Genomic DNA, 46,301 nt, shown 5'->3' with positions numbered 1-46,301 from the left:
TGGCCTGCTGCATCCTTGGCCTCTGCGGCGCCAAGCTGCCGGACGATCAGGTCATCCCGCACCTGACCACGTTCAAGCTGATCGACGCGGACCTGAACAGCTTCGTGTGGCTGAGCCGGACCGCTGCGCTCTACTACTTCGCCTTCTTCCTGGTGATCCTTCCGATCCTGGGCCTGAAGGAAACGCCGCTGCCGGTGCCGGACTCGATCGCGTCCCCGGCGCTGTCGCCTGAACAGAAGGGCTGAACCCGATGCTGCGCAAACTCACCATCCTTGCGGCGGTCGCGGGTCTGATGACGGCCGGCCTTGCCGGTCCCGCCCTGGCCAGCGGCAAGAAGCTTGAGCCGAAGGAAGTCGAATGGTCGTTCAACGGCCCGTTCGGCAAGTTCGACCAGGCCCAGCTGCAACGCGGCTACAAGGTCTATCGCGAGGTCTGCTCGGCCTGTCACTCCATGAAGCTGGTCAGCTTCCGGAACCTCGGCGACAAGGGCGGCCCGTTCTACGATCCAAAGTACAAGAACTCGAATGACAACCCGTGGGTCAAGGCGATCGCCAAGGACTACGAGGTCGCCGATATCGACTCTGAAACCGGCGACGTCATCAAGCGTCCGGCGACGGCGGCCGATCGCTTCGTTTCTCCTTATCCGAACGAAGCTGCGGCCCGCGCCGGCAACGGTGGTGCCCTGCCGCCGGACATGTCGCTGCTGGCCAAGGCCCGCGAAGAGGGCCCTGACTATATTCACGCCATCCTGACGGGCTATCGCGAGCCGCCGGCCGGTCTGAAGGTCGGTCCCAACCAGCACTACAACCCCTACATGGCGGGCGATCTGACCTCGGTCTGGTCGGGTAGCCACGAGCACGTGCCGCCCGGTGGCTTCATCGCCATGGCGGCCCCGCTGAAGGCGGGTCTGGTGACGTTTGACGACGGCACCAAGTCGACCCTCGACCAGCAGGCCCAGGACGTCTCGGCCTTCCTGATGTGGGCTGCAGAGCCCAAGCTGGAAGAGCGCAAGAAGATGGGCTTCGTCGTCATCCTCTATCTGATGATGTTCGCCGGCCTGCTCTATGCCGCTTACCGTCAGGTCTGGAAGAACGAGTCACACTGACTGTTCTGACAGAGCGAAAAGATCAGGGCCCGGCGGCGACGCCGGGCCCTTTTTCTTTGCTCCGCGGTCGAGGATGTCAGGGCGCGGGTCGCGGGGTCAGCCATAGCTGGCCGGAGTTCATGTCCAGCCGCAGCTGGTAGGCCGACAGGACGGCAACCCCGACCGCCCCGGCTACACCAGGCGGCAGGTCACCGGCCTGAACCGCCGGACTGCGCTGGTACAGGCGGCCATTCAGGGTCAGGCCGGCCAGCACCCCCGCAGGAGCCTGACGTGGGCCGTCCGGTGCCCCACGGGCTCGCACGGCACCGTTGGAGGCCGTGTCGAGCGCGAAGGCCCCGCTGAGACTGCGAAAGCCGTCGGAAGCGGTCGCGCGCACGGTCGGGATCCCTCCGACCACCGTGACGGCCATAGCCCCCGGGCGGCGACCCACCGCCGGGCCCCGAGCCTCCAGCCGCAGGCGGCACGGCGCGAAGTCGATCACCACCACATAGCGATCCAGGATGTCGGCTCCGATCACGCCGATGATGGGCGCGATAAAGCCGGCACTGCGATAGTCGAGGTCGCGCACCTCAAGGGGCACGGCCTCAACCCGCTCGCCGGCCACACGGACGGGCAGGGTCAGGCGGGTTCCGGCATAGCCGCCCGTCTGGGCCTTGGTGTCGTGCAGCAGGGTCTGGGGCGCGGACAGGTCGATCACGAAGTCGCCGGTCATATCGGCGACGGCCGCCGGGGCGACGACGGCTCCGTTCTCGAACCAGCAGGCGGTTTCCCCCGCCAATGCGGGACCAGCCGCCGTCAGCGACAGGGTAGCGAGCAGGGGCGGGGACCAGCGAACCATGGTCATGATCCTAGCCCAGGCTCGCCCCCTGGGCGATATGGCGACGCTGTCCCTTGCCCGGACGATGACGATTTGGGCGGTCGCGTCTCCGGTTTCAGGCCAGATGCCCGTCCGGGGCCCTTCAGGCCTCGCCCCGGACGCCGCTGGCCCGGTGGAACAGCTGCAGGGTTCGCAACAGGCCGAGGCGGGCACTGTCGGCATGATGGCCGCTGGGGGCCACGAAGGCGTGGCCGGCCTCATAGACGAAGACCGGCAGGTCGGGGTGTGCCGACCGGATGGCCTCGACGTCCGCCAGCGGGATCAGGCTGTCGGTCTTGCCGAAGTGCAGCGCTGTCGGAACAGTCGGGACCTCTGCGGCAAAGTCGATGATGTTGCCGCCATAGAAGCAGGAGGCGGCCTTCAGACCGCTGCAACGGGTCGCGGCCAGCCAGGCCACCGTGCCGCCGTAGCAGAAGCCCATGACATTCACCGGGCCCTCCAGGGCGTCGATGGCTGCCTGAACGCGGGGCAGGGCGGTCACGCCCCAGCCGCTGGCCTCGCCCAGGGCCATGCGGGTATCCAGGATGGACGGATCCGTGTCGGTAGCCGGAAATGCCGTGTCTGCATCATCCAGCAGGCTGGGGGCGATGACCTCATAGCCCTGGTCGGCCAGACTATCGGACAGCTGCCGGATATGGGGCGTCACGCCCCAGATGGCGTGCAGCATGACAAGGCCGCCCCGACGGGCATCCTGCTGTGGCGCGTGATAGGCCGCGACGGCCTCACCCGCCTCGGTGGTCAGGGTGATCCTATCGCCCATCAGGCTGCGCCGTGGGCCTGGAACAGGGCCAGGGTGCGCTCGCGGGCCAGCCGGGCATCGCCTGGATCAGAGTCGGGGCGGCCGTCATTGTTGAAGCCGTGGCCGCTGGCCTCATAGATGTGGACCGGCACCTCGGGGTGGGCCTCGGCAATGGCGGCCTGCACCGCATCGGCCGGGATATGGGCGTCCTTGCGGCCCAGATGCACGATGACCGGACAGGACAGTCTGAACTTGGCCATGCCGGCGACCTGGCCGCCGTAGTAGCTGGCTGCCGCCGACAGGCCCTGGCAGCGCGACGCCGCCAGCCAGGCCATGGTGCCGCCATAGCAGTAGCCCGTCAGGAACACCGGACCCCGCGGCGCCAGAAAGTCGATACAGGCCTGGATGTCGCCCATGGCGTTGTCCGGGCCGTTGGCCATGGCGTACTTCACCCCGGTCTCGAACCCGGCCGGGTCATGCTCGGCCTTGAAGCCCTTTTCCTGGCGGTCGAACATCGCCGGGGCCAGAACCTCAAAGCCCAGGGCCGCCCAGCGGGCCACGTCTTCGTGCACATAGCGGTCGAGCCCGAAGATCTCCTGCACCACGATCACCCCGCCCCGGCGCGGCCCCTCGGGCGGGGCGTGCAGGGCGTCAAAGGCAAAGCCGTCATGGCCGGCGGTCAGGGTGAGCGTGTCGGTCATGGCGGGCTCCTGTGAGGTCGCGCGGATCGAAACGCCTTCCCGGCGAACCGGTCAAGCCTCATGGATGTCGGGCGCGAAGAGTTGCGGAGCGGCGGCGCGGATGGCTTGCCTCAGCGTGGCTACCGATGACGCTTGAGATCCCGGCTCACGCCACGATCCTCACCGACGCCCCATCCCCAACCGAGTGTACCGAGGCGAGTGGACGGACCCTTCCGCGCTCAGCCCTTGCCGGATTTCAGGCTGCAGCTCAGGCCTGCCGCCTTGGCTTCGGAACAGCTGAGGGTTTGCAGCTTGGCCTTGGACCGGGGCTGGGGCGCATCAATGATGTAACCGCCGCCATATTCGCAAGCGACCTCGTATCGTGAAATCGCCGGATCGCCGCCGCCGCCCAGATAGATCCCGTCCGATGGCTTGCACGACAGGCCCGCCTTCTGGGTCAGAGCGTCGAGCCCGGCGACAGAGCCGATATTGGCAGCCAGCCGGCAGGTCGTCAGTTTGGGGCCCCGCCCCTTGACGGCCCGCGCCGAGGTCAGCAGGGCCAGGCAGTCATAGGCGGTGATGGCTTTGTCGGTCTTGGTCACGATCCAGCCGAAGTCGTTCTTGCAGGCGATCTCGTAGCTGACCGTGCGAACGCCGGCCCGGTTGGCGTTCATGATCACGCCGGCGTCCGTCAGCGTGCAGGCAATCCCGGCCTCAGCCGCCAGTTCACCGGCCTCTTTCTGCTGCAGGGGATTGGCTGACGGCCGGATGCTCTTGCCGGCCGCATCGGCCCCGTTGAGCTTGTTGGCGAAGTTGGGATCGGTGAACTCACGCTGGGTGTAGTTCGAGCCGGTAGGCAGGCCGGGGGCCTGCGCCATGGCCGCTCCGGCGAGACTAGCGGCCAGGAAGAGCGATAGTCCAAAGAGCTTCATGACCGTGGTCCCGATCCGGATGTGACACGTGTCCAGGCCACGAGGCGCTCCGGACAGCGAGGCCGATCCTTGCGCCGGAACGGCAAGGATGCAACCCCGGGTGTCCCTCGCCGGGAAGGCCTAGACGTTGAAGCGGAAGTGCATCACGTCGCCGTCCTTGACGACATAGTCCTTGCCTTCGGCCCGCATCTTGCCGGCTTCCTTGGCTCCGTTCTCGCCGCCGAGCTTGACGAAGTCGTCGAAGGCGATGGTTTCGGCGCGGATATAGCCCTTCTCGAAGTCGGTGTGGATGACGCCGGCCGCCTGCGGGCCAGTGTCGCCGACATGGATGGTCCAGGCGCGGGCTTCCTTGGGGCCGACCGTGAAATAGGTCTGCAGGTCCAGCAGCTTGTAGGCTTCGCGGATCAGGCGGTTCAGGCCCGGCTCTTCCAGACCCAGGGTTTCGAGGAACTCGGTGCGCTCCTCGGCGTCCAGCAGGGCGATCTCGCTCTCGATCTGGGCCGAGATGACTACGCTCTTGGCGTTGTCCTTGGCGGCGCGCTCGGCGACCAGGTCGCTGTATTTGTTGCCCTTGTCGGCGCTGCCTTCATCGACATTGCAGACATAGAGGGCCGGCAGCGAGGTCAGCAACTGCAGCATGTGCCAGGCTTTTTCGTCGTCGGCGTCGATCTTGGCGGCGCGGGCCGGGCGGCCTTCGCGCAGCAGGGCCAGGGCGATATTGGCCAGGCGCAGGGTGTTGGCGCTGTCCTTGTCGGCGCCGACCTTGGCGCGTTTTTCCAGGGCCGGAACCCGCTTTTCCAGGCTTTCCAGGTCGGCCAGCATCAGTTCCATCTCGATGATCTCGAGATCGCTGATCGGGTCGATGCGGCCTTCGACGTGGACGATGTCGCCGTCTTCGAAGCAGCGGGCTACGAAGGCCACGGCGTCACAGTCGCGGATATTGGCCAGGAACTGGTTGCCCAGGCCTTCGCCCTTGGACGCGCCGCGCACCAGGCCGGCGATATCGACGAAGGTGATGCGGGCCGGGATGATTTCCTTGGAGCCGGCGATCCTGGCCAAGGCGTCGAGACGCGGCTCGGGCACGGCGACTTCGCCGGTATTGGGCTCGATCGTGCAGAACGGATAGTTGGCGGCCTGGGCCGACGCCGTCTGGGTCAGGGCGTTGAACAGGGTGGACTTGCCGACATTGGGCAGGCCGACGATGGCGACTTTAAGGGCCATGGAACTCTCGTGAATTTCGTTGGCCGCGACCTAGCACGGATCTGCAGCGAACGCGAAGGGGCGGGGGCTTGAACCAACTGTAACCGCTGCCGATATTGTTCGCGAACAAGGAGCGGCGACATGAGCCTTCGACCCGTTGTGAAGATCGTGAAGGGCGTCCCGGCCTCGGACGGTGACGGTGTGCGCCTGACCCGCATGCTGGGCACGGCGGAAGCCCAGATGTTCGATCCGTTCCTGATGCTGGACTGTTTCGACAACGACCAGGCGTCTGACTATATGGGCGGCTTTCCCGACCATCCGCATCGCGGCTTCGAGACCGTGACCTACATGCTGGAAGGCCGGATGCGGCACCGCGACAATACCGGGCGCGAGGGCGTGATCGGCCCCGGCGGCATCCAGTGGATGCGGGCAGGCCGGGGCATCGTCCATTCCGAGATGCCCGAGCAGTCCGAGGGGCGCATGCGCGGCTTCCAGCTGTGGGTCAATCTGCCGGCAAAACTGAAGATGAGCGCGCCGGGCTATAGCGAGTTCGAAAGCGACGCCATTCCGGTCGAGGCCCGCGAGGGCGGCGTTTCGGTCAAGGTCATCTCGGGCGTCACTGATGGTGGCACGGTCGGTCCGATCGGCGGCGGAGCCGTCGATGCGCTCTATTTCGACGTGGTTCTGCCGGCCGGGACCCGGTTCGAGGAACCGGTCGGCTCGGACCGCAATGCCATGCTGGCCGTCTATGAGGGTCAGGTTCGCGTGGCCGGAGGCAGGATTGACGCCCTGTCCGGCGTCTTCCTCGGGGCTGGTGAGCGGGTGCTGGTCGAGGCCGTCACCGACGCGCGGGTCCTGCTGCTGGCCGGTCGTCCGATCGGCGAGCCGGTGTTCTGGCACGGTCCGTTCGTGATGAACTCCCGCGATGAAATCGTGCAGGCGTTCAACGACTTCCAGAGCGGGCGGTTCTGAACACCCCGGGTCCCACTGGACGTTGATATCTGACCTATGCTTCAAAGTGGTAAGGCCACTTGAAGGGCCAGGAGGAAACGGGATGGTCTGGCGACTGGCGGCGCTCCTGGCGTGCGCATGGGCGATCACCGTGCCTCTGGCAGCGATCGCGTCAACCCCAACCCTGACCCGCGCCGACCTGCGGGCCGGCCAGGACCTTTCGGGGCGCTGGACCTACTCCATCGACCCCTATCGCGACGGTCTGGCGGGGTTCCATCGGGAGCCGGCCGGCGAAGGCCATCGGCGTTTCGACGACACCAGTGTCGATGCGGTGACGCGGGCCCGCCCCAATGCGCTCTACGAGTATGACATGGAGCGCTCGCCCGCCGCGACCCTGCCCCAGGCCTGGCTGGCTCATGACCCGGCCCTGCGCCACTATCAGGGCCTGATGTGGTACCAGCGCCGCTTCGACGCGGCCCTGAAGCCGGGCCAGCGGGCTTTTCTGCGCTTCGAGGCGGTGAACTATACCGCCCGGGTGTTCGTCAACGGCAAGGCCGCCGGTGAACACGAGGGCGGATTCACGCCCTTCTCGCTGGAGGTCACCGACCTGCTGAAATCCGGCAGCAACCAGGTCACTGTGGGCGTCGATTCCACCCCCCTGGCCGATGGCGTGCCGCCGCCGGTTACCGACTGGGAAAACTATGGCGGCATCACCCGGCCCATGCGGCTGGTCATCACCCCGACAACCTTCGTCGACGAGGCCTGGGTGCGACTCTCGAAGGATGGAAGCCTGGCCGCCACCGTCACCCTGGACGGGGCGGAAGCTGCGGGCCGTGAGGTGCGGGTCCGTGTCCCGGGCCTTGATCTGGTGATGAGCGGCAAGGCCGGCGCCGACGGCGTGGCCCAGCTCTCGGCCGCGGCCCCCAAGGGGCTGGTGCGATGGTCGCCCGAGCAGCCGAAACTCTACGATGTGGTGGTCGAGGCCGGTGAGGACCGCCTGACCGACCGGGTCGGCTTTCGCACCCTCGAGGTCCGGGGCGGCGAGATCCTTCTGAACGGCAAGCCCGTCTTCCTGCGCGGCATCTGCCTGCACGAGGAGGAGTTTGGCGAGAACCCGGCCCGAACGATCACCGAGGCCGGCGCCCGCGCCCTGCTGACCGAGGCTCGCGACGGCCTGAACGCCAATTTCGTGCGTCTGGCCCACTATCCCCACAGCGAGATCACCACCCGCCTGGCCGACGAGATGGGCCTGCTGGTCTGGAGCGAGATCCCGGTCTACTGGCTCGTCGACTTCAAGAGCCCTCGCACCCTGGCCCTGGCCCGGGGGATGCTCGCTGACAATATCCGCCGCGACCGCAACCGCGCCTCCATCGCCCTGTGGAGCGTGGCCAACGAGACCCCGGTAGGCGAGCCCCGCAACGCCTTCCTGTCTCAGCTGGTCGATGACGTGAAGGCGCTCGACGATACCCGACTGGTCACCGCTGCCCTGCTGTCGGAACGCAAGACCGTCGACGGCCATCCCGAGATGAGCCTCGCCGACCCCCTGGCCGACAGGCTCGATGTGCTCGCGGTCAACACCTATAATGGCTGGTATGGCAACGATCCGCTGGACGCTGTCCCGGCCATCAGCTGGAAGAAGACCGACAAGCCGCTGATCTTCTCCGAGTTCGGGGCCGACGCCCTCGCCGGGTTCGATGACCCCGGCCTGATGCGCAAGTTCAGCGAGACCTTCCAGGAAAAATACTACGAGAAAACCCTGGAGATGGCCGCCAAGGCTCCCTCCGTCCGTGGCCTGTCGCCCTGGATCCTGAAGGACTTCCGCTCTCCCCGCCGGCAGCATCCGGTCTACCAGCAGGGCTGGAACCGCAAGGGTCTGGTCTCGCCGACCGGACGCCGCAAGCCGGCCTTCGAGGTGCTGGCCCGGTACTATCGCGAGCTGAAAGCCAGGGGGCGATAGGCCGCTCAGGCCGCCGCTGCGGTCGGTACGGTCGGCCGGTACTGGGCTGCGTCTGTGGTGAACTCGGCATGGCCATAGCGCGCCAGGTGGCGGCGAAGCTGGTTCACGAGACCGCGGTCGGCCAGATCCCTGACCCCCGGAATCTTCAGGGCGAGGCCGTAGGCCGCCATGCGGGTGGTGACGATCAGGGCCACCAGGGCAAACAGGGCCCAGTCGGCAGGCGTCACGGTCACGCCCATACGCGCCGCCGCCACCCGGTCGCCGCCCATGAACTGGCGCAGGAAAAACACCTTCGAGAAGCCACGCTCGACCGTGTTGAACAGCTGGTTGCGCCAGGAGGTATCGGGCGGCAGATAGGCGGCCAGGGTGGCCCGGACCAGGGCCCCGCAGGTGGCGTCGTCAAAGCCCTTGCGCAGGGTCTGGTTGCGGGCGGTCATGGCCTGGACGATCCCGACCGGATTGTCGGCCAGCAGGTCTTCCGGCAGGCCCAGCAGGACGCAGCGATAGCGGGCGAGCTCGACCTTGGCCCGCTCCTCGCGGGTGAAGGTCGTCCGGCCCTTCCGGAGGAGCTTGTAGCTGAGCAGGAAGATCGGGATCAGCCCGGCCGGCATCTGGTCGACCTGCGGGATCGGCACGCCATAGACCTGCGAGTCCCAGGCTCCCGTCCGGCGCAGGGCGTTGAAGCGCACCATCGAGTGCATCAGCCTGACCATGGCGGCGGCCTTGAAGCCCGGACCATGCCGCTCGAGCGCGCCGGGCAGCAGGGTGGTCGTGAAGAAGCTGGCGGTCTCGTTCACGCGCCGGGCGGCGCTTTCGTTGCCGAGGGTGCCGGTCAGGGCCATGGGCAGGGCCGCATACTTGTTCATGAAGGTGGCGACAAAGGCCCCCCGAATGGCGAAGGGCGACAGGTTGGCGGCGGCATTGCGGTCCAGGCGCATGCCTTCGCGGACGAGGTCCATGTCGAGCCACTCCGGGATGTGTTCCAGGTCGCGGATAAAGGCCACGAGCTCCGGCGGCGCATCCGGAACGGCCTCCAGGCCCTGATCACAGGCCCGGGTCAGCATCGCAATCAGGGGACGGAAGCCAAACTGCGGCATCAGGCTGGCATAGGCATCGGCGACCCGGTCGCCCAGCATGGCATAGGCGCGCACCAGCGCGAAGTGATGCGGGGTCGGTTCGGCCCCGGCAATGGACCTGGGGGCCACGCTGGCGGCCGGATCGTCGGTGAAGCGCTCGGGCGGGGCCTCGAAGTCGATATCGCCATAGAGCCCCGGCAGATCGGTCTTCTGCGCGGCGACCCGGGCGCGAACCTCTGCAAGCGTGGTCATCGGTCAGCTCCACAAACGGTGGGCTCTATGGCCCTTTGCATGAGCTTATGTAAGCATTGCTCATGTTTCTACTCGCCTTGGTCGCCGGGGCCTGCGAGGCGGGCCGGAGGGCGCAAGTGCCTGAAAAGACGCGACGACACCCAAGCCAGGCCCGGGCCGAAGCGACCGTTGAGGCCATCTTCGACGCGACCTTTCAACTTCTGGAGCGGGAAGGCGTGGCCGCCCTGACCACCAATCACATCGCTCAGCGGGCCGGGGTCAGTATCGGGACCCTCTACCAGTACTTCGGCGGCAAGGCCGAGATCCTGGCGGCCATGGCCCAGCGACGGGCCGAGGCGGCGCGCAAGCAGATCGCCCGCACTGTGATCGAGGCTCCGCAGCTGGGCAGCGTCCGGCCGATCGTCCGGTCCCTGATGGCCGCGTTCGAAGGATCGCCGCAGACCCGCAGGGTCCTGCTCGACGCGCTGCAGGCCCAGGGCGCGGACCAGGGGATGCTGCATCATCACCTGGCCTTTCTGGCCGATATCGACGGCCGGGCCCGGCTCAATCTGACGCTTTCGCCGGAGTCGCTGTTCGTCCTGACCCACGCGGTGGCGGGTCTGCTCAGCGCGGCGGCGGCCGCGCCGGGTCTTGGCCTGTCGCCGGCGGTGCTTGAAGACGAACTGGTCCTGCTGATGGAGAGCTATCTGTCGGCACTCATCGCCCGCTCGTCGCGGACCGGGCTCTAGTCTTCCGTCTTCCTGCGCGGGTCGGCCTTGGGCGCGGGGGCGAGGCGCAGGACCTCGGCCTGATAGCGCTCGTCGTCGCCGGCGGCCGCGAAGGGCAGGGCGTCGGTGATGGCGTCCAGCATCGGGTCGAGCCACTGGTGCTCGATCTTGTGGAAGTCGCCCAGCACGTAGGGCATCACCATGGACTTGTCGCCCGGATGGCCCACGCCGATCCGGCCGCGCCGGAAGGTGTCACCGATCTGGCTGGTCACCGAGCGGATGCCGTTATTGCCGGCCGCGCCGCCGCCGGACTTCATCCGGAAGCGGCCGGGTGCGAGGTCGATCTCGTCGTGGAACACGATGACGTCGGCGGGCGTCAGCTTGAAGAACTTCATCGCCTCGCCCACGGCGCGGCCGCTCTCGTTGTAATAGGTCTTGGGCTTCAGCAGCAGCAGCTTCACCGCCCCGCCGGCGGTGCTCACCTGACCCTCGCAGGCCAGGCCCTGGAAGCGGGCGCGCCACGGGCCGGTCGACCATTTGCGGGCGATGGCATCCATGGCCATGAACCCGACATTGTGGCGGTTCTTCTCGTACTTGGCCTCGGGATTGCCGAAGCCGGCGAGGATCAGCATGGCGTGGTCCTGAAGATGTCGCGGAGGGTCTTCCCAAACGAAAACGGGCGGACCCGAAAGTCCGCCCGTCTCGTTAGCAGATCGGTGAGCCGACCCGGCCGATTAGGCCGTGGTGTCGCCTTCGTTCGATTGCGAAGCAGCCGAGGCCTTGACGTTGGCGATCACGAAGTCGCGGTCAACGGCCGGACGCACGCCTTCCGGCAGCTTCACTTCCGAGATGCGGATGACGTCGCCGATGTCGTGGCCGGCCAGATCGATGACCAGTTCTTCGGGAATCTTGTCGGCGGGGCAGGCCAGCTCGACGGTGTGACGGATGATTTCCAGCGTGCCGCCCTTCTTCAGGCCAACCGAGGTTTCCTGGTTCTTGAAGTGAACCGGAACTTCGATCTTGATCAGCTGGTTCTCGTCAACGCGGTACAGGTCGAAGTGGACCGGCTCGTCGGTGACGGCGTGGAACTGGATGGCCTTGGCGATGACCGACTGCTTCTCTTCGCCGTACTGCAGCGTGACCAGGTGGCCCAGCAGCTTGCCGGTATAGAGCGCCTTGCGGAATTCGTTGCTCTTGACCGCGATGTTCACGGGAGCCTTGCCGCCGCCGTACAGGACGCCGGGGACCTTGCCGGCGCGGCGGGTTTCGCGAGCGCCGCCGGTGCCGGCGCGTTCACGGATTTCAACGTTGAGAATGATCTCGGCCATGATGGTTCTTTCCGGAGAGCCCTTGCTCTCCAAAGGGAGATCGCCGCACAGGACCGGATTGCCCCGCTCGGACGACGTTTTGGAAGGGGCGGTCCATACACGGAAGGGGCGTCAGATGCAATCGCCGCCCCGTCTGCGGGACGTTACTTGCGGACCGGAGCCTTGCGGGCAGCGGCGGCCTTGGCCTTTTTGGAGTTGCGGCCTGCGCCGCCGGTGGTGATCGATCGCTTTTCGGCGACGGCATGCGGCGGGGGCGGCGGTTCCACGGGCATGGGAGCCCCGGCGGCCTTGATCACGCACTGACCGGTATCCATCAGCACGTGCTGGCCCAGGCAGAACACGTCCTCATAGTGCGGCTTGGCCACGGCCAGGCACTGGTAAAGGTTCAGCTTGGCCATGCTCAGGCACGAGGTCGAGGCCGGCTCGGCCATTACGGCCTCGACCGTCGCCAGGTTCGCATCGCCCGCTGCGCCGAGCGCGGCCAGTGCCGCGACGGCCAGGCCGCGCACGACCAGCGGCTGATAGGGTCCCGGCGCGGCGCGGGGCGTCAGACCCAGCGGCTGGGCCCCGATTGAGGCCTGCTGCAGCAGGGCGATGTCGGCCGTTTCGCCCAGGGCCGGGATCATAGACTGGGTCTTGGCGAAGGCCAGGCGGCCGTCGCGATCGGCCACGACGGCCTTGGACCACGAGGAGCGCTGGACATCGTAGGCGGCCTGTTTGACGGCCTTGCCCGTGGTGAAAACCCGCAGGCCTTCGGATCCCAGCGTATCGATGATCAGACCGGCGGCGGTGTCCGACCCCTTGAAGCCCACCGCATAGTTCGGGTCGGCGATCAGGGCATTGATCAGTTGCTGGCGCTGGGCGGGATCGACGGCAAAACTACGCACGTCCCCAACGAAGGTCGGGTCCTGCAGGGCGATCACCGCTGCATAGGCCGTGGCCCCTTGCAGCAGCTGCCTGGGCTCATAGGCCACGGCCAGCTTCAGCGACGACTGGATCTGCTCGCCGTTTTCGAAGGTCGGCTGAATGCTACCCGCCCGGGCCATGTAGCCGCGAAACGCGCTGGCCCGTTCGACGAGGACGTTCGAAAGCGTGATCGGCGGCGGCGGAGGCGGCGCGACCACGACGGGCGGCGGCGGCGGCGGGGCCGGCGGGGTTTCGCAACCGGAAAGGGTCGAGGCCAGGGCCACGGCCAGCATCAGGCCAACGGTGCGGCCCTGAAACATGGCCTGCGGCGCTCGTCGCGCGCGCGGAAAAGTAAGCATCCGTCGACTATCCAGTTGGGGTGGTGAGGCCATCGCTAACGGCGACGCCTGGCAGGATTGTGACCACTAGCCTGTTAACCGCTCGTTTACGAGCTTGGCCATGACGCTGCCTCTAGCCGACCGGGGCCGGGTCAGTGTGTCGCAGCCGCCGGGGGTGCGGCTGTCGAACGACCGAATTCCTTGGCCACACACTGTCCGGTGTCGATCACCAGGTGCTGCCCCAGACAGAAGACGTCTTCATAGCGCGGGCCGGCCACGGCGAGGCATTGAAACAGGTTCAGCTTGGCCATCCGCAGGCACTGGTCACTGTCCGGCTCGGCCATGGCATAGGTCAGCAGGGCCAGATTTTCCTCCCGGGACTGGCCCAGTGCGGTCATGGCCGCAACGGCAAGAGCCCTCAGGGTCAGCCGCGAATAGGCCTGGAGTCCGGCTGCGGGTGAGGCCGGAGCTGCGGCCGGTGTTTCCAGGAGCGTGCGAAAGGTCGCGATCTCTTCGGGCGTGGCCTTGCGGGACGTTTCCGACAGGGTCCGGGCGGTCTTCAGGATGTCGGCGTGATGCGGCGAGACTTCCTTGGACCAGGCCTGCTTCTGCATGTCGTAGGCGAACTGCTTGACGGCCGCGCCGTTGGCGGCGAGGCGCGCGGCCGGCCCCCCGACGGCATCCTCGACCCGCGCCGCGGCCGCCGGGGCCCCGGCCAGGCTGATCACCATCCAGGGATTGCGCGCGATCATGTCGGCCAGCATGGCCTTGCGGTCGTCGGGGATGGCCCTCAGGGCCTCGACGAAGGTCGGCTCGCCGAGGGCGGCTACGGCCCCGGCGACGACCGCACCGCGCATCAGTTGTTCGTGGTGATAGCCACCGGCGACTTCGAGCGCCTTTTCGATTTCCGCGCCACTCTTGAAGGTGGTGGGGATGGTCTGGGCCTCGGCCATATAGCTGCGGAATGCGGCCGCCTCTGCCATCAGAGGATCCGGGAGCGTGGGGCGAAAGGGCTCGTCAGCGCCCGCAGATCCTGCGATCAGCGCCAGAACGACCCAGCCTAGCCTTTTGAAACCTTTGCCCCGCACATCGCTTCCCCAAGCGCGGTCCCCGAAAGGGACGTCCGAAACGCTAGCGCAGGGTGGGTTAAGAAGCCATCCGCGAACAGAAGCCCAAAGGACGGATGTCCGCTATCCGAACCCTAGTCGAACAGCTTGGAGACCGATTCCTCGTTGGCGATCCGGCGGATGGCCTCGCCGATCAGCGGTGCGCACGAGACATAGCGGATCTTGGCGCAGGCCTTGGTGGTGTCGGAGGCTTCGATCGAGTCTGTGACGACCAGTTCGGTCAGCACCGAATTGGCCACGCGATCAGCGGCGGCACCCGACAGAACGCCGTGCGTGACGTAGGCGCTGACCGAGGTCGCGCCGTTGGCGATCAGGGCCGCGGCCGCGTTGCAGAGGGTCCCGGCCGAGTCGGCGATGTCATCGAACAGGATGCAGCGGCGGCCCGACACATCGCCGATGATGTTCATCACTTCGGACTGGCCCGGACCCGAGCGGCGCTTGTCGACAATCGCCAGGTCAGCGTCGCCGAGGCGCTTGGCCAGGGCGCGGGCCCGCACCACGCCGCCGACGTCCGGCGAGACGATCATCAGGTCTTCGCCGACCTTGTAGGTGCGGCGGATGTCCTCGGCCAGCAGGCGCGAGGGCAGCAGGTTGTCGGTCGGGATGTCGAAGAAGCCCTGAATCTGGCCGGCGTGCAGGTCCATGGTCAGGACCCGGTCGGCGCCCGAGCGGGTGATCAGGTTGGCGACCAGCTTGGCCGAGATCGGCGTGCGGCCGCCGGTCTTCCGGTCCTGGCGGGCATAGCCGAAATAGGGGAGAACAGCGGTGATCCGCTTGCCCGACGCGCGCTTCAGGGCGTCGATGCAGATCAAGAGCTCCATCAGGTTGTCGTTGGCCGGATAGCTGGTCGACTGGATGACGAAGACGTCCTCGCCCCGCACATTTTCGTCAATCGTGACAAAAACCTCGAGGTCGGCGAACCGGCGCACCTGGGCGCGGGTCAGCGGCATGTCGAGATACTCGGCGATCGACTGGGACAGCGGACGGTTCGAGTTGCCGGACAGCAGCTTCATGGGGGCGCTCGGAGCAGGGGGTGTCGGGTTGCGGGGCTTCTAGCAGTCATCGGCCCGTGAGCAAGACCTTAACGGCCGGTATGACGGATCTGCGACGCTTTGTGGCTTTCGGGTCTGGCGATCAGCGACGGGTTCCGAGGGCCGAACCGTGACGGTTTGCTGGGCACTGGAGCATGGTCGGCGAGGCTCGAAGCAGCGTTTCCGTCAGCTTCTGAGCAGGTGCGGCCAGAGTATCAGAAACACACCGAGGATCATTGCTCCTATGCCGAGCAAGATGGCCAGCAAGCCCCTGACGTAAAAGGTTGGCGGTTTACCCTCTACGCCTACCCCAAGTTCCTGTCGGTAAACGACCACGCATCCACAAATGAACTGAAATATGCCGAAGGCAGTATAGCCTGCTCGTGTATTGATAATTGAAGCTGCAACGCAGATCGCAAAAGCAAACGCTGAAAGTGCGGTCTGCAATTTCATAGCTCACCCCTCTAGCGCGATCGCCGACAGCAGGCGGCCATAGTCGCCCTCGCCGTTCAGGAAGGCGCGACGGTTGGAGAAGAACAGGGCCTCCTCGGTGCGGGTGTCGTGGCCCACCCATTCGCGCTGCTCGATGCCGGCGGTGCGCAGGCGGTCCAGTACGAAGGCGGGCAAATCAAACAGCCGCTTGTCGTTGCTGGCGCCGCGCCGGAAGAAGTGGCCGGAGCCGGGGCAATCGGCCTCGAAGCGGTGCAGGAACTCCAGCCCCACCTCGTAGGACTCAGGGCCGATACACGGACCAACTGCGGCGACCATCCGGGCCGGATCGCCGCCCAGCGCGACCATGGCGTCGACGGCGGCCTGCACAACCCCGTCCAGGGCCCCGCGCCAGCCGGCGTGGGCCGAGGCGACGATTCGGGCTTCGGGATCGACAATCAGTACCGGCGCGCAGTCGGCCGACAGGGCCCCGCAGACCACGCCGGGCGTCTTGGTCACCACCGCGTCGCCCTCGGGACGGACGTCGCCCCAGGAGCCGTCCGCCGTGATCGCGATGGTCGAGTGGATCTGGAAACAGGTGTTGAGGTCTTCCGGCGCGACCCCGAACCAGCGCGCGGCGCGCGAGCGGTTCTCGATCACGTCGGCCGGATCGTCCTTGCTGCCGCGCCCGACATTCAGGCTGTCATAGATCCCGGTCGAGACCCCGCCCTGACGCGTGAAGAAGGCATGGCGGATGCCAGGTACGGCGGCCAGCAGCGGCGACTGGATGGTCGGCAGATCGATCTTGGTCATATCGCGTCCTCGAAGAGGGGGGGCGAAAGGCCGGGCGCGCTGAGGCAGACGACCTTGAAGAGTTGCCCCATCTGCGCCTGTCCGGTCAGGCGATCAAGCTGCCGTGCGATCTGGTCGGCGCGCTCCGGCCGGGCGGCGGCCAGGGCCTCGGCACGCGCCTCGATTCCCAGCCCGGCCAGGAAGGCGGCCTGGCCCAGAATCGGTCCGGTTCGCGCGCCGGCCGCACGGGCCGCCTCCAGCACGGCGGGGAAATCGGCCCAGACGGTCAGGTCGGCCTGGCCGGGGCTTTCCAGCGGATCGACCTTCCGGTGCCCCTGGAGGGCCTGGAGTGTGTCGCCTAGACCCGGCGTATCGTGGCCGTAGTCGATCAGCAGCGCCGCGCCGCCGTCCGTCGCAACGCGGTGACCGATCTCGGCGGCGAGGGCCTGCTGGGCAGGGGAGGATTCGAGCACAGTGCCGGGCATAAGGTCCTCCCCCCAGAGGGGGAGGTGCCCCCCCCGGGTCGCGCGAAGCGCGCGCCCGAGGACAGGCTCCGGGCCGGAGGGGGAAGTGATCCCCACTGGCACCTGACTTCCCCCTCCGTCCGCTGCGCGGACACCTCCCCCTCTGGGGGGAGGATTGAGTCCACGCAGCCCAAACGCCAGGCCACCCGCCTGATCCAGCCCGATCACCCGCTCGGCCCAGCCCGTATCGGTGCGGACGAACTGGCGCGCGGGCAGGCAGTCGAGCACCTCGTTGGCAACCAGGATCATCGGCGCGCCGCCGGGCACGGCGTCCAGGCGATCAGCCCATTGCGGCGCGGCGCCGGTCAGGCGCTGGGCCTGGAGCGCGCGCAACGGCGGAGAGACCTCGACCAGCCAAAGATCAGCGGCGGCCATGAAGTCCGGCGACAGTCGCGCCGCGCGCAGCAGGTCGCTGATCAGGGTTCCATCGCCCGGACCCATCTCGATCAGCCGGAACGGCGCAGGCCGGCCCATGCGGATCCAGGTTTCCACGGCCCACAGGCCGATCAGTTCGCCGAACATCTGGCTGACCAGAGGCGCGGTGATGAAATCGCCGCCGGCTCCCAGTCCTGGTCGGATGGCGTAATATCCGTCGCGCGGGTCGTGCAGGCAGCGGGTGAAGTACTCAGCGACGCTGATCGGCCCGTCCTGGGCGATCTGCGCCTTCAGGCGATCAAGCAGGCTCATGGGCCTCGGTGACCGGTTCGCGCAGGGCCTTCCACAGCAGCCAGACGCCGACCAGGAACATCGGGGTCGACAGGATCATCCCCATGGTCAGGCCGAACGGAAAGGCGGGCATGCCGGCATCGGGATTACGCACGTTCTCCAGGGCCGCGCGGAACAGGCCGTAGCCAACGAGGAAGGTCCCGGTCAGGGCCCCGCGTCGTTGCAGCCACTTCAGCCTGTGCGAGGCCAGCCACAGGATCCCGAACAGGGCGGCCCCCTCGAGTGCCGCCTCATAGAGCTGGCTGGGATGCCGCGGGTCGGGACCAGCGGGACAACGGCCGCTATTGGCGTCCTGGATCGTCCGGTTGCAGAAGATTATGCCGAACGGGTGGTCGGTGACCCGGCCCCACAGCTCGCCATTGATGAAGTTGGCCACCCGACCAAAGAACAGGCCGATCGGCGCGACCGGGGCGATCAGGTCGCCCAGCCGCAGGACGTCGATCTTCTGCTGGCGGGCAAACAGCGCCACCGCGACGCACACGCCCATGAAGCCGCCGTGGAACGACATGCCGCCCTGCCAGATCTTGAAGGCCTCCAGCGGGTGCTGCATCAGGCCGGCGCGCTGGTCCGGATTGATCAGCATGTAGAACAGGATGTAGCCGAGCCGGCCGCCCAGGATGATGCCCAGGGTGATCCACAGCACCAGGTCATCGATCTGCAGGGGCGTCGCGATCGGGCCGCGCGAACCCCACAGGGGTGTGTTGTTCACCAGCCGCACCGCATAGCGCCAGCCCAGCAGGATGCCCGCCACATAGGCCAGGGCGTACCAGCGGATCGCCAGCGGACCGATCTGGAGCGCGATCGGGCCGAGGTGAACGACGGGGTCGATATCGGGAAAGATCACGCCGGCGCGCTCCCTTGGCGATGGGTTGTCGCAGCCATAACGCGCTTCCTCTTCGCTTTCATCCCCTCGATCCCATATAAGGGTGGAGTCTCCCGTTCCGCACACCGGATCCGCCATGCACAGCCAGAACCCTTTCCTCGACGAATTCGCCAAGCTGACCCAGGCGGCCATGGGCATCGCCCAGACGGCGGGCGAGGAAGCCAAGACGGCCATGCGCGCCCAGGCTGACCGGTTTGCCGCCGAATTCGACCTGATCCGTCGCGACGATTTCGAAGCCCTGAAGGCCGAGGTCGCGGCGCTGCGGGATGAGGTTGCCGCCCTGAAGGCGAAAAAAACGCCCGCCGCCAAAAAGGCCGTCGATACAGGCGAATAGGCGACCGTCCGTTCGCCCTCGACGTGAAGGGGCTGTGACGACGGCTCCGAAGCAGCTTAGACTCCGTCTGGCGTGAGCGATTCACGGTGGGTCTCACGCCCACCCTCGCTCACGGGACGCGCAGGATTCCCATGGACACCCAACCGGAAGACGACGACGTCCTGATGGCTATGGACCCTCTCGAAGTGGTCGAGCACGTCCTGTCGGCCGAAAACCTGACCTTCGACCGCACCGAAGACGGTGACCTGGCCTTCGCGCTGACCGGCGACTGGAAGGACTACGAGCTGTGGTTCGCCTGGCGGCCCGAGGCCGACTGCCTGCAACTGTGCCTGTCGCTCGACCTGCGTGCGCCCAAGACCAAGCGCGCCAGCGCCTATGAGCTGCTGGCCATGATCAACCAGCGCGTCTGGCTGGGCCATTTCGAGGTCTGGACCGAGGATGGCGAGGTCGTGTTCCGCCATGCCCTGGCCCTGCCGTCGGGCGAGCGCCCGACCATGGCCCAGGCCGCCTCGATGATCGACGCCGCCGTCGAAGCCGCCGACCGCTTCTATCCGGCCTTTGACTTCCTGCTCCAGGGGGCCAAGACCCCGGACCAGGCCATGGCCGCCTGCATGTTCGAGACGGTCGGACAGGCATAATCAGCTTGTCATCCCGGCCGAAAGCCCGCATCGCGGGCTGAAGAGCCGGGACCGCGACAGGCGCTGCGCTTCCGGCGGTCCCGGATCGGCCTTTCAGGCCGTCCGGGATGACAGCTAGGAGTTTTGCATGACCCCCATCCTTCTCCTCGGCGCCGGCCGCATGGGCGGCGCGCTGATCCAGGGCTGGCGCGAGGCCGGTGCATTCAGTGCCGCTGACCTGATCATCCGGGATCCGAACATCGAGGCCGCGGCCTTCGCAGGGGCCCTGGTCAATCCGCCACTCGAAGCCCTGTCCGCCGCGAAGACCGTCCTGCTGGCCGTCAAGCCGCAGATCTGGCGCGAGGCGATCCGGGACGTGGTCCCGCATCTCGCCCCTGACGCGGTGATCGTTTCCATCGCCGCCGGGGTGTGTGCTGCCGATATCTCCGAAGCGTTCGGCGGCCGTGCCGTGGCCCGGGTGATGCCGACCACGGCCGTGGCCATCGGTCGGGGCACGGCCAGCGTCCATGCTGTCGATCCCGCCGCCCGCGCTGCCGCCCACGCCATGTTCGCCCCCGTCGCCACGGTGGTCGACCTTGAGAGCGAAGAGCTGATGCACGCCGCCACGGCCGTCTCGGGCTCGGCCCCGGCCTACCTCTACGCCTTCGTCGAGGCGCTGGAGGCGGCAGGCGCGGGTCTGGGTCTCGATCCGGCCGACTCGGCCAGACTGGCCCGCGCCACCATCATCGGCGCCGCAGCCCTGATGGAGGCCGGCGGCGAGGAGCCGTCCGAACTGCGCAAGCAGGTCACCTCGCCCGGCGGCACCACGGCGGCGGCGCTGGCCGTGCTGATGGGCGAGGGCGGTTTTGGCGATCTTTTGCCCCGGGCGCTGGCGGCGGCGGTGGCGCGGTCGGTGGAACTGGGCGGCTAGACTAGAATCCTCTCCCTGAAGGGAGAGGTGTCGGCGCAGCCGACGGAGAGGGAAGCGATCTGCCGTCTCTTCGCGATACAGCCCCCACCGGTCGCTTCGCGACCACCTCCCCCTTCAGGGGGAGGATTTCTCACATCAGGCACCCAGCCTTGCCAGCAGGCTCATCAAGCGCCATCTGAGTCCTCATGACCGCAGCCGAAGACACCCTTGACCGCGCCGCCGCTGCCGCCCTGGCCCTGGCGGCCGACCGCCCCTGGCACGACATCACCCTGCGAGACATCGCCCTGAAGGCCGAGCTGCCTTTCGCCGAGCTCTACGCCCTGGCCTCGGGCAAGGGTGGCGTGCTGGCCCACCTGTCGACCCGGTTTGACCGTGCGGCACTGGGCACCGTGTCGGCCGATGCCGCCTCGACCCATGACCGGCTGTTCGATGCCGCCATGGCCCGGCTGGAGGCCATGGAACCGCATCGTTTTGCCCTGATCGCCATTGGACACTCTGAAGGCGTGGTCGTTTCAGCGCTGCGGTTCCCGAAAACCGCCCGCGCCATCCTCGAAGCCGGGGGTGTCGAGGCGACGCCGGTACGGCTGGCGGCCATGACGGCGGTCTGGGCCCGCACCATCCAGGTCTGGCGTGATGACGAAGGGGCGCTGAACCGGACGATGGCCGAGCTCGACAAGCGCCTGAAGCAGATGGCCGAGCAGCTCTCGAAGATCGGGGCGGGGTTCTAGGCTTGCCCCTTACGGGTCGCATCGCGACCCTCTTCCCCCGGAGGGGGAAGATGAATTCATCCGCCCCACCCTCTGGGGGCGGACGACCGCTAAGCGGTCAGGTGGGGGCGAGTAGTCCCTACCCCGGCAACCGCATCATCGCCCGCAGGCCGCCCATCGGCGAGCGCGCGAGCAGCAGGTCGCCGCCCAGGCCGCGGGCCATGTCGCGGGCGATGGCCAGGCCCAGGCCGACGCCCTTCTCATTCTGGTTGCGCGACTCATCCAGCCGGTTGAACGGCTTGAAGGCGTCCTCATAGCGATCCTCGGGAATGCCTGGACCGTCGTCATCGACGAGGATCTCGATGCCGCCGGTGAGGCGCGGCGCAGCGCTGACCCGAATGTGGTCGCCATGGGCGGCGGCATTGTCGACCAGATTGGCCAGGGCGCGCTTGAAAGCGTTGGGGCGCAGCAGGGCGGTGAGGCCGTTCGTGATCTCGGCATCGACCACCGCGCCAGCGCGGACCGCGTCGGCGACGATGCTCCCGATCAGCTCCGACAGGTCGGTCTCGACGGCCGTCTCCCCGCCCTCGCCGCGGGCAAAGGCCAGATACTCATCGATCATGTGCTCCATTTCCGAGAGATCGCCTTTCATGGCCTCCAGCTGTTCGCTGGGCTCGGACAGGGCCATTTCCAGCTTCAGCCGGGTCAGGGGCGTGCGCAGGTCATGGCTGACGCTGGCGAGCAGGGCGGTGCGCTGCTCGATATGCCGCTGGATACGAGCCTTCATGGCCAGGAAGGCCAGGGCAGCCTGGCGGACCTCGCGGGCGCCGTGAGGCTTGAAGTCGACCTCGCCGCCGCGTCCGAAGGCGTCGGCCGCTTCGGCCAGCCGTTCGATGGCCCGGACCTGGTTGCGAATGAACAGGATGGCCACACCGGTCAGCAGCAGGGTCGCCACCACCATCCACAGGATGAAGATATGGCCCTGGGTCGCAAAGGCCCGGTCGCGAAGGGCATAGATCTGCAGAACCCCGCCCTCGACCTGCACCCGGACGTCGATATAGGCGGTGTAGCGGGTGGTATCGAACCAGAAGGGGGCATCCAGCCGATCGGACAGGGCCTCCTGCAGCGAGCGATCCAGAGAGGGTAGCAGCGAGGGGCGTCGACCGGTCGGCAACTTCTTGCCCTTCTGGAAGGCGATCGACAGCGACAGCGACTCCTCGGCGCGCTTGGCCAGCTTGGCGACGGCGGGCGGGCTCGGATCATCCTGATAGCTGGCCACGGCCCAGGCTACGTCCCCGGCCAGGCCTTCGGACAGCTTGCTGTTCACCGTCTGCCAGTGGGCGTCGAAAAAGGCCCAGGTCACGGCGATCTGCATGACCGCCACCGGCAGGACGATGATCAGCAGCGAGCGTCCGAACAGCGAGGTCGGCAGCAGGCGCTTGATCACGCGGGGGACATAGAGCCTGGCGCGCAGGCGCATCTAGATCCTCCCCCCATAGGGGGAGGTGGTCCGAAGGACCGGAGGGGGAAGTGATCCCCTTCGCCGGCCGACTTCCCCCTCCGTCCGCTTCGCGGACACCTCCCCCTTCAGGGGGAGGATCTGTGACGGCGAAACCATCAATCCGGCACCAGCCGGTAGCCGATCCCGCGAACCGTCTGCAGGTAGCGCGGGTTCTTGGGATCCGGTTCGATCTTGCGGCGCAGCCGGGTGACCTGGACGTCCACCGCGCGACCCGTGGCATCGGCCGTATCCCGGGCCAGTTCCAGGCGGTCGACCGGCTCGTGGGCGGCCCGCGCGAGGCGGCGCATCAGGGCCACCTCGGCTTCGGTCAGCCGGATCGGTTCGCCATCCCGGGTCAGTTCCCCGCGTTCGGGCTCGAAGGCACAGCGGCCCAGAACCAGCTCGCGCGGCCCCACCGGCCGGGCCTGGCTGCGCCGCAGGATGGCTTCGATGCGCAGCAGCAGTTCCTGCGGTTCGAAGGGTTTGCCCAGATAGTCGTCTACGCCAAGACTCAGGCCCTCGATGCGATCCTGGGTCTGGTCACGGGCGGTCAGCATGAGGATCGGTGTCTTGCCGGTTTCCCCCGTTCTGGCCCGCAGGCGCCGCGTGAAGGAAAAGCCGTCCTCGCCCGGCATCATGACGTCCAGCACCATGAGGTCGAAGTCGAGGGCCTCGCACAGGCGGTCGGCACTGGCCGCGTCCTTCGCGGTGCTGACCCTGAAGCCGGCCCGGACGAGGAATTCCTTGAGCAGCTTGCGGATGCGGTCGTCGTCATCGACCACCAGCAGGTGGCGCTCGCGGCGTTCGTCGGGGCTCATGCGACCTCCCTCCGGGCGGGGCCGACGCCCTGTCGGGGCCCGGCGAGCGCCGCCAGGATGCGCCGGGCACCCGCCACGCCGTCAAGCCCGCCGGTGCGATAGGCCCGGGCGAGCAGGGCGCGCAGACGCTCGGCCGTGCGGGCCTCGAAGGCCAGGCCCTCGGCGGTCAGGACGGCCGGCTTGCGGCGACCGTCCAGATCGCCCGAGCCACGCTCGACGAGTCCGGCCCGGGTCAGGTCGGTCAGGGTGCGGCTGGCGGCCTGTTTGGACAGGCTGGTCAGTTTCGAAAGATCCTGGACGCCCAGCCCCGGGCGGCGACGCAGCAGGAAAGCCGCCCGCCAGTGCGAGCGCCCGAGGCCCAGCGGCTCGGCTTCCAGGGTCGCGTCCACCGCAGCCCAGAGGGCGGCTTCGGCCAGCAGGATCAGTTCCAGGCCACTGTCCAGTTCCTCGTCGCGCAGGATCAGCCGGGGATCGGCATTGTCTGGCTGCAGCGTCGCTATCATCGCCTGAAGTCCATTTTGTTTGACGTTCGCAGCCTCGGGGGGTCTAAGAACCCCGTCTCAAATAAGGAGGTCTTGGACCGATGTCTCTCGTTCCCTTCGATGATCGCGACGGATGGATCTGGCTGGATGGCCAGTTCGTTCCATGGCGGGATGCGAAGGTGCACGTATTGACCCACGGTCTGCACTACGCCTCGTCTGTGTTCGAGGGCGAACGCATGTACGGGGGCGAGATCTTCAAGCTCACCGAGCATACCGAGCGCCTGTTCAAGTCCGCCGAAATCCTCGATTTTGCGATCCCCTATACGGTGGAGCAGATCGACGAGGCCTGCAAGGCGACCGCCGCCAAGAACAATCTCGACGACTGCTATGTCCGGCCGATCGCCTGGCGCGGCAGCGAGATGATCGGCGTTTCGGCCCAGCACTCCAAGATCCACGTGGCCATCGCCGTCTGGGAATGGCCCAGCTATTTCGATCCGGCGACCAAGGCCAAGGGCATTCGCCTGACCTGGGCCAAGTACCAGCGTCCGGATCCGAAGACCGCGCCGGTCGCGGCCAAGGCGGCCGGCCTCTACATGATCTGCACCATCTCCAAGCACGCCGCCGAAAAGGACGGTTATGCCGATGCGATGATGCTGGACTATCGAGGCTATGTGGCTGAGGCCACGGGAGCCAATGTCTTCTTCGTCAAGGACGGCGTGATCCACACGCCCGACCCCGACTGCTTCCTGAACGGCATTACCCGTCGCACCGTGATCCAGATCGCCCGCGACAAGGGTCTGACCGTGATCGAGCGCCACATCCAGAAGGAAGAGCTGGCCGATTTCACCGAGTGCTTCATCGTCGGCACCGCTGCCGAGGTTACGCCGGTGTCGGAAGTCGGGGAATTCCGCTTCACGCCGGCAGACATCTCGCTGTCGCTGATGAACGACTATGCGCGCCTGGTGCGCGGCGAAAGCCTCGCGACCGCCTGAGGCCAGTCCGTTGAGGCTCGAATTCAGGCCGCCCGGGAGCGATCCCGGGCGGCCTTTTTCGTCAGAAGATCCGGCCCTGCAGCCAGATGATCGCCGGATAGACGGCAAACCAGCTCCAGAAGAACCGGTTCAGGCCAAACAGGCAGGCATTGGCCAGGTGAAAGGTCGCGGCGACGGCCAGTCCGGCCAGCAGGCTGATGGGGGAGAGCAGCGTCAGCGGAAAGGCCAGCTCAAAGCCCATTACCGCCCAGGACATCACCAGAAGGACGCGCGGCCGGTTCGCCCAGCCGCGCAGCGCCTCGCTGACCGGATAGGCCGAGAAGCGAAAAACCTCGGCCAGGGCCCGCCCTGACCGCCAGTCCGGGTTCAGGATCTTGACCCAGCCCGAGATGAAGTAGGACAGCATCAGCTGGGCCCCGAGATAGGCCAGGAACAGCTCCTTGCCTACCGGGATCGGCATCAGTTGCGACAGGGTCAGGCACCACAGGGCCAGCAGGCCCATGCGATCGCTGCCGCCGTTATAGGGGCCCTGGAAGCGTTCGAGGATGACGAGGGACAGTCCGGCCAGTCCCACCAGGGGCCAGGGCGAACCGAAACCAAGGATCACCAGAACACAGAGCCCAATCCGGACCGAGAACAGGACCTGCTCCGCCCGAAAGCGAGTCATGTGCTCCAGACTTTGCTGGATCAGGGCCAGGGCCAGCAGAATTTCGGTCAGGCGGGAAGCGGCGTCCAGGGTCATCGGATGGCGATATCCGAGCGCCGGCGAGGGAGGGCTTCAAACAGGACCTCCTGACTAAGGCCATCTCCGTCACGACTGATAAAGACCAGGCGGAACCAGAGCCAGGGTGGACCTTCTGCCGTGTCCGGATCGGCCGCGAGGTCGGCGGCGATCCGCTTGAAGATCTCGTCCTCACTGTGCCGTGTCGGCTGCTGGACCAGGCGTTCGGCACAGCTGGTCAGGAAGAGGCTCTCGTTGCGCTCGGGGTTCCACAGGAGTCGTTGCGCCATCTGCAGCAGGGAAACGCGCTCGGGACGGGGGCGGAACTCGAGCCAGGCCTTCGGTTCGGTTTCGGCGGTGGCGGTCAGGCCGTACTGGACACGCGGCGACGGGGCGATGACGTCGAAGAAGTTCCACGACGGAATGAGCGCCGGCAGGAGCAGGGTCAGGGGTCTCGGCATCAGCCGGCCTCATCCCGCCATCTGAGGGTCAGGGTCTGCCGCCGGGCCTCAAAGGATTCCAGCCGGTCCAGAAAGCTCAGGCCCAGCAGTGATGCGCTCATCGGGGTCTTGTTGACGGTCACCGGGAAGTCTCTCAGGCGGATGCCGCCGACCTCGAACCGTTCGGCGGTCCAGGGCGCGCCAAAGCCCGGGCCGTTGGCCGTTTCAGCCTGCCGGTCAAAGGTCATCTCATCGACGTCAATGCCGAGACGCCGGGCGTCGTCGGGGGTGAGAACTGTATCGGTCGCACCGGTGTCCACCAGGAAGCGGACGGGCTGGCCATTGACGCGGGCGACGACGACAAAGGCACCGCTTTCGTCGCGCGGTATGGCCAGCTGATGCTCGCCCGTCGCAACCGGATCGCCGCGACTGAAGGCCAGCTGCAGGCGTCGTCCGGCGTCCGTAAAGGCGTCCCGATAGGCATAGCCCAGGGCCAGGATCGCAATGATCAGCAGCCAGGCGGCAGCGTGGCGCAGGTGCTGGCTGAGAGGGCCCTGCAGGGCCCGAAACCCGCCGGCACAGATCAGGACCACCAGCCCCAGCCTGTAGGTCAGGCTGAACCAGTCATCGCGCGTTCGCAGGGCATCGGGATTGGCGTGGTGCAGGGCGAGCAGGAAAAGGACCAATGCCGCAACGACAGCCATACCCAGCCAGGCGGGCGCGGCGGGCTGTGCCGGGGCGGCGGGCTGTTCTGGAGGTGGAGCAGGATTGCGGCCCCAGGGCTTTTGCTCCTCCGACATGTGCAACGTCCCCGGCAGTGCGCTCCGCAAACATCGCGGAACGCTAGAACTGGAAGGGATGGCGCGCGGCGTCAACCAGTCCCGTTGCGGTCAACGGTCCCTAGACCCCGACCCGGGCTTCCAGTTCGGCGAGGCGCTGTCGGGTCTGGGCCAGGTCCGGGCCAAAGCGCGCGGGATCGGCCGCCGCCAGCTGGGCGGCCACGTCATAGCTTTCCCGATAGAGGTCCAGGGCCCGCATCCTGTGACCCCGATCCTCCCGCAGGTCAGCCAGCCGCTCGAGGGAAACCGACAGGGCCCTTTGTGCCGCCGGGTCATGGGCTTCGCGACCGCCGCGCGACCGGCGGAGCGCCAGGGCTTCCTCGAACGCTGCCAGCGCTGCGTCGAGGCGTCCCTCCACCTCGGCGACATCGCCGATCCCCGAGAGCGATCCGGCCAGAAGTTCCAGAACCGCATCGTCGTGAGGCGCGGCCCGGAAGGCATCGCGCGCGTAAGAGACAGCGGTCTCATAGGCCTCGGCCGCGTCGTCCATCTGGCCCTGGCTGCGCGCAAAGTCGCCCAGATCCCGATAGGCCGTGGCCTTCTCAAAATGGCCTCTGGCCGAGCTCTTCAGGGCGATCAGGAGCCGAGCGGTTTCCGGCCAGTCGCCGCCGCGGCTCTGGGCCACCATGCGCTCGCGGAGCTGGGCAAAGGTCTCCGGCTCGTCCGCATTGACCGACAAAGGTTCGCTGCATTCCGGATCCGGCTGAATCGCCGCCGGAGCCGTCGCGGGGGCTTCCGGGCCGGCGGCTGGCGGCGTTGCGTCGGCCGTTCCCGCGTCAAGGTGTGCCGTCACGGGGTAGAGTTCAGGCGTGGCCATGACCGGTTCCGGCTCAGCCACCGAATCGGTCGAGATCACGCCGAGGGGGGCAGCCTCCGCCTCCATCAGGACCGGGTCTTCGATCCCGGTGGTTTCGGCAACAGGAAGGCCCTCGACCGGGAGTGGCTCAGAAACGGTCAGGCTCTGCATTTCCGGCGCGGGCGCGGCGGCGTCCGACCGCAGATCTGCCGGCGAAACGGTCGCTGGGGCATCCAGATCGCTCAGGCCCACCCCGGCCAGCCGGGGCTCATTGCCGATCGGAAAAGCCGGGGTCTTGCGCGGCCTGGGCCGGGCATCTCGAGACGGGGCCAGGGCGGCGACGATCAGAACTCCCCCGAGCACCGCCGCCGCCCCGCCTGCGAATGGTCGATGGGGCTCGAAAGGTCCGAGGTCCAGATGAGCCGCCCAGCCCCAAAGCTGGCCCCATCCGGCAACCACGTACCCCGATGTCGCGAGGATCCCCCCCAGGACGATCCCGACGATTCGAGCCAGCATGCCGTCTCCCCCAAGACGCTCATTCACAAGAACCGACACGTCATCCGAGACGGCGCAGAACGTCGAGGTGTCTCAACTCGCAGGGGAACCCGGTTTGCCAGGAGGTTCGCTGGAAGGCAGGGCGAGTGGGCGGATGCCTCTAAATCAGCCAAGTCATGGGACGGGGATACGGCAGGCCCTGGGCCAGATAGTAGATTCCGACGCCGCAGCGCACGGCAAACCACACGCCGACGGTCCCCATGATGAAGATACCGGCAAACAGGAAGGGTATGCCGATCAGAATCAGCGACAGCACCCCGCCGAACACGGCCATCAGCCCGCCGAGCAGGAACCAGCCGATCGTCATCCAGAAGCTCCGGATGGCGAACGTATAGTGGCTCTGGTTGATCGGGCCGGCGGCGGCGCGATTGGCATAGGCCACGATCAGGCCGACCACCGTGGTGGCCGCGCAGCTGGCGAAGCCCAGCAGGTACAGGCCATAGACGACGGCCGGGAGAACCTTGTCTTCTTCAGCGCGCTCGATGGCGGGGGCGGAAACGTCGGTCACGGTCAGATCATCCAGTTGTTGGGGGTGGGATAGGCCTGGCCCTTCAGCAGCCAGGACAGGCCCATGATGCTGCGAACGGCAATCCAGACGCCGAGCGCGAGCAGGACCAGCACCCCGACGCCGACGAAGGACAGCAGGCCGCCGATCAGGCCGAACAGCAGCGACAGCCAGAAGGTGCGGATCTGGAACAGGTAGTGGCTCTGCAGCCACTCGGGCGCGCCCTTGCGGCTGACATAGGCCAGGGCCACACCCACGACACTGGTCAGACCGCCGGTCACCAGGCCGGCGATGTTCAGCGCATAGACGACGCCGGGCAGGGTTTTGTCATCCTGCAGGGCCTGCGGGATAGCGGGATCGGTGGACGTCTCGGACGAGGACACGGGCGTTTGCCTTCAAAGAACCTTGATGTCTGATCGTCCTCCTGATCGACAGTCGATGCAAATGAAGGTCGTGTAATTCGTCAGGGGGCGCGGAATGCGTGATTCAGGGCAGCAGGTCGCGGGGAGGGTCGCGAGGGTCGAAGGCATCGCCCTTCGTCAGCCAGGGCAGAGCCCCGGTCAGCAGGATCAGCACAAAGCCCATGCGGGCGGCGAGGTCGATGCCGACCCCGGCCATGCCGGCGCTGAGGGATGAGGCCAGGACGGCCAGGGTCCCGACAGAGAGCAGGCCGATGGCCCCGGTGAGCGCGGGCCGGGCTTCGATGCGGGCCAGGGAAAAGCGCGCCGCCGGGGCGGTGTCGGCCGCCTGGCGGGCGATGGTGCGGGCAAAGGCCGAGAAGCTGTCGAGCCGGTCCTCAAACCGGCCCGGGCGAAGATAACTCTGGGCCGTGACGATGATTTTGTCCCGGCCAAAACTCAGCTGCAGAACCCTGCGCCGGCCACCGTTGCGCGCTGTGGCGAGGCGAAACCGCGTCAGGTCGCTGAGCGCGAAGCCGCGCACCTTCAGGCCGCAGGTTTCGACCAGGGTTCCGTCCCGCAGCATCCAGACCGTTTCGGGCTGAAAGGGTGCCAGGCGGGCCGCGTGCGAGATCATCTCAGGCCCGGACGGCCGTGATTTCCACGCCGGCGGCCGCGGCATGCGGGGCCAGGGCCAGGGGCTTTTCCACCCGTACCCGGGCGCGGGTCACGCGGCTGTCGTCGAAACAGGCCAGGGCCAGGCGCTCGGCGAAGGTCTCGACCAGATCTATATGGCCGCCGGCGACAATCGCCCGGGCGGCTTCGCCGACCATTTCGTAGTTCACCGTATCGCCCAGCCGCTCGCAGTGGCTGGCAGCGAAGTCGAGCTCGACATCGACCACCAGGGGCTGGGCGCGGCCGTGCTCGTGGTCATAGACGCCGATCTGTGCCTCGACCTTCAGGCCGCGCACGAAGACCTTGGTCACGATGATGCGCGCGACCGGTGCGGTGTCGGCTGGCCGGGTTTCGGCGAGGGGCGAGGCGGCCATAAGGGGTTCGCCTTTCTTGCGGGAGGCGGCGATCAGGGAGCGACGATATCGGGCGTCAGCCAGCCCAGATGCTGCCCGGCGTCCACGGCGATCATCTGGCCGGTGACGGCCCTTGCGTCAATGAGATAGCGCAGGGCTGCGGCCAGGTCGTCCGGAGTGGCGCGGCGCTGCAACAGGGTGCCGGCGGCCTCGGCCTCGAACTCACCGGGAGCCTGGTGCACGTTGGGCAGGGTCGGGCCCGGGCCGATGGCGTTGACCCGGATGCGCGGGGCCAGGGCCTGGGCCAGGGTCTGGGTGGCCCACCAGAGGCCGGCCTTGCTGATCGTATAGCTGAAGAACTGCGGATTGGGCCGCCAGACCCGCTGATCGACCAGATTGACGATCAGGCCTTCCATCTCGGGTGGAAGGGCCGCCGCAAAGGTCTCGGCCAGCACCAGCGGTGCACGCAGGTTGGTCTCGAGGTGATTGTCCCACAGCGCGCGATCCAGGGACCCGACGCGGTCGTCATGGAAGCTTGAGGCGCTGTTGATCAGAAGGGTCACAGGACCCAGTGCCGAGGCCCGGCCGACCAGTTGGGCGACCTCGCCTTCGTTGGTCAGGTCAGCACGAAGGGCAACCGCCTTTCGCCCCAGCGCGGTGATGGCCGCCAGGGTCTCGTCCGCCTCTTCCGGCGGACCCCGATGGTGCACGGCCACATCATAGCCGGCCCGGGCCGCCTCGATGGCCAGGGTCTGCCCGATCCGCCGCGCTGCGCCAGTAACCAGGGCCGCGCCGCGAACGGTCATGGTCTTAGTCGACGCGGCCGAACTCGGTGAGGTTCAGGGCGAAAATGACGCCGAGGAAGGCGGCGATGATCAGGATCGCGAGCATGGGCGAAGGCTCCGGTGGAGGACAGTCGATAATCCGGGCTTTAGCGACCTCGGGGACTGACCGCAAGGTCAAGCCGCGCTAGAGTTCCCGCCATGCTCTGGCGACGTCGCATCGAACCCTTCACCCGCCCCTTCGTCTATGCCTGGTTCAGGCTGAACCGGGGCCTGACCCTGGGCGTGCGGGGGCTGGTCACCGACCCTGACGGACGGGTTTTGCTGATCCAGCACACCTATGTGCCCGGCTGGTACATGCCCGGCGGCGGGGTCGAACGCGGCGAGACGGCCGAAACCGCCCTGGCGCGTGAGATGCAGGAAGAGGCCGGGATCAGGGTCCTGGGCCGTCCGCGCCTGCTGTCGTTTCACAGCAATGAGGTCCGGCATCCCGGCGACCATGTGCTGGTCTACCGGATCGAGGCCTGGGAGCCCTGCGCCGCCAGTGAGCAGGGCGAGATCCATGCCGTCGGCTGGTTCGCGCCGGACGCCCTGCCCGACGATATCACCCCGGCCACCCGGCAACGGATCGTCGAGGCGCTGGAGGGGGCTGAATCGGACGTGATGTGGTGAAGGAGCCGCTTCAGGTCCCGTAACAGACGTCGAGCATCAGGAGGGCAGCCGTCCGGCGGTCGTTGGCCGGTGAAGCGGTAGCCGGCAGCAAACGGATGGCGGAATCGCCGACCATGTTGTCAAGGCAGATTGCGGCGCGTTGCCGTCGGCCATCAATCGTCATCGTGCACACCCCGCCGTAGATCACGCCGGCGTGGTGGCTGGCCATGTTGGTCGGCATGCTGACCACCTCCTCGCATTCGTCCACCCTATCGGGCGACTTGTTGAAGACCTGCCCCGACTGCAACTCTGCGGCGCCCTCTGCCAACTGGTCCGGCTGATACCAGGTCAGTGGGAATACAAAGCCCATGGTCCTGTGGCGCGCTGTTTCCAGATTCCGGTCCAGCTTGAAATACAAGCTATCGGCCGCCAGGGCCGTCGTGGTGCTGGCCAGGGCGGCGAGGAGGCAACCCGCGCCAAGGGTTCTCAGAGAGTCGCGCATGCTCTTGCTCTCAAGCTGGCCACAGATTCGACCATGGAACTCCTATCCTGTCGACGCAGGGGCTTCCCACCTGAACGCCGATCATTAAAATGGTTGTTTGAAGAAGGGCCGCCGCGTCCCACATGAGAGCGGACCTCGAATCCACAAAGGGCAGGAGCACGACATGCGCGACTACACCAAGTTCTATATCGATGGGGCCTGGGTCGATCCGGTCGAGGCCAAGCGGCTGGACGTGATCAATCCGGCCACGGAAGAGGTCGCCGGCGTGATCTCGATGGGCGGCGTCGCCGATGTCGACAAGGCCGTCATAGCGGCCCGCAAGGCCTTTGCCAGCTTCAGCCAGACCAGCCGCGAAGAGCGCATCGACATCCTCGAGCGGATCGTGGCCGAGTACATGAAGCGCTTCGAGGATATGGCTAAGGCCATCACCGAAGAGATGGGGGCTCCGGCCTGGCTGGCCCAGCGCGCCCAGGCCGCCATGGGCATCGGCCACGTCCAGACGGCTATTGCCGTGCTCAAGGACTACAAGTTCGAGGAAGACCGCGGCACCACCCGGATCGTGAAAGAGCCGATCGGCGTCTGCGCCTTCATCACGCCGTGGAACTGGCCGGTCAACCAGATCGCCTGCAAGGTGGCTCCGGCCATCGCCACCGGCTGCACCATGGTGCTGAAGCCTTCGGAAATCGCACCGTTCTCGGGCTATATCTGGACTGAAGTCCTCCACGCCGCCGGCGTTCCGGCCGGGGTGTTCAACCTCGTCAACGGCGACGGCCCCGTAGTCGGTGCCGCCATGTCCAGCCATCCGGAAGTCGACATGGTGTCGTTCACCGGTTCGACCCGGGCCGGCATCGAGGTGGCCAAGAACGCCGCCCCGACCGTGAAGCGCGTGCACCAGGAACTGGGCGGCAAGAGCCCCAACATCATCCTGGAAGATGCTGACTTCCAGCGCGCCGTCTCGGGCGGCGTCGCTTCGGTGATGATGAACTCGGGTCAGTCGTGCAACGCCCCGACCCGCATGCTCGTCCCCGGCAAGAAGATGGACGAGGTCATCGCCATCGCCCGCGCGACCGCCGAGGCCCACACCGTCGGTGACCCCAACGGCAATTCCAAGATGGGTCCGGTCGTCTCGGACGTGCAGTGGAAGAAGATCCAGGGCCTGATCCAGAAGGGCATCGACGAGGGCGCAACCCTGGTCAGCGGCGGCGTCGGCCTGCCGGACGGTCTGGACAAGGGCTACTATGTCAAGCCGACTGTCTTCGCCAATGTCACCAACGACATGACCATCGCCAAGGAAGAGATCTTCGGCCCGGTCGTCGCCATCCTCGGCTATGACACGATCGACGAGGCCGTGAAGGTCGGCAACGACACCGAATACGGCCTGGCCGCCTATGTCTCGGGCAACAATCCCGAAGAGGTCCGCAAGGTGGCGTCGCAACTGCGCGCCGGCCAGGTGAACCTGAACGGTGCCGCGCCCGACATGATGGCCCCGTTCGGCGGCTACAAGATGAGCGGCAACGGCCGCGAATGGGGCGACCACGCCTTCGGCGAGTTCCTCGAAACCAAGGCGATCCTCGGCTACGCGCCGAAGGTGGCGGCGGAGTAGGTTTGCTGCTGTTGTTGACTTAGACGGAGAGGGCGGGGCCGGGAGGCTCCGCCTTCATGCTCCTGTGGGTGGTCTAAACGTGCATCGATTTACCGAGCTCGCCGATCGTGCTGCATCGTTGGCATTGAACGCGCTGAACGAAGCGGAGACAGAAACCATTGAGGCGCTTCAGACGAACGGAGCGACTGTACACGTTAAAAATCTGCAGATGATCAGGCTTTCCAAGGCCATATTTGCAGTCGGCATGTTCTCAGTGTTCGAAGCGATGTTGCAGGACAGTCTAGATAAATCCGGCGGCTTCGAAGAAGCGAGAAAGCTTCTTAGGTCGGTTGGCGAGGCCGATCTGGAGAGGCGCTTTCACGATTATCAGCTTGCTATCAACGCTTTGAAGCACGGTGAAGGCGGCAGCTACAAAAAGCTTCTCGCTAGAAGGGACGCGTTGCCGTTTAAGGTGTTCTCGCGAGACGATGAGAATGAATTTGAAGGCGACGTATCTGCTATTTCCACGCTTGTGGATGTAGATGATGCCTTTGTTGAAGCTTGTGGAGGCCTCATTCACGAGGTTTCAGAAGTGATTGCTCGAGTAAAGCCTGACGTATGGCTCTGAAGTCGTGATCCGACCCGCTCCCAGGGTCGGACCCAGCCTTACATCTCTTGGAGGCAGCAGCGTGCCGGTCTGGGCAGGTCAGTCCACCGACATCGGTCTGTGACCGACCGCTTCGCTGCGACGCGGAGCGTCGGCCTTGAGTGACCTGTCCAGACCGGCGATCGTCTCGCCGTGAGATGAAGGGCTGACCCCCTTCGGCGCGAAGGGGCGGCAGGACGCGAGCTATAAAATTCCCGCTCTCCCCGGCGAAAGCCGGGGCCCAGATCGAACCCTGGGAGGTTGGTGCGTCTGGCCCAGTCAGAAGGCGCATCATCCCCATAAGCTCAGGCTGAATCTGGGTCCCGGCCTTCGCCGGGAAGAGCGGGTTGATTGACCGAGCATGAATTGTCTGGTCCTCAACACCGGCCTAACCTCGCCGGATGACCACCCTGCGACGCCTCCGCCCTGATGAAAGTCCCGCCGCTGCAGACCTGCATCGACGCGGAGGGGCCCTGATCCCGGGCTACGACACATCGCTCCATACGGCTGAGGAGTATGTCGTCTTCTATCGCGACAAGGTGATGGTCGACGGCCCGGTCTGGGGGGCGTTCGACGGCGATGCCCTGCGCGGCCATATCGCCCTGCTGCCCGGCTGGATCGACCATCTGTATGTCGACCCCGACTTTCAGGGGCGGGGGATCGGGAGCGAGCTGGTGCGGCTCGCGCAGGACCAGCAGCAAGAGCTGCGGCTCTACACCTTCCAGTCGAATGTGCGAGCGCGGGCGTTCTACGAGCGGCACGGCTTCGGGATCGAGGAGCTTACCGACGGGGCCCGCAACGAAGAGAAAATGCCGGACGTGACCTATCACTGGCGGCGCTGATAACGCTGCGCCGTTGAAATCCTCCCCCTCTAGGGGGAGGATCAAAGCTATCCCTACTCCGCCAGCGGTGCCGAATACCCGGTCCGGTCCTTTAACGCGCCGGTGGCCAGCAGATAGATCATCCCCGCCAGCAGCACGGCCGTCGCCGCGACGCTGGCCTCGGGGCCGAAGGCGCCGCCGGTCAGCCACCAGGGCGCACCGGCCACCGGGGCCAGGTCGACGACCAGGCTCTGTACGGCGACCTTCTCGCCGCTGACCTCGAGGCCAAAGCCTACGCCCAGCAGGGTGTTCCAGGCCGAATGCCAGGCGCAGACGCCCCACAGCGAGCCTTCCTTGATGGCGTAGAGGCTGATCATGCCGGCGAACAGCAGCAGGTTGACCATGGCCAGGGCCAGTTCCTTCGACGGCTTGATATTGCCGCCGTGCATCAGGGCAAACAGCAGGGAGTTGATGACGATGGCCAGGATCAGCCCGTGGCGCGAGGCGACCAGCTGCATCAGCCAGCCCCGCATCAGCAGCTCTTCCGTCCCGCCCTGGATCATGAAGCCGAAGAACAGGGCCAGGATGGGCAGGAACAGCATCGGGCTGGGCGCGGTCCAGACGCCGAAGCCTTCAATCCGGTAGCCCCCCGCGATCCAGATCAGGCCGATGGTTGCCGTCAGGAAGCCGGCTCCGACCAGAAGGCCCTTGCCGTAGCGCGGCAGGAACCGGTCGTTCAGGCCCAGGGTGGCCGGCGAACGGCGCTCGAAGAGCCAGACCCAGGCCAGCAGCAACAAGGCTGTAAAGCCGAAGCCCAGGAGCTGGAGGGTCAGCGGCAGCCACTGGGTGGCCAGATCCGCCTGGTGAAAGCCCATCGGCTTCAGCAGGCCGAAAATCGTCACCAACTGTCCGACGATGAAGAAGACCAGGATCAGGGGAATGGCGGCTGCGGTCCAGGTGCGCCGATGGCGGGGCGCGCGCGGCGCATAAAGTTCTGTTCTGGTCATGATGAAATCCAGGCGAGAGTCTCGCCTTACCGCCCCGTAATGATTATTCTCAGCTTGCGTATAGGCGGCAAAAATACGGCCGTGTGTACTTAAACATTTTTCATTGTCGGGCGGCGGGTGACCGTCGGATCAAAACCGGCGGGCATAACGATCCCCATTGGCATTCCGCGCGCCGCGCCCCAAAGTCTGTCGAAACAGGGAAGCGGGGGGACGCGTCATGGGGTTTCTGGGCAAGGCGGCTCTGGCCGGCGGCGGGCTGCTGGTGGCGGTCGGCGCTGTCGTGGCGGTGCGAACGGCGACCTTCAAGGCACCGGCGGTGGTCGACCCGGCCAGCGTGACTCTGGCCTCGGCCCGTCCGGTCGATGTGAACAAGGCCACAGCCAATCTGGCCCAGGCCGTGCGCTTCCAGACCGTCAGCCATCAGGACCGGGCCGATGACCAGCCCGCCGAATGGGACAGGCTGCACGCCTGGCTGCAGGTGACCTATCCCGCTGCCCACGCGGCCATGACCCGCGAGGTGATCGCCGGCCACACCCTGGTCTACACCTGGACCGGATCGCGACCGGATCTGGCGCCTGTCGTCCTGATGGCCCACCAGGATGTGGTGCCGGTCACGCCCGGCAGCGAAGCGGCCTGGACCCATCCGCCGTTCGACGGGGTCGTCGCAGACGGGGCCGTCTGGGGCCGGGGCTCCATCGATGACAAGGGCTCGCTGGTGACCCTGTTCGAGGCGCTGGAGAGTGTCGCGGCCAGCGGCTTCAAGCCGGTTCGCACGGTCATCATCGTCAGCGGTCATGACGAGGAGGTGCGCGGCGTCGGGGCGCGGGCGGCGGCCGATCTCCTGAAGGCGCGCGGCATCAAGGCCCAGTTCGTGCTCGACGAGGGCATGGTCGTGGTCGAGGACCATCCCGTCACCGGCAAGCCCACCGCCATCATCGGCACCGCCGAAAAGGGCTATGCGACCCTGAAGGTCGTGGCCCCGGCCGTCGGCGGACACAGCTCGGCCCCGCCGCCCCAGACCGGCGTGGCGACCCTGTCGCGGGCTGTTCTGGCCATTGCCGACAAGCCGTTCCCGATGAAATTCAGCGGCCCCGGGGCCGACATGCTGAAGGCCCTGGCCCCGCACGCCTCGCCGATCGTCAAGATGGCCGCCGCCAATACCTGGCTGTTCTCGCCCCTGCTGGTGAAGGTCACCGCCAAGACCCCGGCCGGGGCGGCCATGCTGCATACGACCATCGCCCCCACCATGCTGAAGGGCTCGCCCAAGGAGAACGTCCTGCCGCAGGACGCCACCGCCTGGATCAACTATCGCATCGCGCCCGGCGACAGCTCGGCCAAGGTGATGGCCCAGGCCAAGGCTGCGGTGGGCGACCTGCCGGTGGAGCTGTCCTGGACCAAGATCCCCGACGAGCCCTCGCGCGTCTCGTCGACCGAGTCTGACGCCTGGAAGACCCTGGCGGGGCTGGCCGCCGCCGAGAGCCAGGCCCCGGTGGTGCCGGGTCTGGTCACCGCCGGCACCGATAGTCGCTACCTCGCGCCCGTGGCGACCGACGTCTACCGCTTCCAGCCCCTGCGCCTGTCGGTCAACGACACCAAGATTATCCACGGCACGGACGAGCATATCACCGTGGCCAATGTGGAACGCATGGTGCGGTTCTATCAGCGCCTGATCGAGACGGCGGCGGCGAAGTAGGCCCTATCAGCGCTTGCGGCCGCCCTCGACCGCGTAGGGCGTGCCGTCGCGATGCCGGTAGGTCTCCTCGCCCTCGCGCAGGACCAGGTCGATGTCGGGATAGTCGCAACCGTCCTCGGCCGGGCGGCGCGAGCCGATCTCCAGCAGCACCGCAACCGTGTCGGAACGGTTCTGCAGGTGATGTCCGTTAGCAACCCCAGCCTTGAAGCCCGCACAGTCTCCGGCCCGCAGGATCGTCTCGCGCTGATCTTCGACCAAGACGACCTCGCCTTCCAGAACCCAGGTGAACTCGTCCTCGGCCGTGTGCCAGTGGCGCTGGCTGGTCCACTGGCCGGGCGGCAGGCGCATCAGGTTGACGCCGAACTGGGTCAGCCCCGCCGCATCGCCCAGCTTCCAGCGCTGCCGCCCCTGACACGGCGCATCGAACGGGGCCGGATAGGCCGTGCCGAAACGCGTCGGCGCGGCGTCGATGTCGATCTTTGGCATGGTCAACCTTGGAACAGGCTTGCGTGGTTTGCGTCTGGCCGGAGGGAAGCTTAAAGCCAGCATCATGACCAGCCCCGCGCCCGCTTCCGTCAGCATCGACCCCGTCGATCTCGCCCAGGCCCTGATCCGCCGGCCGTCCGTGACGCCGGCCGACGCCGGAGCCATGGACATCCTGCAGCGCCAGCTGGAGGCGCTGGGCTTTGACTGCCGCCGGATGCGGTTCGGCGAGATCGAGAACCTCTATGCCCGGCGCGGAACGGCCCGGCCCAACCTGTGTTTCGCCGGTCATACCGACGTGGTGCCGGTCGGCGACGACGCGGCCTGGACGCAGGGGCCGTTCGAGGCCGAGATCCAGGACGGCGTGCTCTATGGCCGGGGCGCGGTCGACATGAAGAGCGCCATCGCCGCCTTCGTCGCCGCCGTCGCCGCCCTGCCTGAAACCCCCGGCTCGATCAGCTTCCTGATCACCGGCGACGAGGAGGGCGTGGCCGAGGACGGCACCGTCAGGGTGGTCGAGGCCCTGGCCGCCGAAGGCGAGACCATCGACCACTGCATCGTCGGCGAACCGACCAGCGCAAGCCTGCTGGGTGACATGGTCAAGATCGGCCGGCGCGGCAGCATCAATGCCTGGATCACGGTCGAGGGCCGGCAGGGCCATGTGGCCTATCCGCATCGGGCCGCCAATCCGATCCCGGTGCTGGTCGACCTCCTCAGCCGCCTGCAGGGCCGGGTGCTGGATGACGGCTATACCGGTTTCCAGCCGTCGAACCTGGAAGTAACCACCATCGACGTGGGCAACACCGCCACCAATGTGATCCCGGCGGCGGCGCGGGCGCGGGTCAATATCCGCTTCAATCCGGCCCATCGCGGCAAGGACCTGCAGGCCTGGATCGAGGGCGAATGCGCCACTGCCGCCGCCGGTTTCGACGGCAGGGCCGAAGTGCTGTGCAAGATCAGCGGCGAGGCCTTCCTGACCGAGCCCGGTCCCTTCACCGACGTGATCGTGGCCGCCGTCGAAGAAGCGACGGGCCGGGCACCCGAGCTGTCGACGACGGGGGGCACCAGCGACGCCCGCTTCATCCGCAGCCTCTGCCCGGTGGTGGAGTTTGGCCTCGTCGGATCAACCATGCACCAGGTGGACGAGCGGGTGCCGGTGCAGGAAGTGCGCGAGCTGGCCGTGGCCTATCAGGCCCTGATCCGGCGCTATTTCGCGGCCTTCGCCTGATGGCCCGCATGGCCCTGGCGAGCTGGACGTTCTGGGCCCTGGCCTCGGCCCTGTTCGCCGCCCTGACGGCCATCCTGGCCAAGGTCGGGATCGAGGGCGTCAGCTCCAATCTCGCGACCTTTATCCGCACCGTCGTGATCCTGGCCTTCGCCGGCCTGATCCTGACCCTGGCGGGTGAGTGGCGCGCGCCGGGCGAGATCTCCCGACGATCCTGGATGTTCCTGGTCCTTTCCGGCCTTGCGACCGGCGCATCATGGCTTTGCTATTTCCGCGCCCTGAAGCTGGGGGATGCGGCCCGGGTGGCTCCGCTCGACAAGCTGAGCGTGGTGCTGGTGGCGGTGTTTGCCGCTGTCTTCCTGGGCGAACGCCTGTCGGCCCTCAACTGGCTGGGCGTGGCCCTGATTGCCGCCGGGGCGGTGCTGGTGGCGATGCGGCTCTGACCATGGACGACTTCTCGATCGATCAGGTGCTGGCTGAGGTGGCCGTGCTGGTGAAGCCCCACTTCGGCAAGGGGCGTCCGGCGGATTACATTCCGCAGCTGGCTGAGGTTCCCGGCCACAAGTTCGGCATGGCCGTGCGCACGCTCGACGGCGAAGAGTTCGTAACCGGTGATGCCGACGAGGGCTTTTCGGTCCAGAGCATCACCAAGGTCTTCGCCCTCGGCCTGGCCCTGAACCGCTTCGGCGACGAGGTCTGGACCCGGGTCGGTAAGGAGCCCTCGGGCACGCCCTTCAACTACCTGTCGCAGCTGGAAGCCGAGGGCGGAGTGCCCCGCAACCCCTTCATCAATGCCGGGGCGCTGTCGATCACCGACCAGTTGCTGGACACGGTCCGGGATCCGGCGGCCCTCGTCCGGGGCTTTGCAGGCTTCCTGGCCGGCGAGGCTGTGACCATCGACGAGGCCGTGGCCGCCTCCGAACTGGCGACCGCCCACCAGAACCGCGCCATCGCCAATCTGATGCGTGGCAAGGGCACGATCAGCCACGATCCCGAGGCTGTGGTGGCCGCCTATTGCCGCCAGTGCGCGCTGACCATGAGCTGCCGCCAGCTTGCGCGGGCCATGCTGCCCCTGGCCGCCGGCGGCTTCTCGCCGATCGTCGAGGAGACCATCTTTCCCGAACGCCTGACCCGGCGGCTGAACGCCCTGCTGCTGACCTGCGGGATCTATGACTCGGTCGGCAGCTTCGCCTACCGGGTCGGCCTGCCCGCCAAGAGCGGAGTCGGCGGTGGGATCGTCGCGGTGGTGCCGGGCAAGGCCGTGGTCACCGTCTGGTCGCCGGAGCTGGACCGCTTCGGCACCTCGGTGGTCGGGGCCGCCGCGCTGGAAGCGTTCGCCCAGCTGACCAACTGCTCGGTGCTTTAAAGCCTATTCCCGACGCAGGATCTTGTCGGTGAGCGCCTTGCCCAGCATGCCGGCCCGGAAGGTTTTCTTCATCGCCACCGGATCATAGGCGTCGCTCTCGACCCATTCGCTGAAGGTCTCGCCCTTGGGCTCGCCCTGCTCGAGATACTGCTCGAACACGTAATCCAGCACGCCGGTATTGCCCTCCTTGATGTGGAGGTAGCGCAGGCTGAGTTCCTTCATCGCCTCGCGGATCGGCAGGCCCAGGCGGTAGTGGGCATAGAGCACGCTCATGATCCCGGCCCGGTCCGCGCCGGACTTGCAGTGGATCAGGGCCGGATATTCGATGGTCTCGAACAGTTCCTTGGCCCCGCGCACCCGCTCGCGGATCGGGACCTCGCGCGAGGTGATGGTGAAGTCCACCAGGGTCAGACCCAGGCGCTCGCAGGCGTCCTTTTCAAGGGCATAGAAGCTGCCGTCAAAGCCGCCGCGCAGATTGACGATGGTCTTGATGCCGCGCTTCTTCCACCAGGCCAGCTGGAACGGCCAGGGCTGGTTGGCCCGGACCAGCTCGTGGCTGACCCAGTGCGCATTGGAAAAGCCCAGCCGCAGATAGGCATGGTCGTTCCACAGATAGTGGAGATAGGTCTTGAAGCGCCCCCACGGCGTGGTCAGGTCGAACTGGGCCAAGTGGCGATCCTCTGAAAGCTCGCCTAAGTAGGATGGACCGCGCCGTATTGCAAAACACCCCGTCGTTTCCCGGCGGACTGATGCGCCGGTGTCCTTGACAGTCAGCCCCCGACATCAGACCCCTCCACCATGACTGAGACCGCCGCGCCCCCTGCCACCAGCCGCACGCTCGCGTTGCGGGTCTGGCGCGACTATCTGCAGCCCCGCTGGAAGGGCCTGACCGTTTCGGTTATCAGCGCCGCCGCCGTGGCCGGCCTGACGACCTGGCTGTTCAATGTCATCCGCCCGGCGGTCGATGACCTGGTGACCCATCCCAAGCCGGGCGCGCTGGTCACGATCCCATTGACCATCGCCGTGATCGCCCTGGCGCGCGGCGGCTTCCAGGTGGTGCAGGCCACCTTCATCAACCGGATCGGCAACGGCATTGTCGGCGATGTGCAGGTCCAGCTGTTCGGCAATCTGGTGAGATCGGATCTGGCCCGGCTGCGCGGGGCCCATTCCGGCTCCTATGTCTCGTCGGTACTCTATGACGCGGGCCTGATCCGCGAAGCGGCGACCAGCGGGGTGGTAAACTACACCCGCGAGTTCCTGACCGTGGTCGGGGCCCTGGGGACGATGTTCGTTCTCGACCCGCTGCTGGCGGCAGGGGTTCTGCTGATCGCGCCGGTGGCCAGCCTGATCATGAGGCAGTTCTCGAAGAAGACCAGCAAGGCCGCCAAGGGGGCCATGGGCGAGACCTCCAACCTGTCGACCGCGATCATGGAAAGCCTGGACGGCATCAAGATCGTCAAGATGGAGAACCGCGAGGCCCACGAGCAGGCTCGGGTCGCGGCGGTGGTCGACCGTCGCCAGCGCCACCTGATCAAGGGTTCCAATGCCCGGGCCATGGCCGCCCCGGCGACCGAGACCTTCACGACGCTGATCACCGCTGCCGTGTTTGTCTATGCCGGCTGGCGGGCCCTGTCGGGCGACATCACGGCCGGCACCTTCTTTGCCTTCCTGACGGCCCTGCTGGCCGCGGCCCAGTCGCTGCGCCAGGTGGCCAATCTGCAGACCGTGATGGCCGAAGGGCTGACGGCCGCCCGCCGTCTGTTCGAGGCCCTGGATGTGGCCCCGGCGATCCTGGATCCGGCCGACGGACGGGCCCTGCCGCCTGGCGAGGCGACCATCGCGCTCGAGGGGGTCAGCTTCACGTATGGCGGCGATGCCCCGGTGCTGACCGATGTGACCCTGACGGCGCGGCGCGGCGAGACCATCGCCCTGGTCGGCCCGTCCGGCGGCGGCAAGAGCTCCATCCTCAACCTGATCCCGCGCTTCTATGACGTGACCGAAGGGCGGGTCAGCATCGACGGCCATGATGTGCGATCGGTGACCCTGGCGTCACTGCGCGAGCGCATCGCCCTGGTGACCCAGGAGCCGTTCCTGTTCGACGACACGATCCGCGCCAACATTGCCTATGCCCGGCCCGAGGCGACCGAGGCCGAGATCTTTGCTGCGGCCGAGCAGGCTGCGGCGCATGGCTTCATCAGCGCCCTACCGGACGGCTATGACACCCGGGTCGGCGAGGCCGGCGCGAGGCTGTCGGGCGGCCAGCGCCAGAGAATCGCCATTGCCCGGGCCTTCCTGAAGGACGCGCCGATCCTGCTGCTGGACGAGGCCACCAGCGCCCTCGATACCGAAAGCGAGGCCCAGGTCCAGGCGGCGCTGGAACGGCTGATGGCGGGCCGCACGACGATCCTGATCGCCCACCGCCTGTCGACCGTCCGGGGTGCCGATCGGATCTATGTCATCGAGACGGGGCAGGTGGTCGAGACCGGCACCCATGCCGAACTGCTGCGCGGCCAGGGGCTCTATGCCCGCCTCGCCAGGGCTCAGGATCTCGACACCCTGCCGGAGGACGCCGCATGAAGCCCCTGCGCTCGCCCCTGGTGATGCGGATTCTGGTCCGGCTGATGTCGGGCTATCTGGCCCTGACCTACCGCACATTGCGCTGGACCCGTGAAGGCCAGGACCTTGCGCAGGGCGTCTGGGCAAAAAGCCTGGCCAGCGGGGAGGGCGCGATCCTGGCGCTCTGGCACAGCCGCGTGCCGGTCGGGCCGGCCACCTGGCCGCAAGGAGCCGACAAGCCGGAAATCCGGGTGCTGGTCAGCCAGTCGCGCGACGGCGAGTTCATTGCCCGGGTCATCGCCCGCCTCGGCCTGCCGTCCATTCGCGGCTCGTCCCTGAAGAAGACGGACACCGCCAAGAACAAGGGTGGCGAGCAGGCCTTCCGCGACATGGTCAAGTGGGTCAAGGACGGCGGGGCCATGGCCATTACGCCGGACGGACCGCGCGGGCCGGTCGAGGTCCTGCAGAAGGGGGCGGTGGCCCTGGCCAGGGTCAGCGGCGCGCCGGTGCTGTTCGTCGGCGTCGCCATGCAGCCCTGCATCCGGCTGGGCACCTGGGATCGCACGATCATCCCGCTGCCCTTCGCCCGCGCTGCCATGGTCTGGGACGGACCGGTCCGGGCCGGTCGCGCCGACGATCCCGACGTCTTGGCGTCCGATTGGGAAGCGCGGCTTTCAGCGGTGTCGCGCCGGGCTGAAGTGCTCGTCGGCGAAATGGACGGCGCGCCCGTCCGCCATTGATCCGGCCCGTCCATGGTGGGATGAAGGGCCATGCCGCACGATCACTCCGGACACGCGCACGAGCACCATGACCATGACCATGATCACCACGATCATGACCATGGCCATGGTCATCACGGCCACCACCATCACGTCCCCAAGGACTTCGGTCGGGCCTTTGCCGTCGGTACGGCCCTGAACCTGGGCTTTGTCCTCGTCGAGTTCGGGGCCGGATTCCTGACCCACTCGCTGGCCCTGATGGCCGACGCCGGCCACAATCTGTCCGATGTCCTGGGCCTGATCCTCGCCTGGGGTGCGGCCACCCTGGCCAAGCGCGCCCCGAGCGGCCGGCGCACCTACGGCCTGCGCAAGGGCACCATCCTGGCCTCGCTGGGCAATGCCGCCCTGCTGCTTCTGGCCACTGGCGCGATCGCCTGGGAAGCCGTGCGCCGTCTGGCCCAGCCGGCCGAGGTGCAGAGCGGCCCGGTGATGATCGTCGCCGCCATCGGGATCGTGATCAACACCGCCACCGCCCTGATGTTCATGCGCGGCTCCAAGGAAGACCTCAATGCGCGGGGGGCCTTTCTGCACATGGCGTCGGATGCCGCGGTTTCGGCCGGGGTCGTGGTGGCGGCCTTCGGCATGATGCTGACCGGCTGGCTGTGGCTGGACTCGCTGACCAGCCTGCTGATCGTCGCTGTGATCGTGCTGGGAACCTGGGGCCTGCTGCGAGACTCGCTGGACATGGCCCTGGACGCGGTGCCCCGGGGCATCGACGCGGCCAAGGTCCGCGACTGGCTGGCCCGGCAGCCGGGCGTTACCGAGGTCCATGACCTGCATATCTGGGCGATGAGCACGACCGAGACGGCCCTGACGGCCCATGTGGTCCGGCCAGGCGCGACCGATCATGACCGCTTCCTGCATGAGACCTGCGCGGAACTGGCCAGCCGCTTCAGGATCGGCCACGCCACGGTCCAGGTTGAACAGGGCGGCGGCCACGCCTGCCGGCTCGCTCCTGCGGACGTGGTGTGAGCCTGCCTCTGTCCCTGATGCTCTACCGGCTGGCCACGGCGGTCCTGGAGCCTGTCGCGCCCCTGGTGCTGCAGAGGCGGGCCCGGCGGGGCAAGGAGGACGCCACGCGCCTGAACGAACGCCTCGGGCGGCCGCGCCGGCCGCGGCCGGACGGAAAACTCGTCTGGCTGCACGGGGCCAGTGTGGGCGAGAGCCTGTCCATCCTGCCCCTGGTCGAGCGGCTGAGGGGCGAGCGGCCGGAGGTTTCAGTTCTGGTCACGTCCGGAACCGTGACGTCCGCCACCCTGCTGGCCCGGCGCCTGCCGGACGGGGCATTTCACCAGTATGTACCGCTCGACACGCCGGGCGGGGCCCGCCGGTTCATCGCGCACTGGCGACCGGATCTGGCAGTGTTCGTCGAGAGCGAGCTTTGGCCAAACCTGCTGCTCGAGGCCCAGGCGGCGGGCACCCGGCTGGCCCTGGTCTCGGCCAAGCTGTCGGACAGGAGCTTTGAAGGCTGGCGCATGCGCCCGTTCGCTGCCGCCCGGCTCTTTGCCGGCTTTGACCTGATCCTGGCCCAGGACGCCCGGGCCGCCGGGCGGTTCTCGGCCCTCGGCGGGACCGTCGCCGGAGAGGCGGATCTCAAGTTCGGGGCGGCGCCGCTTCCGGCCGATCCCGCCGGTCTGGCCTCTCTGCAGCAGGCCCTGGCCGGACATCGACTGCTGCTGGCCGCCAGCACCCATCCCGGCGAGGACGCGCTGATACTGGAGGCCCTTACGGCCCTGCCGGTGGAGGTCAGGCCGCGACTGGTCATCGTACCGCGCCATGTCGAGCGCGGCCCTTCAATCGCAGAACTGGCCCGCACGCGGGGGCTTTCGGTCTCGTTGCGCAGTGCAGAGCCGGAGGCTCTCGCTGCCGAGGTGCTGGTGGCCGATACGCTGGGCGAGTTGGGCCTGTGGTTCCGGCTGGCCGACCTGGCGATCGTGGCCGGCAGCCTGGTTCCCGGGATCGGCGGCCACAATCCGCTCGAGCC

General features: G+C 67.2%; 53 protein-coding genes and 1 pseudogene. 22 read left to right on the top strand and 32 right to left on the bottom strand.

Translation table 11 applies throughout. The annotated features are described in order from the left end of the window. Together DBR10_RS20110 and DBR10_RS14010 are read left to right on the top strand one after the other, a co-directional pair. Positions 1-245: pseudogene (locus tag DBR10_RS20110) on the top strand (cytochrome b/b6); the annotation flags it as partial. Positions 246-250: 5 nt separating this feature from the next. After that, positions 251-1,105, top strand: coding sequence for a cytochrome c1 (locus tag DBR10_RS14010; protein WP_108506286.1), 855 nt, complete (start codon positions 251-253; stop codon positions 1,103-1,105). Positions 1,106-1,181: 76 nt separating this feature from the next. On the opposite strand, the gene DBR10_RS14005 is transcribed toward DBR10_RS14010, so the two are convergent. From DBR10_RS14005 to ychF, 5 genes are all read right to left on the bottom strand, one after another. Further along, a complete protein-coding gene (locus DBR10_RS14005; RefSeq protein WP_108506291.1) occupies positions 1,182-1,943 on the bottom strand; it encodes a hypothetical protein in 762 nt (253 codons plus the stop codon). Positions 1,944-2,064: 121 nt separating this feature from the next. After that, positions 2,065-2,742: a dienelactone hydrolase family protein gene (locus DBR10_RS14000; protein ID WP_108506287.1), complete on the bottom strand. Its 678-nt coding sequence runs from the start codon at positions 2,740-2,742 to the stop codon at positions 2,065-2,067. Then, complete coding sequence (locus DBR10_RS13995) at positions 2,742-3,422, bottom strand: dienelactone hydrolase family protein (RefSeq protein WP_108490617.1); 681 nt, start codon at positions 3,420-3,422, stop codon at positions 2,742-2,744. Before DBR10_RS13995 ends, DBR10_RS14000 begins: the two co-directional genes overlap by 1 nt. Positions 3,423-3,640: 218 nt before the next feature. Continuing rightward, positions 3,641-4,333, bottom strand: coding sequence for a hypothetical protein (locus tag DBR10_RS13990; protein ID WP_108556438.1), 693 nt, complete (start codon positions 4,331-4,333; stop codon positions 3,641-3,643). Between the two features lie 120 nt (positions 4,334-4,453). Further along, on the bottom strand, positions 4,454-5,554 hold the full coding sequence (gene ychF, locus DBR10_RS13985) for a redox-regulated ATPase YchF (protein ID WP_108506288.1): 1,101 nt from the start codon (positions 5,552-5,554) through the stop codon (positions 4,454-4,456). A gap of 120 nt (positions 5,555-5,674) precedes the next feature. Here ychF and DBR10_RS13980 point away from each other — a divergent pair, with 120 nt between their 5' ends. Then, positions 5,675-6,505, top strand: coding sequence for a pirin family protein (locus tag DBR10_RS13980; protein WP_108490595.1), 831 nt, complete (start codon positions 5,675-5,677; stop codon positions 6,503-6,505). A gap of 82 nt (positions 6,506-6,587) precedes the next feature. Next, positions 6,588-8,441, top strand: coding sequence for a glycoside hydrolase family 2 protein (locus DBR10_RS13975; RefSeq protein ID WP_108556437.1), 1,854 nt, complete (start codon positions 6,588-6,590; stop codon positions 8,439-8,441). Between the two features lie 5 nt (positions 8,442-8,446). Here the strand turns inward: DBR10_RS13975 and DBR10_RS13970 are convergent, their stop codons facing one another. After that, positions 8,447-9,769 (bottom strand): oxygenase MpaB family protein, encoded by a 1,323-nt coding sequence (locus tag DBR10_RS13970; protein ID WP_108503787.1) that lies wholly within the window; start codon positions 9,767-9,769, stop codon positions 8,447-8,449. Positions 9,770-9,885: 116 nt separating this feature from the next. Between DBR10_RS13970 and DBR10_RS13965 the strand changes: the two genes are divergently transcribed. After that, positions 9,886-10,497 (top strand): TetR/AcrR family transcriptional regulator, encoded by a 612-nt coding sequence (locus tag DBR10_RS13965; protein WP_108503788.1) that lies wholly within the window; start codon positions 9,886-9,888, stop codon positions 10,495-10,497. On the opposite strand, the gene pth is transcribed toward DBR10_RS13965, so the two are convergent. The 9 genes from pth to lgt form a co-directional block, all read right to left on the bottom strand. Beyond that, positions 10,494-11,108, bottom strand: a complete 615-nt coding sequence (gene pth, locus DBR10_RS13960; protein WP_108556436.1) for an aminoacyl-tRNA hydrolase — start codon at positions 11,106-11,108, stop codon at positions 10,494-10,496. The genes DBR10_RS13965 and pth overlap by 4 nt on opposite strands. A 102-nt stretch (positions 11,109-11,210) precedes the next feature. Further along, entirely contained in the window at positions 11,211-11,804 is a 594-nt protein-coding gene (locus DBR10_RS13955; RefSeq protein WP_108504690.1) for a 50S ribosomal protein L25/general stress protein Ctc, read from the bottom strand. A 143-nt stretch (positions 11,805-11,947) separates the two neighbouring features. Beyond that, the gene (locus DBR10_RS13950) at positions 11,948-13,030 is read right to left on the bottom strand and encodes a hypothetical protein (protein ID WP_108556435.1); all 1,083 of its coding nucleotides are present in this window, start codon (positions 13,028-13,030) and stop codon (positions 11,948-11,950) included. Positions 13,031-13,200: 170 nt separating this feature from the next. Continuing rightward, the gene (locus tag DBR10_RS13945) at positions 13,201-14,031 is read right to left on the bottom strand and encodes a hypothetical protein (RefSeq protein ID WP_108504129.1); all 831 of its coding nucleotides are present in this window, start codon (positions 14,029-14,031) and stop codon (positions 13,201-13,203) included. 218 nt (positions 14,032-14,249) lie between these two features. Beyond that, the gene (locus tag DBR10_RS13940; protein ID WP_108504128.1) at positions 14,250-15,188 is read right to left on the bottom strand and encodes a ribose-phosphate pyrophosphokinase; all 939 of its coding nucleotides are present in this window, start codon (positions 15,186-15,188) and stop codon (positions 14,250-14,252) included. A gap of 204 nt (positions 15,189-15,392) precedes the next feature. Next, on the bottom strand, positions 15,393-15,659 hold the full coding sequence (locus DBR10_RS18925) for a hypothetical protein (RefSeq protein ID WP_108490599.1): 267 nt from the start codon (positions 15,657-15,659) through the stop codon (positions 15,393-15,395). A 3-nt stretch (positions 15,660-15,662) separates the two neighbouring features. Continuing rightward, positions 15,663-16,448, bottom strand: coding sequence for a peptidoglycan editing factor PgeF (pgeF, locus tag DBR10_RS13935; protein ID WP_108504127.1), 786 nt, complete (start codon positions 16,446-16,448; stop codon positions 15,663-15,665). Next, complete coding sequence (locus DBR10_RS13930; RefSeq protein WP_108556434.1) at positions 16,445-17,638, bottom strand: class I SAM-dependent methyltransferase; 1,194 nt, start codon at positions 17,636-17,638, stop codon at positions 16,445-16,447. Before DBR10_RS13930 ends, pgeF begins: the two co-directional genes overlap by 4 nt. Continuing rightward, on the bottom strand, positions 17,625-18,521 hold the full coding sequence (lgt, locus tag DBR10_RS13925; RefSeq protein WP_108504510.1) for a prolipoprotein diacylglyceryl transferase: 897 nt from the start codon (positions 18,519-18,521) through the stop codon (positions 17,625-17,627). The genes DBR10_RS13930 and lgt overlap by 14 nt, the downstream gene beginning before the upstream one ends. A 115-nt stretch (positions 18,522-18,636) precedes the next feature. Between lgt and DBR10_RS13920 the strand changes: the two genes are divergently transcribed. From DBR10_RS13920 to DBR10_RS13905, 4 genes are all read left to right on the top strand, one after another. Next, positions 18,637-18,894: an accessory factor UbiK family protein gene (locus DBR10_RS13920; RefSeq protein WP_108504511.1), complete on the top strand. Its 258-nt coding sequence runs from the start codon at positions 18,637-18,639 to the stop codon at positions 18,892-18,894. 131 nt (positions 18,895-19,025) lie between these two features. Then, positions 19,026-19,532 carry a YbjN domain-containing protein gene (locus DBR10_RS13915; protein ID WP_108504512.1) on the top strand — a complete coding sequence of 169 codons (507 nt, stop codon included), beginning with the start codon at positions 19,026-19,028 and terminating at the stop codon, positions 19,530-19,532. A 127-nt stretch (positions 19,533-19,659) separates the two neighbouring features. Then, complete coding sequence (proC, locus tag DBR10_RS13910) at positions 19,660-20,442, top strand: pyrroline-5-carboxylate reductase (RefSeq protein WP_108504513.1); 783 nt, start codon at positions 19,660-19,662, stop codon at positions 20,440-20,442. A gap of 185 nt (positions 20,443-20,627) precedes the next feature. After that, on the top strand, positions 20,628-21,170 hold the full coding sequence (locus tag DBR10_RS13905) for a TetR family transcriptional regulator (RefSeq protein WP_108504514.1): 543 nt from the start codon (positions 20,628-20,630) through the stop codon (positions 21,168-21,170). Positions 21,171-21,288: 118 nt separating this feature from the next. Here the strand turns inward: DBR10_RS13905 and DBR10_RS13900 are convergent, their stop codons facing one another. The 3 genes from DBR10_RS13900 to DBR10_RS13890 all read right to left on the bottom strand — a co-directional run bounded on the left by DBR10_RS13900 (position 21,289) and on the right by DBR10_RS13890 (position 23,971). Further along, entirely contained in the window at positions 21,289-22,629 is a 1,341-nt protein-coding gene (locus DBR10_RS13900; protein WP_108504515.1) for an ATP-binding protein, read from the bottom strand. Between the two features lie 137 nt (positions 22,630-22,766). Continuing rightward, entirely contained in the window at positions 22,767-23,468 is a 702-nt protein-coding gene (locus tag DBR10_RS13895; protein ID WP_108504516.1) for a response regulator, read from the bottom strand. Further along, entirely contained in the window at positions 23,465-23,971 is a 507-nt protein-coding gene (locus tag DBR10_RS13890) for a MarR family winged helix-turn-helix transcriptional regulator (protein ID WP_108556433.1), read from the bottom strand. The genes DBR10_RS13895 and DBR10_RS13890 overlap by 4 nt, the downstream gene beginning before the upstream one ends. 80 nt (positions 23,972-24,051) lie before the next feature. Here DBR10_RS13890 and DBR10_RS13885 point away from each other — a divergent pair, with 80 nt between their 5' ends. After that, positions 24,052-24,942 carry a branched-chain amino acid aminotransferase gene (locus DBR10_RS13885; RefSeq protein ID WP_108504517.1) on the top strand — a complete coding sequence of 297 codons (891 nt, stop codon included), beginning with the start codon at positions 24,052-24,054 and terminating at the stop codon, positions 24,940-24,942. 61 nt (positions 24,943-25,003) lie between these two features. Here DBR10_RS13885 and DBR10_RS13880 read toward each other — a convergent pair whose 3' ends face one another. From DBR10_RS13880 to DBR10_RS19125, 10 genes are all read right to left on the bottom strand, one after another. Then, positions 25,004-25,684: an HTTM domain-containing protein gene (locus DBR10_RS13880; RefSeq protein ID WP_108504518.1), complete on the bottom strand. Its 681-nt coding sequence runs from the start codon at positions 25,682-25,684 to the stop codon at positions 25,004-25,006. After that, positions 25,681-26,124: a hypothetical protein gene (locus tag DBR10_RS13875; RefSeq protein ID WP_108490384.1), complete on the bottom strand. Its 444-nt coding sequence runs from the start codon at positions 26,122-26,124 to the stop codon at positions 25,681-25,683. The genes DBR10_RS13880 and DBR10_RS13875 overlap by 4 nt, the downstream gene beginning before the upstream one ends. Then, complete coding sequence (locus DBR10_RS13870; protein WP_108504519.1) at positions 26,124-26,903, bottom strand: retropepsin-like aspartic protease family protein; 780 nt, start codon at positions 26,901-26,903, stop codon at positions 26,124-26,126. The genes DBR10_RS13875 and DBR10_RS13870 overlap by 1 nt, the downstream gene beginning before the upstream one ends. A gap of 100 nt (positions 26,904-27,003) precedes the next feature. Further along, on the bottom strand, positions 27,004-28,254 hold the full coding sequence (locus tag DBR10_RS20105; RefSeq protein WP_233243410.1) for a tetratricopeptide repeat protein: 1,251 nt from the start codon (positions 28,252-28,254) through the stop codon (positions 27,004-27,006). 139 nt (positions 28,255-28,393) lie between these two features. Continuing rightward, the gene (locus DBR10_RS13855) at positions 28,394-28,801 is read right to left on the bottom strand and encodes a DUF4870 family protein (RefSeq protein WP_218278539.1); all 408 of its coding nucleotides are present in this window, start codon (positions 28,799-28,801) and stop codon (positions 28,394-28,396) included. A gap of 2 nt (positions 28,802-28,803) precedes the next feature. After that, complete coding sequence (locus DBR10_RS13850) at positions 28,804-29,181, bottom strand: DUF4870 family protein (protein ID WP_108490021.1); 378 nt, start codon at positions 29,179-29,181, stop codon at positions 28,804-28,806. A 103-nt stretch (positions 29,182-29,284) separates the two neighbouring features. Next, positions 29,285-29,833, bottom strand: coding sequence for a hypothetical protein (locus DBR10_RS13845; protein ID WP_108504520.1), 549 nt, complete (start codon positions 29,831-29,833; stop codon positions 29,285-29,287). 1 nt (position 29,834) lies between these two features. Beyond that, positions 29,835-30,245 (bottom strand): dihydroneopterin aldolase, encoded by a 411-nt coding sequence (gene folB / locus DBR10_RS13840; RefSeq protein WP_199223490.1) that lies wholly within the window; start codon positions 30,243-30,245, stop codon positions 29,835-29,837. Positions 30,246-30,277: 32 nt separating this feature from the next. Next, a complete protein-coding gene (locus DBR10_RS13835; protein WP_108504521.1) occupies positions 30,278-31,030 on the bottom strand; it encodes an SDR family oxidoreductase in 753 nt (250 codons plus the stop codon). 4 nt (positions 31,031-31,034) lie between these two features. Continuing rightward, a complete protein-coding gene (locus tag DBR10_RS19125) occupies positions 31,035-31,187 on the bottom strand; it encodes a hypothetical protein (RefSeq protein ID WP_158272197.1) in 153 nt (50 codons plus the stop codon). A gap of 20 nt (positions 31,188-31,207) precedes the next feature. On the opposite strand from DBR10_RS19125, the gene DBR10_RS13830 reads away from it, so the two are divergent. Continuing rightward, positions 31,208-31,678, top strand: a complete 471-nt coding sequence (locus DBR10_RS13830; RefSeq protein WP_108504522.1) for an NUDIX domain-containing protein — start codon at positions 31,208-31,210, stop codon at positions 31,676-31,678. Between the two features lie 10 nt (positions 31,679-31,688). Here DBR10_RS13830 and DBR10_RS13825 read toward each other — a convergent pair whose 3' ends face one another. Next, a complete protein-coding gene (locus DBR10_RS13825) occupies positions 31,689-32,159 on the bottom strand; it encodes a hypothetical protein (RefSeq protein WP_108504523.1) in 471 nt (156 codons plus the stop codon). 163 nt (positions 32,160-32,322) lie between these two features. Here DBR10_RS13825 and DBR10_RS13820 point away from each other — a divergent pair, with 163 nt between their 5' ends. The 3 genes from DBR10_RS13820 to DBR10_RS13805 all read left to right on the top strand — a co-directional run bounded on the left by DBR10_RS13820 (position 32,323) and on the right by DBR10_RS13805 (position 35,229). Beyond that, entirely contained in the window at positions 32,323-33,762 is a 1,440-nt protein-coding gene (locus DBR10_RS13820) for an aldehyde dehydrogenase family protein (RefSeq protein WP_108504524.1), read from the top strand. A gap of 79 nt (positions 33,763-33,841) precedes the next feature. After that, a complete protein-coding gene (locus tag DBR10_RS13815; protein WP_108504530.1) occupies positions 33,842-34,369 on the top strand; it encodes a hypothetical protein in 528 nt (175 codons plus the stop codon). Between the two features lie 419 nt (positions 34,370-34,788). Next, entirely contained in the window at positions 34,789-35,229 is a 441-nt protein-coding gene (locus DBR10_RS13805) for a GNAT family N-acetyltransferase (protein ID WP_108487965.1), read from the top strand. A 53-nt stretch (positions 35,230-35,282) separates the two neighbouring features. Here DBR10_RS13805 and DBR10_RS13800 read toward each other — a convergent pair whose 3' ends face one another. Beyond that, entirely contained in the window at positions 35,283-36,215 is a 933-nt protein-coding gene (locus DBR10_RS13800; RefSeq protein ID WP_108504526.1) for a CPBP family intramembrane glutamic endopeptidase, read from the bottom strand. 217 nt (positions 36,216-36,432) lie between these two features. On the opposite strand from DBR10_RS13800, the gene DBR10_RS13795 reads away from it, so the two are divergent. Continuing rightward, positions 36,433-37,908 carry a M20 family peptidase gene (locus DBR10_RS13795; protein WP_108504527.1) on the top strand — a complete coding sequence of 492 codons (1,476 nt, stop codon included), beginning with the start codon at positions 36,433-36,435 and terminating at the stop codon, positions 37,906-37,908. A 6-nt stretch (positions 37,909-37,914) separates the two neighbouring features. On the opposite strand, the gene DBR10_RS13790 is transcribed toward DBR10_RS13795, so the two are convergent. Beyond that, positions 37,915-38,394: a cupin domain-containing protein gene (locus tag DBR10_RS13790; RefSeq protein WP_108556432.1), complete on the bottom strand. Its 480-nt coding sequence runs from the start codon at positions 38,392-38,394 to the stop codon at positions 37,915-37,917. Between the two features lie 64 nt (positions 38,395-38,458). On the opposite strand from DBR10_RS13790, the gene dapE reads away from it, so the two are divergent. The 3 genes from dapE to DBR10_RS13775 are packed head-to-tail and all read left to right on the top strand — an operon-like array spanning position 38,459 to position 40,982. Next, positions 38,459-39,619, top strand: a complete 1,161-nt coding sequence (dapE, locus tag DBR10_RS13785) for a succinyl-diaminopimelate desuccinylase (RefSeq protein ID WP_108504528.1) — start codon at positions 38,459-38,461, stop codon at positions 39,617-39,619. Then, positions 39,619-40,059, top strand: coding sequence for an EamA family transporter (locus DBR10_RS13780; protein WP_108490606.1), 441 nt, complete (start codon positions 39,619-39,621; stop codon positions 40,057-40,059). The genes dapE and DBR10_RS13780 overlap by 1 nt, the downstream gene beginning before the upstream one ends. Before the next feature lie 2 nt (positions 40,060-40,061). After that, the gene (locus DBR10_RS13775; protein ID WP_108556431.1) at positions 40,062-40,982 is read left to right on the top strand and encodes a glutaminase; all 921 of its coding nucleotides are present in this window, start codon (positions 40,062-40,064) and stop codon (positions 40,980-40,982) included. Between the two features lie 3 nt (positions 40,983-40,985). Here DBR10_RS13775 and DBR10_RS13770 read toward each other — a convergent pair whose 3' ends face one another. After that, positions 40,986-41,651: a fused DSP-PTPase phosphatase/NAD kinase-like protein gene (locus DBR10_RS13770; protein WP_108490619.1), complete on the bottom strand. Its 666-nt coding sequence runs from the start codon at positions 41,649-41,651 to the stop codon at positions 40,986-40,988. A gap of 129 nt (positions 41,652-41,780) precedes the next feature. On the opposite strand from DBR10_RS13770, the gene DBR10_RS13765 reads away from it, so the two are divergent. The 4 genes from DBR10_RS13765 to DBR10_RS13750 form a co-directional block, all read left to right on the top strand. After that, the gene (locus DBR10_RS13765) at positions 41,781-43,559 is read left to right on the top strand and encodes an ABC transporter ATP-binding protein (RefSeq protein ID WP_108556430.1); all 1,779 of its coding nucleotides are present in this window, start codon (positions 41,781-41,783) and stop codon (positions 43,557-43,559) included. Next, positions 43,556-44,278, top strand: a complete 723-nt coding sequence (locus DBR10_RS13760; protein WP_108505949.1) for a lysophospholipid acyltransferase family protein — start codon at positions 43,556-43,558, stop codon at positions 44,276-44,278. Before DBR10_RS13765 ends, DBR10_RS13760 begins: the two co-directional genes overlap by 4 nt. A 30-nt stretch (positions 44,279-44,308) precedes the next feature. Next, positions 44,309-45,289, top strand: coding sequence for a cation diffusion facilitator family transporter (locus DBR10_RS13755; RefSeq protein ID WP_108490578.1), 981 nt, complete (start codon positions 44,309-44,311; stop codon positions 45,287-45,289). Further along, positions 45,286-46,301 (top strand): 3-deoxy-D-manno-octulosonic acid transferase (locus DBR10_RS13750; protein WP_233243414.1); only part of this gene is annotated, 1,016 nt, incomplete at its 3' end. The genes DBR10_RS13755 and DBR10_RS13750, both read left to right, overlap by 4 nt.

The organism is Caulobacter sp. HMWF025, assembly GCF_003060965.1.
In the GTDB taxonomy this organism is placed as follows: Bacteria; Pseudomonadota; Alphaproteobacteria; order Caulobacterales; family Caulobacteraceae; genus Caulobacter.
The sequence above is the reverse complement of the archived record's forward strand: the minus strand, read 5'-3'. Positions and strand labels throughout refer to the sequence as shown.

Bases quoted from the DNA above. Each gene is read 5' to 3' on its own strand.
- pth (WP_108556436.1), bottom strand. From the start codon at position 11,108: ATGCTGATCCTCGCCGGCTTCGGCAATCCCGAGGCCAAGTACGAGAAG.
- DBR10_RS13820 (WP_108504524.1), top strand. From the start codon at position 32,323: ATGCGCGACTACACCAAGTTCTATATCGATGGGGCCTGGGTCGATCCG.
- dapE (WP_108504528.1), top strand. From the start codon at position 38,459: ATGACCAGCCCCGCGCCCGCTTCCGTCAGCATCGACCCCGTCGATCTC.
- DBR10_RS13805 (WP_108487965.1), top strand. From the start codon at position 34,789: ATGACCACCCTGCGACGCCTCCGCCCTGATGAAAGTCCCGCCGCTGCA.
- DBR10_RS13890 (WP_108556433.1), bottom strand. From the start codon at position 23,971: ATGATAGCGACGCTGCAGCCAGACAATGCCGATCCCCGGCTGATCCTG.
- DBR10_RS13875 (WP_108490384.1), bottom strand. From the start codon at position 26,124: ATGCCGAGACCCCTGACCCTGCTCCTGCCGGCGCTCATTCCGTCGTGG.
- DBR10_RS13975 (WP_108556437.1), top strand. From the start codon at position 6,588: ATGGTCTGGCGACTGGCGGCGCTCCTGGCGTGCGCATGGGCGATCACC.
- DBR10_RS13955 (WP_108504690.1), bottom strand. From the start codon at position 11,804: ATGGCCGAGATCATTCTCAACGTTGAAATCCGTGAACGCGCCGGCACC.
- DBR10_RS18925 (WP_108490599.1), bottom strand. From the start codon at position 15,659: ATGAAATTGCAGACCGCACTTTCAGCGTTTGCTTTTGCGATCTGCGTT.
- DBR10_RS13895 (WP_108504516.1), bottom strand. From the start codon at position 23,468: ATGAGCCCCGACGAACGCCGCGAGCGCCACCTGCTGGTGGTCGATGAC.
- pgeF (WP_108504127.1), bottom strand. From the start codon at position 16,448: ATGACCAAGATCGATCTGCCGACCATCCAGTCGCCGCTGCTGGCCGCC.
- DBR10_RS13760 (WP_108505949.1), top strand. From the start codon at position 43,556: ATGAAGCCCCTGCGCTCGCCCCTGGTGATGCGGATTCTGGTCCGGCTG.
- DBR10_RS13870 (WP_108504519.1), bottom strand. From the start codon at position 26,903: ATGTCGGAGGAGCAAAAGCCCTGGGGCCGCAATCCTGCTCCACCTCCA.
- folB (WP_199223490.1), bottom strand. From the start codon at position 30,245: ATGGCCGCCTCGCCCCTCGCCGAAACCCGGCCAGCCGACACCGCACCG.
- DBR10_RS13835 (WP_108504521.1), bottom strand. From the start codon at position 31,030: ATGACCGTTCGCGGCGCGGCCCTGGTTACTGGCGCAGCGCGGCGGATC.
- DBR10_RS13845 (WP_108504520.1), bottom strand. From the start codon at position 29,833: ATGATCTCGCACGCGGCCCGCCTGGCACCCTTTCAGCCCGAAACGGTC.
- DBR10_RS13970 (WP_108503787.1), bottom strand. From the start codon at position 9,769: ATGACCACGCTTGCAGAGGTTCGCGCCCGGGTCGCCGCGCAGAAGACC.
- ychF (WP_108506288.1), bottom strand. From the start codon at position 5,554: ATGGCCCTTAAAGTCGCCATCGTCGGCCTGCCCAATGTCGGCAAGTCC.
- proC (WP_108504513.1), top strand. From the start codon at position 19,660: ATGACCCCCATCCTTCTCCTCGGCGCCGGCCGCATGGGCGGCGCGCTG.
- DBR10_RS13790 (WP_108556432.1), bottom strand. From the start codon at position 38,394: ATGCCAAAGATCGACATCGACGCCGCGCCGACGCGTTTCGGCACGGCC.
- DBR10_RS13945 (WP_108504129.1), bottom strand. From the start codon at position 14,031: ATGGCAGAGGCGGCCGCATTCCGCAGCTATATGGCCGAGGCCCAGACC.
- DBR10_RS13765 (WP_108556430.1), top strand. From the start codon at position 41,781: ATGACTGAGACCGCCGCGCCCCCTGCCACCAGCCGCACGCTCGCGTTG.
- DBR10_RS13950 (WP_108556435.1), bottom strand. From the start codon at position 13,030: ATGTTTCAGGGCCGCACCGTTGGCCTGATGCTGGCCGTGGCCCTGGCC.
- DBR10_RS13885 (WP_108504517.1), top strand. From the start codon at position 24,052: ATGTCTCTCGTTCCCTTCGATGATCGCGACGGATGGATCTGGCTGGAT.
- DBR10_RS13995 (WP_108490617.1), bottom strand. From the start codon at position 3,422: ATGACCGACACGCTCACCCTGACCGCCGGCCATGACGGCTTTGCCTTT.
- DBR10_RS13780 (WP_108490606.1), top strand. From the start codon at position 39,619: ATGGCCCGCATGGCCCTGGCGAGCTGGACGTTCTGGGCCCTGGCCTCG.
- DBR10_RS13880 (WP_108504518.1), bottom strand. From the start codon at position 25,684: ATGACCCTGGACGCCGCTTCCCGCCTGACCGAAATTCTGCTGGCCCTG.
- DBR10_RS13755 (WP_108490578.1), top strand. From the start codon at position 44,309: ATGCCGCACGATCACTCCGGACACGCGCACGAGCACCATGACCATGAC.
- DBR10_RS13980 (WP_108490595.1), top strand. From the start codon at position 5,675: ATGAGCCTTCGACCCGTTGTGAAGATCGTGAAGGGCGTCCCGGCCTCG.
- DBR10_RS13830 (WP_108504522.1), top strand. From the start codon at position 31,208: ATGCTCTGGCGACGTCGCATCGAACCCTTCACCCGCCCCTTCGTCTAT.
- DBR10_RS13930 (WP_108556434.1), bottom strand. From the start codon at position 17,638: ATGAGCCTGCTTGATCGCCTGAAGGCGCAGATCGCCCAGGACGGGCCG.
- DBR10_RS13800 (WP_108504526.1), bottom strand. From the start codon at position 36,215: ATGACCAGAACAGAACTTTATGCGCCGCGCGCGCCCCGCCATCGGCGC.
- DBR10_RS14005 (WP_108506291.1), bottom strand. From the start codon at position 1,943: ATGGTTCGCTGGTCCCCGCCCCTGCTCGCTACCCTGTCGCTGACGGCG.
- DBR10_RS13795 (WP_108504527.1), top strand. From the start codon at position 36,433: ATGGGGTTTCTGGGCAAGGCGGCTCTGGCCGGCGGCGGGCTGCTGGTG.
- DBR10_RS13940 (WP_108504128.1), bottom strand. From the start codon at position 15,188: ATGAAGCTGCTGTCCGGCAACTCGAACCGTCCGCTGTCCCAGTCGATC.
- DBR10_RS20105 (WP_233243410.1), bottom strand. From the start codon at position 28,254: ATGCTGGCTCGAATCGTCGGGATCGTCCTGGGGGGGATCCTCGCGACA.
- DBR10_RS13900 (WP_108504515.1), bottom strand. From the start codon at position 22,629: ATGCGCCTGCGCGCCAGGCTCTATGTCCCCCGCGTGATCAAGCGCCTG.
- DBR10_RS13825 (WP_108504523.1), bottom strand. From the start codon at position 32,159: ATGCGCGACTCTCTGAGAACCCTTGGCGCGGGTTGCCTCCTCGCCGCC.
- DBR10_RS14000 (WP_108506287.1), bottom strand. From the start codon at position 2,742: ATGGGCGATAGGATCACCCTGACCACCGAGGCGGGTGAGGCCGTCGCG.
- DBR10_RS14010 (WP_108506286.1), top strand. From the start codon at position 251: ATGCTGCGCAAACTCACCATCCTTGCGGCGGTCGCGGGTCTGATGACG.
- DBR10_RS13905 (WP_108504514.1), top strand. From the start codon at position 20,628: ATGACCGCAGCCGAAGACACCCTTGACCGCGCCGCCGCTGCCGCCCTG.
- DBR10_RS13775 (WP_108556431.1), top strand. From the start codon at position 40,062: ATGGACGACTTCTCGATCGATCAGGTGCTGGCTGAGGTGGCCGTGCTG.
- DBR10_RS13915 (WP_108504512.1), top strand. From the start codon at position 19,026: ATGGACACCCAACCGGAAGACGACGACGTCCTGATGGCTATGGACCCT.
- DBR10_RS13920 (WP_108504511.1), top strand. From the start codon at position 18,637: ATGCACAGCCAGAACCCTTTCCTCGACGAATTCGCCAAGCTGACCCAG.
- DBR10_RS13990 (WP_108556438.1), bottom strand. From the start codon at position 4,333: ATGAAGCTCTTTGGACTATCGCTCTTCCTGGCCGCTAGTCTCGCCGGA.